Annotated in this window: 54 protein-coding genes (2 of these 54 cut by a window edge); 18 read left to right on the forward strand and 36 right to left on the reverse strand. The window is 58.7% G+C overall.

Translation table 11 applies throughout. The features are described from left to right. The 4 genes from proB to gpt all read right to left on the reverse strand — a co-directional run. Positions 1–467, reverse strand: partial view of a glutamate 5-kinase gene (gene proB / locus I6L41_RS12525; protein ID WP_005358365.1) — the start only. It extends 637 nt beyond the left edge of the window; only the first 467 of its 1,104 coding nucleotides appear in the window; the start codon lies at positions 465–467; its stop codon lies beyond the left edge, outside the window. Positions 468–646: 179 nt separating this feature from the next. Continuing rightward, a complete protein-coding gene (crl, locus tag I6L41_RS12530) occupies positions 647–1,039 on the reverse strand; it encodes a sigma factor-binding protein Crl (protein WP_005339003.1) in 393 nt (130 codons plus the stop codon). A gap of 62 nt (positions 1,040–1,101) precedes the next feature. Beyond that, positions 1,102–2,370 (reverse strand): esterase FrsA, encoded by a 1,269-nt coding sequence (gene frsA / locus I6L41_RS12535; RefSeq protein WP_005349360.1) that lies wholly within the window; start codon positions 2,368–2,370, stop codon positions 1,102–1,104. Between the two features lie 172 nt (positions 2,371–2,542). After that, positions 2,543–3,010, reverse strand: a complete 468-nt coding sequence (gene gpt / locus I6L41_RS12540) for a xanthine phosphoribosyltransferase (protein ID WP_005339007.1) — start codon at positions 3,008–3,010, stop codon at positions 2,543–2,545. 947 nt (positions 3,011–3,957) lie between these two features. On the opposite strand from gpt, the gene I6L41_RS12545 reads away from it, so the two are divergent. Further along, positions 3,958–5,409 carry an aminoacyl-histidine dipeptidase gene (locus I6L41_RS12545; RefSeq protein ID WP_216959202.1) on the forward strand — a complete coding sequence of 484 codons (1,452 nt, stop codon included), beginning with the start codon at positions 3,958–3,960 and terminating at the stop codon, positions 5,407–5,409. Positions 5,410–5,490: 81 nt separating this feature from the next. Here the strand turns inward: I6L41_RS12545 and djlA are convergent, their stop codons facing one another. The 3 genes from djlA to I6L41_RS12560 are packed head-to-tail and all read right to left on the reverse strand — an operon-like array spanning position 5,491 to position 8,019. Further along, positions 5,491–6,324, reverse strand: coding sequence for a co-chaperone DjlA (djlA, locus tag I6L41_RS12550; protein ID WP_204419552.1), 834 nt, complete (start codon positions 6,322–6,324; stop codon positions 5,491–5,493). Between the two features lie 19 nt (positions 6,325–6,343). Further along, positions 6,344–7,012 carry an N-acetylmuramate alpha-1-phosphate uridylyltransferase MurU gene (gene murU, locus I6L41_RS12555; RefSeq protein WP_216959205.1) on the reverse strand — a complete coding sequence of 223 codons (669 nt, stop codon included), beginning with the start codon at positions 7,010–7,012 and terminating at the stop codon, positions 6,344–6,346. After that, entirely contained in the window at positions 7,009–8,019 is a 1,011-nt protein-coding gene (locus I6L41_RS12560; RefSeq protein ID WP_216959208.1) for an aminoglycoside phosphotransferase family protein, read from the reverse strand. The genes murU and I6L41_RS12560 overlap by 4 nt, the downstream gene beginning before the upstream one ends. Positions 8,020–8,193: 174 nt before the next feature. On the opposite strand from I6L41_RS12560, the gene lptD reads away from it, so the two are divergent. Genes lptD through I6L41_RS12590 form a run of 6 tightly spaced genes read left to right on the forward strand, consistent with a single transcriptional unit; the run spans position 8,194 to position 14,955 of the window. Beyond that, positions 8,194–10,638 (forward strand): LPS assembly protein LptD, encoded by a 2,445-nt coding sequence (gene lptD, locus I6L41_RS12565; RefSeq protein WP_216959211.1) that lies wholly within the window; start codon positions 8,194–8,196, stop codon positions 10,636–10,638. A 26-nt stretch (positions 10,639–10,664) separates the two neighbouring features. Continuing rightward, positions 10,665–11,963 (forward strand): peptidylprolyl isomerase SurA, encoded by a 1,299-nt coding sequence (gene surA, locus I6L41_RS12570; RefSeq protein ID WP_069526625.1) that lies wholly within the window; start codon positions 10,665–10,667, stop codon positions 11,961–11,963. Then, complete coding sequence (gene pdxA, locus I6L41_RS12575) at positions 11,963–12,958, forward strand: 4-hydroxythreonine-4-phosphate dehydrogenase PdxA (protein WP_216959214.1); 996 nt, start codon at positions 11,963–11,965, stop codon at positions 12,956–12,958. The genes surA and pdxA overlap by 1 nt, the downstream gene beginning before the upstream one ends. Next, a complete protein-coding gene (gene rsmA, locus I6L41_RS12580) occupies positions 12,948–13,760 on the forward strand; it encodes a 16S rRNA (adenine(1518)-N(6)/adenine(1519)-N(6))-dimethyltransferase RsmA (RefSeq protein WP_005339016.1) in 813 nt (270 codons plus the stop codon). Before pdxA ends, rsmA begins: the two co-directional genes overlap by 11 nt. A 4-nt stretch (positions 13,761–13,764) precedes the next feature. After that, the gene (gene apaG / locus I6L41_RS12585) at positions 13,765–14,127 is read left to right on the forward strand and encodes a Co2+/Mg2+ efflux protein ApaG (protein WP_031227971.1); all 363 of its coding nucleotides are present in this window, start codon (positions 13,765–13,767) and stop codon (positions 14,125–14,127) included. A gap of 6 nt (positions 14,128–14,133) precedes the next feature. Next, the gene (locus tag I6L41_RS12590; protein WP_216959218.1) at positions 14,134–14,955 is read left to right on the forward strand and encodes a symmetrical bis(5'-nucleosyl)-tetraphosphatase; all 822 of its coding nucleotides are present in this window, start codon (positions 14,134–14,136) and stop codon (positions 14,953–14,955) included. Between the two features lie 118 nt (positions 14,956–15,073). On the opposite strand, the gene I6L41_RS12595 is transcribed toward I6L41_RS12590, so the two are convergent. The 3 genes from I6L41_RS12595 to I6L41_RS12605 form a co-directional block, all read right to left on the reverse strand. After that, positions 15,074–15,574, reverse strand: a complete 501-nt coding sequence (locus tag I6L41_RS12595; protein WP_216959222.1) for a 2TM domain-containing protein — start codon at positions 15,572–15,574, stop codon at positions 15,074–15,076. A 123-nt stretch (positions 15,575–15,697) separates the two neighbouring features. Next, positions 15,698–16,144: a VOC family protein gene (locus I6L41_RS12600; RefSeq protein WP_179903209.1), complete on the reverse strand. Its 447-nt coding sequence runs from the start codon at positions 16,142–16,144 to the stop codon at positions 15,698–15,700. Between the two features lie 3 nt (positions 16,145–16,147). After that, positions 16,148–17,137, reverse strand: coding sequence for a luciferase-like monooxygenase (locus I6L41_RS12605; protein WP_216959225.1), 990 nt, complete (start codon positions 17,135–17,137; stop codon positions 16,148–16,150). 304 nt (positions 17,138–17,441) lie between these two features. Here I6L41_RS12605 and I6L41_RS12610 point away from each other — a divergent pair, with 304 nt between their 5' ends. Then, complete coding sequence (locus tag I6L41_RS12610) at positions 17,442–17,771, forward strand: hypothetical protein (RefSeq protein WP_216959228.1); 330 nt, start codon at positions 17,442–17,444, stop codon at positions 17,769–17,771. Between the two features lie 101 nt (positions 17,772–17,872). Continuing rightward, on the forward strand, positions 17,873–18,214 hold the full coding sequence (locus I6L41_RS12615) for a hypothetical protein (RefSeq protein WP_201938495.1): 342 nt from the start codon (positions 17,873–17,875) through the stop codon (positions 18,212–18,214). 183 nt (positions 18,215–18,397) lie between these two features. Here I6L41_RS12615 and I6L41_RS12620 read toward each other — a convergent pair whose 3' ends face one another. The 4 genes from I6L41_RS12620 to rplU all read right to left on the reverse strand — a co-directional run bounded on the left by I6L41_RS12620 (position 18,398) and on the right by rplU (position 22,123). Then, positions 18,398–19,768, reverse strand: a complete 1,371-nt coding sequence (locus I6L41_RS12620; protein ID WP_216959231.1) for a YjiH family protein — start codon at positions 19,766–19,768, stop codon at positions 18,398–18,400. A 365-nt stretch (positions 19,769–20,133) separates the two neighbouring features. After that, positions 20,134–21,336, reverse strand: coding sequence for an Obg family GTPase CgtA (gene cgtA, locus I6L41_RS12625; protein WP_005339026.1), 1,203 nt, complete (start codon positions 21,334–21,336; stop codon positions 20,134–20,136). Positions 21,337–21,536: 200 nt separating this feature from the next. After that, positions 21,537–21,794, reverse strand: coding sequence for a 50S ribosomal protein L27 (gene rpmA, locus I6L41_RS12630; protein ID WP_005339028.1), 258 nt, complete (start codon positions 21,792–21,794; stop codon positions 21,537–21,539). Positions 21,795–21,811: 17 nt separating this feature from the next. After that, on the reverse strand, positions 21,812–22,123 hold the full coding sequence (gene rplU, locus I6L41_RS12635; RefSeq protein ID WP_005304210.1) for a 50S ribosomal protein L21: 312 nt from the start codon (positions 22,121–22,123) through the stop codon (positions 21,812–21,814). Between the two features lie 242 nt (positions 22,124–22,365). Here rplU and ispB point away from each other — a divergent pair, with 242 nt between their 5' ends. Continuing rightward, a complete protein-coding gene (ispB, locus tag I6L41_RS12640) occupies positions 22,366–23,337 on the forward strand; it encodes an octaprenyl diphosphate synthase (RefSeq protein WP_216959233.1) in 972 nt (323 codons plus the stop codon). An 81-nt stretch (positions 23,338–23,418) separates the two neighbouring features. On the opposite strand, the gene I6L41_RS12645 is transcribed toward ispB, so the two are convergent. The 11 genes from I6L41_RS12645 to I6L41_RS12695 form a co-directional block, all read right to left on the reverse strand. Then, positions 23,419–23,607 carry a DUF2065 family protein gene (locus I6L41_RS12645; RefSeq protein ID WP_005339036.1) on the reverse strand — a complete coding sequence of 63 codons (189 nt, stop codon included), beginning with the start codon at positions 23,605–23,607 and terminating at the stop codon, positions 23,419–23,421. Between the two features lie 95 nt (positions 23,608–23,702). Beyond that, positions 23,703–24,587 (reverse strand): protease modulator HflC, encoded by an 885-nt coding sequence (gene hflC / locus I6L41_RS12650; RefSeq protein ID WP_005339038.1) that lies wholly within the window; start codon positions 24,585–24,587, stop codon positions 23,703–23,705. Positions 24,588–24,590: 3 nt separating this feature from the next. Beyond that, a complete protein-coding gene (gene hflK / locus I6L41_RS12655; protein WP_216959235.1) occupies positions 24,591–25,742 on the reverse strand; it encodes an FtsH protease activity modulator HflK in 1,152 nt (383 codons plus the stop codon). Between the two features lie 91 nt (positions 25,743–25,833). After that, positions 25,834–27,120 carry a ribosome rescue GTPase HflX gene (hflX, locus tag I6L41_RS12660; protein ID WP_005339043.1) on the reverse strand — a complete coding sequence of 429 codons (1,287 nt, stop codon included), beginning with the start codon at positions 27,118–27,120 and terminating at the stop codon, positions 25,834–25,836. 63 nt (positions 27,121–27,183) lie between these two features. Then, the gene (gene hfq, locus I6L41_RS12665; RefSeq protein WP_005339045.1) at positions 27,184–27,447 is read right to left on the reverse strand and encodes an RNA chaperone Hfq; all 264 of its coding nucleotides are present in this window, start codon (positions 27,445–27,447) and stop codon (positions 27,184–27,186) included. 72 nt (positions 27,448–27,519) lie between these two features. Beyond that, a complete protein-coding gene (miaA, locus tag I6L41_RS12670; RefSeq protein ID WP_216959238.1) occupies positions 27,520–28,449 on the reverse strand; it encodes a tRNA (adenosine(37)-N6)-dimethylallyltransferase MiaA in 930 nt (309 codons plus the stop codon). After that, on the reverse strand, positions 28,439–30,310 hold the full coding sequence (mutL, locus tag I6L41_RS12675) for a DNA mismatch repair endonuclease MutL (RefSeq protein WP_216963953.1): 1,872 nt from the start codon (positions 30,308–30,310) through the stop codon (positions 28,439–28,441). Before mutL ends, miaA begins: the two co-directional genes overlap by 11 nt. Positions 30,311–30,313: 3 nt before the next feature. Continuing rightward, a complete protein-coding gene (locus tag I6L41_RS12680) occupies positions 30,314–30,493 on the reverse strand; it encodes a hypothetical protein (protein WP_047436150.1) in 180 nt (59 codons plus the stop codon). A gap of 16 nt (positions 30,494–30,509) precedes the next feature. Then, positions 30,510–32,198, reverse strand: coding sequence for an N-acetylmuramoyl-L-alanine amidase (locus I6L41_RS12685; RefSeq protein ID WP_254203309.1), 1,689 nt, complete (start codon positions 32,196–32,198; stop codon positions 30,510–30,512). 23 nt (positions 32,199–32,221) lie between these two features. Continuing rightward, positions 32,222–32,695, reverse strand: coding sequence for a tRNA (adenosine(37)-N6)-threonylcarbamoyltransferase complex ATPase subunit type 1 TsaE (gene tsaE, locus I6L41_RS12690; protein ID WP_216959242.1), 474 nt, complete (start codon positions 32,693–32,695; stop codon positions 32,222–32,224). A gap of 10 nt (positions 32,696–32,705) precedes the next feature. Next, the gene (locus I6L41_RS12695) at positions 32,706–34,217 is read right to left on the reverse strand and encodes an NAD(P)H-hydrate dehydratase (RefSeq protein WP_216959245.1); all 1,512 of its coding nucleotides are present in this window, start codon (positions 34,215–34,217) and stop codon (positions 32,706–32,708) included. Positions 34,218–34,277: 60 nt separating this feature from the next. Here I6L41_RS12695 and queG point away from each other — a divergent pair, with 60 nt between their 5' ends. Both queG and ppgK read left to right on the forward strand, forming a co-directional pair. Then, positions 34,278–35,432, forward strand: coding sequence for a tRNA epoxyqueuosine(34) reductase QueG (gene queG, locus I6L41_RS12700; protein WP_216959248.1), 1,155 nt, complete (start codon positions 34,278–34,280; stop codon positions 35,430–35,432). A gap of 111 nt (positions 35,433–35,543) precedes the next feature. Continuing rightward, positions 35,544–36,284 carry a polyphosphate--glucose phosphotransferase gene (gene ppgK / locus I6L41_RS12705; protein ID WP_216959253.1) on the forward strand — a complete coding sequence of 247 codons (741 nt, stop codon included), beginning with the start codon at positions 35,544–35,546 and terminating at the stop codon, positions 36,282–36,284. A gap of 105 nt (positions 36,285–36,389) precedes the next feature. Here the strand turns inward: ppgK and I6L41_RS12710 are convergent, their stop codons facing one another. Then, positions 36,390–36,845, reverse strand: coding sequence for a hypothetical protein (locus I6L41_RS12710; protein ID WP_201938481.1), 456 nt, complete (start codon positions 36,843–36,845; stop codon positions 36,390–36,392). 505 nt (positions 36,846–37,350) lie between these two features. Between I6L41_RS12710 and metN the strand changes: the two genes are divergently transcribed. The 4 genes from metN (at position 37,351) to rfaH (ending at position 40,451) form a co-directional block, all read left to right on the forward strand. Further along, complete coding sequence (metN, locus tag I6L41_RS12715; protein ID WP_216959256.1) at positions 37,351–38,394, forward strand: methionine ABC transporter ATP-binding protein MetN; 1,044 nt, start codon at positions 37,351–37,353, stop codon at positions 38,392–38,394. Then, positions 38,375–39,028 (forward strand): methionine ABC transporter permease, encoded by a 654-nt coding sequence (locus I6L41_RS12720; RefSeq protein ID WP_005339070.1) that lies wholly within the window; start codon positions 38,375–38,377, stop codon positions 39,026–39,028. The genes metN and I6L41_RS12720 overlap by 20 nt, the downstream gene beginning before the upstream one ends. Before the next feature lie 25 nt (positions 39,029–39,053). Next, a complete protein-coding gene (metQ, locus tag I6L41_RS12725) occupies positions 39,054–39,854 on the forward strand; it encodes a methionine ABC transporter substrate-binding lipoprotein MetQ (RefSeq protein ID WP_216959259.1) in 801 nt (266 codons plus the stop codon). 96 nt (positions 39,855–39,950) lie between these two features. Then, positions 39,951–40,451, forward strand: a complete 501-nt coding sequence (gene rfaH / locus I6L41_RS12730) for a transcription/translation regulatory transformer protein RfaH (RefSeq protein ID WP_005339074.1) — start codon at positions 39,951–39,953, stop codon at positions 40,449–40,451. Between the two features lie 59 nt (positions 40,452–40,510). On the opposite strand, the gene I6L41_RS12735 is transcribed toward rfaH, so the two are convergent. From I6L41_RS12735 to arcB, 6 genes are all read right to left on the reverse strand, one after another. After that, complete coding sequence (locus I6L41_RS12735) at positions 40,511–42,487, reverse strand: methyl-accepting chemotaxis protein (protein WP_216959263.1); 1,977 nt, start codon at positions 42,485–42,487, stop codon at positions 40,511–40,513. Positions 42,488–42,526: 39 nt separating this feature from the next. Next, positions 42,527–43,738 (reverse strand): EAL domain-containing protein, encoded by a 1,212-nt coding sequence (locus tag I6L41_RS12740; RefSeq protein ID WP_216959266.1) that lies wholly within the window; start codon positions 43,736–43,738, stop codon positions 42,527–42,529. After that, positions 43,719–47,960, reverse strand: coding sequence for a transporter substrate-binding domain-containing protein (locus I6L41_RS12745; protein ID WP_216959269.1), 4,242 nt, complete (start codon positions 47,958–47,960; stop codon positions 43,719–43,721). Before I6L41_RS12745 ends, I6L41_RS12740 begins: the two co-directional genes overlap by 20 nt. 223 nt (positions 47,961–48,183) lie before the next feature. Continuing rightward, positions 48,184–48,387 carry a hypothetical protein gene (locus I6L41_RS12750; protein WP_005349248.1) on the reverse strand — a complete coding sequence of 68 codons (204 nt, stop codon included), beginning with the start codon at positions 48,385–48,387 and terminating at the stop codon, positions 48,184–48,186. Between the two features lie 315 nt (positions 48,388–48,702). Beyond that, positions 48,703–50,067, reverse strand: a complete 1,365-nt coding sequence (gene dgt, locus I6L41_RS12755) for a dGTPase (RefSeq protein WP_201999967.1) — start codon at positions 50,065–50,067, stop codon at positions 48,703–48,705. 51 nt (positions 50,068–50,118) lie between these two features. Beyond that, a complete protein-coding gene (gene arcB, locus I6L41_RS12760; RefSeq protein WP_005339096.1) occupies positions 50,119–52,431 on the reverse strand; it encodes an aerobic respiration two-component sensor histidine kinase ArcB in 2,313 nt (770 codons plus the stop codon). A 206-nt stretch (positions 52,432–52,637) separates the two neighbouring features. On the opposite strand from arcB, the gene I6L41_RS12765 reads away from it, so the two are divergent. Then, positions 52,638–53,633, forward strand: a complete 996-nt coding sequence (locus I6L41_RS12765; RefSeq protein ID WP_103250454.1) for a DUF2860 family protein — start codon at positions 52,638–52,640, stop codon at positions 53,631–53,633. A 67-nt stretch (positions 53,634–53,700) separates the two neighbouring features. Here I6L41_RS12765 and I6L41_RS12770 read toward each other — a convergent pair whose 3' ends face one another. From I6L41_RS12770 to I6L41_RS12785, 4 genes are all read right to left on the reverse strand, one after another. Then, complete coding sequence (locus tag I6L41_RS12770) at positions 53,701–54,399, reverse strand: DUF3334 family protein (protein ID WP_005339098.1); 699 nt, start codon at positions 54,397–54,399, stop codon at positions 53,701–53,703. A gap of 89 nt (positions 54,400–54,488) precedes the next feature. Further along, a complete protein-coding gene (locus I6L41_RS12775; RefSeq protein WP_216959273.1) occupies positions 54,489–54,935 on the reverse strand; it encodes an HIT domain-containing protein in 447 nt (148 codons plus the stop codon). A gap of 73 nt (positions 54,936–55,008) precedes the next feature. After that, on the reverse strand, positions 55,009–55,650 hold the full coding sequence (locus I6L41_RS12780; protein ID WP_216959274.1) for a DUF2057 domain-containing protein: 642 nt from the start codon (positions 55,648–55,650) through the stop codon (positions 55,009–55,011). Between the two features lie 71 nt (positions 55,651–55,721). Further along, positions 55,722–56,621: a LysR family transcriptional regulator gene (locus tag I6L41_RS12785; protein ID WP_216963956.1), complete on the reverse strand. Its 900-nt coding sequence runs from the start codon at positions 56,619–56,621 to the stop codon at positions 55,722–55,724. Between the two features lie 97 nt (positions 56,622–56,718). Here I6L41_RS12785 and I6L41_RS12790 point away from each other — a divergent pair, with 97 nt between their 5' ends. After that, positions 56,719–57,268, forward strand: partial view of a short chain dehydrogenase gene (locus tag I6L41_RS12790; protein ID WP_216959277.1) — the 5' portion only. Its footprint extends 53 nt past the window's final position; the window shows 550 of its 603 coding nt (coding positions 1–550); its start codon is at positions 56,719–56,721; its stop codon lies off the right edge, out of view.

The following is a 57,268-nucleotide window of genomic DNA, read 5'->3' on the forward strand; positions in this document are numbered from 1 at the left end:
GCGGCCCGTGCGGAGAGGTTGTCGTTGTCACCTACCTTGATCTCGGCGGTCGCCACCGCATCGTTTTCGTTGATGACCGGAATAATCCGGTGATCGAGCAGGGTGCGCATGGTGTCGCGGGCATTGAGATAGCGTTCGCGATCTTCCAGATCGGCGCGGGTCAGCAGCATCTGGCCGATATGCAGACCGTAGAGGTTGAACAGATCCTGCCATACCCGAATCAGCTGGGTCTGACCAACCGCCGCCAGCATCTGCTTGTTGGGCAGGGTTGGCGCCAGTGGCGGGTGGCCCAGATGTTCACGCCCGGCGGCGATAGCTCCTGATGTGACGACCACGACCCGGTGGCCGTGACGGTGCAAGGCCGCACACTGTCTGACCAGCTCGACCATATGGGCACGATTGAGCTGGGAAGACCCCCCTGTGAGCACGCTGGTGCCCAACTTGACAACTATGGTTCTGTTTTCCATGGGAGCATAAAGGCTAAAAAGTAAGGAATATCTTTATACCCACGGCCATGGAGCCCTGCAAGGCAATTAACGCCGGAGGGAGGTGATGTGGCAAAGGCCCGGATGATTGCGGGCGGAAGGGAAGATAGCTGACTGATGGCCCGGCAAACAGCGGGATGCTGCTCGCCGGGCATCAGGGATCAAGCGGCGGTCACGGTCAACTCATTGGTGACCTGATCCGCTGGCGCTAACTGACACTCCAGAGCCGTCAGTTTGTCGCTGATGAGCTTGTAGAAACGGTTGAGGGTCCGCTCCACTTCTACCTGGTGCTTCTTGGGGATCGGCTTGTCCAGCCACTCACCATCAGCATTGTAGAAACCGAGCTGATAGTGGTAACGGAAGTGGTGATCGTCCTGCTCCAGCACCAGCCACCAGCCCCAGAACTCCCGTTTGTCCGGCGCCGGCTTGGCGCTGACGCAGACCGACAGGCAGTCGAAACGATAACGCCCCTCTTCGCAGAGATCTTCGCGCAAATAGGGGCCAATGGCAGCAAACTGCCTCAGCAGTCGCTTGTAGGTCACTCTTTCAGACATGTTAACCTCCCTGTTAAACAAGCCACGCCACCTCGGGATGGCGTCAGTTCTTTAGCGCAATATCAGGTACACAAATGCTGTTTCAGCCACTCGACGATTTCGTCCAGTGCCTTGTCATACACCTCCAGCAAAGGCTGTTTGTCGAATACGATGGCCTTGCCGTTACGACTGGCCGCCGCCAATGCCCGTACATCCTGCTCGGGACAAATAAAATCTCGCTTGTGTCCAATACTCAATATCGGCACAGAGGTGCGAGTCCCCAGTAATCCTTGTGTTTTAAGTGAAAATACCTGGCACTTGGTACGCATGCCGTCCCACTGCGCCGCATCCGCCCCCAACCGGTTGGCCAGACTGTCCCGCATCATGCGCGGACACTTGGCAAACAGCTCCTGATTGGTAAACACCTGATTGACCCCGGCGCCGACACAGACCACGGTGCGCAGCTTGAACGGTTCGATAAAGGCCAGTCTGGCTGCGATATTGCCCGCCAGACGCATTCCCACCATGGCGATACGCTGATGATCGACCCAGGCCACTTCGGAAAGGTAATGGAGCACCGCCTGATGAAGGCGGCTGGTATCCTGCACCAACGGCCAATGCTCGGCATAGCCGACCCCGGGCATATCGAGGGAGAGCATGCCGATACCGTTGGGCTCGAGCCGTTTGAGATAGAAGTTGAGGAAATCGAGCTGCAGGGAGTCGATCCCGCCGCTGATGATCACCAGCGGCACCGGTTTTTCGGTCGTCGGCAGGTGGAGATAACCCTGAATATGCTTGCCGCGAAAAGGCACCTGGATCTCTTTGAGCGGCACCTTGAACAGGCGACCCGCCTCGCGATAGGCCATGTTGCCAAGCAGCTGGGCCTGATCCGCCAGCTCGTCATCCTTGAGATGGGGATAGCTGGCGATGGAGTAGTAGCGCACCGCCTTGAGCAGTTGCTTCAAGGCGCCAGAAGGATCACCCTTCTCGCGCAGTTCACGGCCCTGCTTGAAATAGTTGCCAGCCACCTGGCTCCACTCGTAGATCCAGTTGCCGGGCACATAGCCCTTGATGGTATCGAGATAGCAATCGTGGGTGCGCTCGCCGGTCGCCATGGCGATGCGGGCCAGGGTCTGCTCCACTTCGATGGGATCAGCCCCCTGCCAAGTCCAGGAGGGGCGACGCAGCAGGCGATACCAGCTCTTTGACATGGAGCCATCGATAAACATCTCGTCTGACTCGGCTTGCGCCAGATCAGCCGCACTGGAGTTGGAGATCTCGGATGTTTCCAATACCTTCTTGACGCGGGTAAAGAGCTGTTCGGTCAGGTTTAGGTCTTCGTTCAAGTCCAAGATAGTATCCCATTCATATCAGGCAATAGCTCATCTTAACCACTTTTACTGCCCATCAGCCACCCTGCAACAGATTGATACACAAAAAAACAGGGCTCCAAATTGGAGCCCTGTGAAACCATTATTTCCGGTTGCGACCAATGGACGCAGTGAGCGTCACATCCCGATCCCGTTACTTTTCGTCGCAGATCGGTGTGGCGAACTCCAGTGCCATATCCCACGGCTGTTCGATCCAGGTATCCTGCGGGATCGCCACTTCGAAATCATCCAGCAGCGCTTCGCCCATCGGCTTGGCGAAAATCGCGATGAACTTGGCTTTCGGGTAGAGCTCACGGATCGCCTTGGCGGTGGTGCCGGTGTCCACCAGATCTTCCACCACCAGCCAGCCTTCGCCGTCACCGGCGGTGGTGGCAGCCTTCACGACCACCAGCTCGCGCTGGCTGTCATGGTCATAGCTGGAGATGCAGAGGGTTTCCACATTACGAATGCCAAGTTCACGGGCCATCAGGGCTGCGGGCACCAGGCCACCACGGCTGACCGCGATGATACCTTTCCACTGGCTGACAGGCAGCTGACGACGGGCCAGACGGCGAGCTTCACGTTGCAGGTTGTCCCACGACACATAGAACTTTTTCGGCATGTTATCGATCTCGAATAGTTATTTAAAAACAATTACTTAAAATAACAACATCCGCAATTATCCCTGCGGATGCCAGTAAATGGCGGCCCTTGCCCGACTGAATTCAGATTGCACTTCGGCTGCCTCAGGGCTAAGCCTCGGCAGCAAATCTGATAACAATGGAAGCAAGATGGGCTTATCCGGCGATCGGTTAGATGATGTGTCCAAACCGCGGACAGGCTGTTGGGCCGATATGATAGCACCGTTTGCAGAGAAAATGCCTGGCAAACGTATGCCAAAAACAGGAAAAATCGGCATCCCCCTCTCCATTCGGCCCATCTCGAGCGCCAAACGACTAACCTGCCGTCCCTGCTGCCGAGTCCTAATGAGCTGTGCGGCAAATCGCAGATAAAAAAATAGCAGGGGGAGGATTTACCTCACGCACCTGCTGCTTTCTCGCCTCTGCCTGTTTGGGCAGCTCGTCTTAGCGACGAGTGACGAAGGGGTTAGGGTAGCTGAAACCCTGGGTATACAAAGAGGGGGCAAACCAATAGGTTGAGTTGCTGCCTGGCATATTGAAACTCCTGATTGCTTAACAAGTTACGTACCTTTAATGCGGGCTCAAATCCTTGAACGAACACTCGGTTCCATGGAGGCGCACTTGCTTTGCTTCGGTTCCCTGGAGGCTTTCATCGTCATCCTGACGGGTGGCGAACCACGGGAGCTAATTTACCAGTCGGTGCGTTAAATTCAATATTTTTGTGAGATCGGTCACACATTTTCTTTTCTATCGGTCAGCGTCGTCCGAACCTGACGATCGTACTGCCTGGTTGCCATCAGCCAGCACAAGCTGCCTGCGATTTGCGCTGATTGCTCACATTTTTGTGTGATTGACTGTATTATCGTTATCCTCTTCCCCGGCCCGCTGATGGGGCCCTGTTAATTCCGTGCTGGTAAGGAGTCCCGACGTGGCACAGCTTAGCTCTCTCTCTCCCAAACTGATTTGGCATTTCTTCGAACAGATCTGCTCCATCCCCCACCCTTCCAAACATGAAGCCAAACTGAGCGCCTGGATCATCCAATGGGCTCAAGGGGAAGGTCTGGCGGTCAAGCAGGACAAGGTCGGCAACATCATCATCAAGAAACCGGCCACCCCGGGGATGGAAAATCGCAAAGCCGTGGTACTGCAGGCCCATATCGACATGGTGCCGCAGGCCAACGCCGACACCAAACACGACTTCGCGACCGATCCCATCGATGCCTATGTCGATGGCGAGTGGGTCACTGCCCGTGGCACCACTCTGGGTGCCGACAACGGCATCGGCATGGCCGGTTGCTTGGCTGTGCTGGCTGACAAGACCATCAAGCACGGTCCGCTGGAAGTGCTGCTGACCACCGACGAAGAGACCGGCATGACCGGCGCTTTCGGTCTGGAAGCCGGCTGGCTGGAGGGCGAAATTCTGCTCAACACCGACTCCGAAGAGGATGGCGAGGTCTATATGGGCTGCGCTGGCGGTGTGGATGCCAATATCCGCTTCCCGCTCGAGCTGGTTGATGCTGCTGAAGGTGAAGCGTTCGAACTGGCAGTAAAAGGACTGCGCGGCGGTCACTCCGGTTGCGATATCCATCGCGGTCGTGGCAACGCCAACAAGCTGCTGGTGCGTCTGCTCAAAGCAGCCGAGCCGCTGGGTGTTCGTCTGGCCGAGATCCACGGCGGCACTCTGCGCAACGCCATCCCGCGCGAAGCCCGTGCCACCCTGCTGGTGCCCGCTGTCAGCGTAAACGAGTTCAAGGCGCTGGTTGACCGCTACACCGGGATCTACCAGACCGAACTGGCCGCCACCGAGCCAAACCTGACCCTGCTGGTCAACAGCGCCGCCAAACCGGCCAAGCTGATGAGCGTCTCCCTGCAGCAGCGCCTGCTGGACGCCCTGATGGCCTGCCCGAACGGCGTGATGCGCATGAGCGATGCCATGCCCGGCGTGACCGAAACCTCTACCAACCTGGGGGTCATCAAGACTCAGGATGGCGAAGTGTACGTCCAGTGCCTGATCCGCTCCCTGATCGACTCCGGCCGCGAGAGCATCGAGCAGATGACCCGCTCCCTGTTCACCCTGGCAGGCGCCAGCTGCGAATTCACCGGTGCCTACCCGGGTTGGGCGCCGAACGTGGACTCCCCCGTCATGGCGCTGGTACGCAATAGCTACCAGACCCTGTTCGGCACCATGCCCAACGTGATGGTGATCCATGCCGGTCTCGAGTGCGGTCTGTTCAAGAGCGCCTACCCGGAGTGGGACATGGTCTCCTTCGGCCCGACCATCCGCGGTGCCCACTCCCCTGACGAGAAGGTACATATCCCGGCGGTCGAGCGTTTCTGGCAACTGCTGGTGCACGTGCTGGAAGCGATTCCGGCCAAATAACCCGGCCTGCGCCACACAGTAAAACAAAGCCCCGCACTACTGCGGGGCTTTTTATTGTCTGTTCCAACCTGACGTTGGCGCTTAACGAATGCCGCGGGCCTCGCGGATCCACTCCCAGGCTTGCTGGATCTCCTGGGTCTTCTCCTTGGCCATCTCCATCATCTCCGGCGGCAGCCCTTTGGCGGCCAGCTTGTCCGGGTGATGCTTGCTCATCTCCTTGCGGTAGGCGCGCTTGATATCCTGATCGCTGTCGCTCTCGCTCACCCCCAGCAACTGATAGGCATTCTTGAGCCGATCCGCAGAGGGCGGCTCTTGGCGATACTGCTGACCACCGGAATGGCCTCCCTGATACTGGCCATGAGCCTGATTGAAGAAGTTCATCTGCGCTTCGGCCATCGCCAGAATGCGGGCCAACTCAATGCGGCTGAAACCCAGCTCGTCGGCAATGGTGTGCAGAATGGCGCGCTCGCCCTCCTCCACCCGCCCGTCGGCAAAGGCCGCCTGCAACTGCACCTCGAGGAAGAAGCGCAGGATATCGCGCTGCCCCAGACTGGCACGGCGGAACTCGGCCAGGGTCTCGCGCAGCGGGAAGTCGGCCTCCTTACCGAGACGAAACGACTCCTGCGCCCGGGCACGCTGTTCGCCCGCCAGCCGCATCCGATCCATCAGGTTGGAGGCAACCCGGATCTCCTGCTCGGTCACCTGACCGCTTGACTTGGCGATGTGACCCATCACCGAGAAGGTGGCATGGAAGAAGACGGCTTGCTGCTCTTGACTCGGGCCGCGACGAAACGCCCCCTGCAGCCCCATACCACGGTCGAAACGGTGGCCGACCCAGAGGCCAATCAGGGCGCCGATGATATTGCCGAGCAGAAAACCGAAGAAGGCGCCCAGCACCTTACCCCAAATACGCATGGTTCAAGACCTCTTGAAGTTAATGAGTGCGGGCCTGGAGCTGGTCATCCAGCTCGCGCAGACGGTCGACCGTGCCGATATCGCGCCACTCGCCAGCGAGCAGGCTGCCGCCCACCCGCCCTTGCGCCATCCAGTCACGGAGCAGGGGCGCCAGTTTGCGGGCGCCGCCCGCGAGACCGGCGAAAGCCGCTGGATCATATAGTCCGACCCCGCTGAAGGTAAACGCTGGCGTATCCATGACTCGCCCCCCTTGCAGGGCAAAGTCCCCGCTCGGGTGCTGGGGCGGATTGGGTACCAGCCAGAGGTGGGCCAGATCATCGCCAAGGGGCTGGCTGACCAGAGTGTGATAATCGAGATCGAGCCAGGTATCGCCGTTGATCACCAGAAAAGGGGCTGCGCCCAGCAGTGGTAGCGCCTGCACGATTCCGCCCGCGGTCTCCAGCGCACTCTCCTCGGCTGACCAGTGGATGGTCACGCCAAGCGCACTGCCATCACCAAGGCTATCGACCAGCTTGTGGCCAAGCCAGGCGTGGTTGATGACCAACTCGGTCACGCCGGCGGCTTTGAGTTTTTCGATGTGATGAACGATGAGCGGCTTGCCCCCCACCGCCAGCAGCGGCTTGGGCAGCAGGTCAGTCAGCGGGCGCATCCGCTCGCCACGGCCAGCGGCCAGGATCATCGCCTTCATGATTTAACTCCAGCATTGGCGATCCCCGGCAACACCACCTGCTCCAGCCACTGACCAAAACGGGCCAATACCGGATAGGCGCTACCGTGAGTGCGACAGACATCCACCACATAGCCGAGGGTACGGGGAATATCCTTGAGATAGCCGGACTTGCCGTCGCGATGATAGAGCCGGGTAAAGATTCCGGCAGCTTTGAGGTGGCGCTGCATGCCGGTCAGGTCAGCATCACGACGGAAACTGGCATAATCGAGCTCGCCAAGCAGACCCGCCTGTTGCAGGGTGGCAAAGCCGTGGCGCATCCCTTCATCGATCACCTCGTCCGGCCAACGCACGTAACAATCTTTCAGCAGGGAAACCAGATCATAAGTGAGCGGCCCGATGACCATATCCTGAAAATCGATGATGGCGAGTTCGCTGCTATCAGGAGTGCCTCCGCCGCACACCATCAGGTTGCGACTGTGGAAGTCACGGTGCATGACTCCTTGCGGCTGGGCCAGATTGCAGGCGGTGAGGCAGGCGAAGGTCTCGTCCAGCAGTTGCTGCTCTTCATGGCTCAGGCGCAGTTGCAGATGATGGCCCAGCAGCCACTCGGGGAAAATGCTGTTCTCCCGCGCCATAAAGGCGGCATCGAAGGGCTCAAGCGCCAGTTCAACCGCCCCCAGGCGGGGCAGCAAATCAATCGCCTTGCCATACCAGGCCAGCACGTTGTGCTCGTTCAGGCAGCTGATCAGCTGGGTATCGCCTAGGTCACTGACCGCCAGCAGCCCCTGTTCGTAGTCCACCGCCTTCACCTCTGGCGCCAACAGCTGACGCGCCTGCAAGGCGGCCGCGTTACGAACAAATTCATGATTTTTTTCGGTTTTCGGATTGGCATCCACCCACACAAGACCACCACCACGAGAGTAACGGCGGAAGCTGGCATCACCGGAAATGAGGGTCAACTGAAGAGTGGCATCACCGGAAATACGGCGTGCCCACTGCAATAGCAGGGAATCGCGATCGTGCATAAGTAGAGGACCAAGGTGGAAAGCAGCACTTGGCTGTTAGCCCTGGCCGCAATAATGCTTTATCATTGCCGGCTAACATAAAGCAATGACATGCAATGTCAACTCGATGAAACCTGTCGTAAAATGCATGCCTTGGATCAACCGTATCTATCACGGATTGCACGAGTCTTTCACATGACAAAATGGACACTGGGGTACCGCTATCCCATCGCCCTGACTATCAGCCTGGCCCCCGCACTCCCCCCTATGATGGTGCAGGCAGCCCCGTTCGAAGCGCCGCCAGCCACCGGCATTCTCGATAGTCTCTGCTATGACTATGTTCCCAAGATAGAGAAGCCTGCATCGGATCAGGATGCCAACGCACAGCCGGTCGAGGTTGATGCTGACCGTCTCGAGGCCAAACAGGGCGGCACCGCCGTCTATGAAGGTGACGTCAAGGTTCGTCAGGGTGTTCGCAAGTTTGACTCTGACTATGCCCAGCTCGACCAGAAGAGCCGGGATGTCATCGCCATCGGCAACATCTATTACAACGACGGTCAGGTGACCGTCACCAGCGACAAGACCCTCAAATCCAACCTGGATACCAAGAACTCCGAACTGGAAGAGGGCAAGTATCAGGTGCATGGCTCACCGGTGCGCGGCTTTGCCAAGCGCGTGGTGATGACCAACAACAACCAGAACATCACCATGGAGGGGGCCCAGTACACCACCTGCCCCCCCGGTCAGGAGGTGTGGACCCTCAAGGCGGGCAGTATCGACATCGACCAGAAAGAGGTGTTCGGCGAAGCCTGGAACGCCAGCCTCTGGCTCTATGACTACCCGGTGTTCTACTTCCCCTATATCAACTTCCCCATCAAGGATGAGCGGAAGACCGGTCTGCTTTACCCGGGTTACAAGCAGAGCTCCAGCAACGGCATGGATATCACCCAGCCCTTCTACTGGAACATTGCCCCCAACTATGATGCCACCATCACCTCCCGTTTTATGGATAAACGCGGCCTGATGGAACAGGTGGAGTTCCGCTACATGCCGGACCCCGCCCACACCGGCACTCTCTATTTTGAAAATCTGGCGGATGACAAGCAGTACAGCCCGAGCAATCCGAGTCTGTCTGGCCTGTCCGATGGACATCGCTACCTGATGAACGTCCGCCACGGTTCCGCCCTGATGGATGGCAGCCTGCGTTTTGGTATCGACTACACCCAGGTGCGCGACAAGGATTACAACTACTTCAACGACTTCAGCCCGCAAGTGGGCACTCAGGTCGACAGCCAGTTGCAGCAATCCTTTACCGCCGGCTACTACCAGCCCAACTGGAACCTCACCTCCGAGGTGCGCCGCTACCAAATCCTGAGCCCATATGCGCTGCTGCCCCACGAGATGCTGCCGCGTATCGACTACAACTACTATCAGCAAGGCAAGTGGTTCGATCTGGCCTGGAACAGTGAACTGACCAAGTTTGGCTATGACAGTGGCAGTGCCGCCACTCTGCAAGCAGGTGAGCGCTATACCGCCACCCGCCTGCATCTGGCGCCAACCCTGACCGTGCCCCTGGTGGATGCGCCGGGTTACTACCTGACCAGTCAGTACAAACTGATGTTTACCTCCTACAACCAGGAGGTACCCGATAATCTGGTTAGCCAGGACCGCAGCCGCTTCACCGATGCAGACAGCAAACAGCTGACCCTGAAAGAGGGCACCATTACCCGTACTCTGCCCTCCTTCCGCCTCAAGGGGGGCGTCAACTTCGATCGGCCGCTCGACTGGTATGATGGCAAGGGCACCCAGACCCTGGAGCCCGAGTTCCAGTACCTCTATATCCCTTACAAAAATCAGGACGAGATCGGGATCTACGACTCCACAACCACCCGTCAGGATTACTACAGCCTGTTCAGTGATCGCCGCTTTGCCGGTCTCGACCGCATTAGCGATGCCAACCGGGTCACCGTTGGCCTGACCAGCCGGGTCTATGACAATGTGGGTGATGAACGGTTGCGTCTGGCGGTAGCCCAGGCCTTTGAGATGACGCCACCCAAGGTGCGCCTCTACCCTTCAAATCCGGAAAGCACCAACGCCCGCTCCCTGCTCTCGTTCGAGGGGGATGCCCGGATCACCGATGAGTGGTTTGCCCATGCGGGGACCCAGTACGATACCTCCGAGGGTGAATTTACGGCTGGCAACGGTGCAGTCGAGTACCGCACCGGCAAGCTGACCACTCAGGTCAACTACCGCTACATCAAGGATGGCAACCTGGACTATCGCTATCCGACCAACACGGCACTGGCAGAAGATCTGAGCCAGGCGGGCCTGGTGATGATGGCGCCGATCGCCGATCAGTGGCAGATGTATGGCGGTTACTACCGTGACATCAAGCAGGATGTGAACATTGACCGCAAGATCGGTGTCAAATACGACTCCTGCTGCTGGAGCATCAACATGAGCCTGGAGTGGCACAATCAGCCGGACAACGTCACCCTGAAACCCACTTCGGAAAAAGTCATTGGTCTGCAGTTTGAAATGAAGGGACTTGGCAGCGTGGGTACCGGTGGCCGCAGCGTCACACTGGATACCGAGCTGTTGCCCTATGTTCGCCCGTTTAATCTGAAAGGCCAGCAATGATGCTGGTCCAGCCTTGAGAGATGGATATGAAAAAGACCCTGATTGCCCTGCTGACCGCGGGAATGTTCGGTGCCATGAGCCAGGCCGCACTGGCTGCGCCCGAGCTGATGGACAAGGTGCTGGCCGTGGTCAACAAGGACGTGGTGCTGTCCAGTCAACAGGACGCACTGGTCAACAAGGTAAAACTCTCCGCCCAGGAGAGCGGCCAGTCCCTGCCTGACGATGCCACCCTGCGCAAACAGGCGCTGGATCGCCTGATCCAGGAGAGCCTGCAGCTGCAACTGGCGGAGCGCCAGGGGCTGAAGATCAGCGACACCCAGCTGGAACAAGCTATTCAGGGCATCGCTGCCGACAACAAGATGACCCTGGATCAGCTGCGGGCCCAGCTCGCCCGTGAAGGGATGACCTATGCCCAATATCGGGAAGAGGTTCGCCGCGAGATCCTGATGAACGAGGTGCGCCGCAACCAGGTGCGCCGCCGTATCAACATCTCCGAGCAGGAGGTGAAGCAGGTGGTGGAGATCCTGAAGAAACAGGGTCAACAGCAGAACGAATACCACGTTGGCCATATTCAGATTGCCCTGCCGGACAACCCCACTGCCGCCCAGCTGGATGCCGCCAAGAGCAAGATCGAGCGCATTCTGACCGCCCTCAAGCAAGGTGCCGATTTCCGCAAACTGGCCATTGCCGAGAGTAACGGTCCCAAGGCGCTGGAAGGGGGCGACTGGGGCTGGATGAGCCCGCAAGAGATGCCGACCCTGATGGCGGAAGCGGTGCAAGGTGCCAAGAAGGGCGACATCGTCGGCCCGCTGCGCTCCGGCGCCGGCCTGCACATCGTCAAGGTGTTCGACACCAAGGGTCAGCAGCAAGTGATGCAGACCGAGGTGAAAGCCCGCCACATCCTGATCAAGCCGTCCATTATCCTGAGCGAAGAGAAAGCCAAGGGGATGCTGGATGGCATTCTGCACGACATCAAGAGCGGCAAGGCCAGCTTCGCCAGCATGGCGGAGAAGTACTCCGAAGATCCGGGCTCTGCGGTGCAGGGTGGCGAACTGGGCTGGTCTGATCCCAACGTCTATGTCCCCGAGTTCCGTGACATGGTCAACCGTCTGCAACCGGGCCAGATTAGTGCCCCGTTCCGTACCAGCCATGGCTGGCACATCGTGCAGGTGGAAGATCGCCGCAGCCAGGATGCGACCGACAAGGCTCAGGAGCAGCGCGCCTACCAGCTGATCTACAACCGTCGCTTCGTGGAAGAGTCCCAGGCGTGGCTGGATGAGCTGCGTGACGAGGCCTACATCCAGATCGAAGGAGCCGGTAGCTGATGAGCTGCCGTCGCCTTGCCGTTACCCCGGGCGAACCGGCCGGGATTGGGCCTGATCTGGTGCTGCAGATTGCCCGGCAGGATTGGCCCCACCAGTTGGTGGTGATCGCCGATCCGGCGCTGCTGCGCGAGCGGGCAACCCTGCTTGGGCTCAGCATCGAGCTTGAACCCTACGATGCCGCCGCACCTGCCCGCCCCCAGCGGGCGGGCACCCTGACCGTCTGCCCGGTCATCCTCGGCACCTCTGTTGTGCCGGGCGAGTTGAACGAAGGCAATGGCGCCTATGTGCTGGCGACCCTGCAGCGTGCCTGCGATGGCAACATGAGCGGCGAATTTGCCGCCGTGGTGACCGGGCCGGTGCACAAGGGGATCATCAACCAGGCCGGGGTCTCGTTCAGCGGCCACACCGAGTTCTTTGCACAGCAATCCAACACCGCCGATGTGGTAATGATGCTGGCAACCGAGGGGCTGCGGGTCGCACTGGCGACTACCCATATTCCGCTGGCCTATGTGGCGATGGCCATCACCGAAGATCGCCTCGGCAAGGTGATCCGGATCCTCAACGAGGATCTCGCCACCAAGTTTGGTATCGCCAAACCCCGTATTTACGTCTGCGGCCTCAACCCCCACGCCGGGGAAGGTGGCCATCTCGGACGTGAAGAGATTGACGTGATCGAACCCGCCATGGCCACGCTGCGCCAGGAAGGGATCGATCTGGTCGGCCCATTGCCGGCCGACACCCTGTTCCAGGAGAAATACCTCAAGGATGCGGATGCGGTACTCGCCATGTACCACGACCAGGGGCTGCCTGTGCTCAAATACAAGGGCTTCGGCAGTTCGGTCAATATCACCCTGGGGCTTCCCTTCATCCGCACTTCGGTGGATCACGGCACCGCGCTGGATCTGGCAGGCAAGGGCCTTGCAGATCCTGGCAGCCTTGTCACCGCGATTAACCACGCCATCAAGATGGTAGAGAAAAAAAGATATGAGCAGTAAGGTGCACATGGGCCACACGGCCCGTAAGCGTTTCGGTCAGAACTTCTTGCACGACCGGTATGTGATCGATCAAATCGTCGCCGCCATCAACCCGCAGCCGGGTCAGAATCTGGTGGAGATCGGTCCGGGTCTGGCCGCGCTGACCGAGCCGGTTGCCGCCCAGATGGACAAAATGACCGTGGTCGAGCTTGACCGGGACCTGGCAGCTCGCCTGCGCGAGCACCCAACCCTCAAAGACAAGTTGACCGTCATCGAAGCGGATGCCATGCGTTTCGACTTCGGCACCCTGATGGGTGAAGGCAAGGGGCCGCTGCGCATCTTCGGCAACCTGCCCTACAACATCTCCACCCCGCTCATCTTCCACCTGTGCGAATTTGCCGACCGGGTTGAAGACATGCACTTCATGCTGCAAAAGGAAGTGGTGTTGCGTCTGGCAGCAGGCCCGGGCAGCAAGGCTTATGGCCGCCTGAGCGTGATGACCCAGTACTACTGCCAGGTGGTGCCTGTGCTGGAAGTGGGTCCGGGTGCCTTCAAACCGGCGCCAAAGGTGGACTCTGCCGTAGTTCGCCTGATCCCGCACAAGAATCCGACCATAGTCGCAAAAGACATTCGTTGTCTGAATCGCGTCTGTACCGAGGGCTTTGGCCAGCGTCGCAAGACCATCCGCAACAGCTTCTCCAACTTCATCACTGACGCCCAGCTGACCGAGCTTGGTATCGATGGCAACCTGCGCCCGGAGAATCTCTCCCTCGAGCAGTTTGTCATGATCGCCAACTGGCTGGCGGATCAGCAACAGGCCTGATCCTGTGGCACTCCCGCACATCGAGATCCGCCCATACCCCGTGTATGTGGCGGGCTCCAAAGACCCTTACCAGTTTCACTATCTGATCGAGATTGAGAATCTGGGGCCCGGCCCGGTGCAACTGCTGCATCGGCGCTGGCTCATCACCGATGCCAATGGCAAGATGCTGGAAGTGGCAGGCCCGGGCGTGGTCGGGGAGCAACCCGTCATTGCCGAAGGTGAGACCTACCGCTACCAGAGCGGCGTGCCGCTGGCGACCCCGCTCGGGGTGATGGAAGGGAGCTATACCCTGCAAGATGGCTCTGGTCAGCAGTTTGAGGCGCCTATCGCCCCCTTCACGCTGGCCATCCCCAATATTATCAACTGAGGTTTCATGGCGAACTGTTTTGTCGGTGACATCCAGGGCTGTTACGACGACTTGCGCCGTCTGCTGGATCTTGCCGCGTTCGATCCCGAAAATGACGTGCTCTGGCTCTGCGGCGATCTGGTCGCCCGCGGCCCGGACTCCCTCAATACCCTGCGTTTTGTCAAAGGGCTGGGCAACCGCGCCGTCACCGTGCTCGGTAACCACGACCTGCACCTGCTGGCGGTCGCCAATGGCGTTGCACCGCTCAAGAAGAAAGACAAGCTGCAAAGCCTGATGGATGCCCCTGATCGGGATGAACTGCTGGAGTGGCTGCGCCACCGCCCGCTGCTGGCCGAACATCCGGATCTGCCCATCATGATGGTGCATGCCGGGATCTCCCCCGCATGGGATGTCCGCACCGCGCGCAACTGCGCCCGCGAGGTAGAGAGCCTGCTGCGCGGTGACCAGTACAGCTGGCTGCTGCACAACATGTATGGCGATCAGCCGGATGGCTGGAAAGATGATCTGGTCGGGATCGACCGCTACCGCTACATCATCAACACCTTCACCCGAATGCGCTTCTGCTACTTCGATGGCCGGCTCGACTTCAAATGCAAGAAGGGCCCCAAGGAGTCGACCCCGGGCCTGCGTCCCTGGTTCGAGCAGCGCGAGCATCACGTGGATGACCCCATTCTGGTGTTCGGCCACTGGGCGGCCCTGATGGGCAACACCGGCAAGAGCGACATCAAGGCGCTCGATACCGGCTGTGTCTGGGGCAACAGCCTCACCCTGTGGCGCTACGAGGATGATGCCCTGATCGCCACCCCCTGCCCGGTTCACGCCAGCTAGGGGGACGCAGCAATCTGGCGGTCGCTGCCGCACGGATTGCCACAACCCGTTCCAATAACAAAGCCCGGCAATCTGCCGGGCTTGCTGTTTTAGGTTCCCTGTTTTCCGGCGAATGAAGTTACAACTTGCGCCCCAGCCGCTTCTCGATCTGGCGCCGCTCCCACTCGGGGCCAAACAGCTTGAAGGGCTGAAACACCCGAACAGCATGGGAGGCAAGCCCCAGCCCCCAACCCAGGGTTGGCCACCAGGCCCAGATGTACTCCGGATTGCTCAGGTAGTTGATGACAAACAGCCCGCAGATCACCACCACGTAGCTGGCGGCATGGTGATAGAAGCCCTTGAGCTCCTCCACATAGCGCATTGCCGCCCGCTCCTCTGCCGATACCTGCACTGCATCCTGCCCCATAGTGTCAGTTCCTCTCATCTCGCGCTCCTGCTGCTCTGATCCATCCAGTTGAGCCACATCGAGTTCAAAGACGGCGGCCAGGGCCTTGAGAGATTCCAGTCCGGGTTGCTGCCCCTGCTCGATCCGCTGGATAGTGCGGACACTCAAACCAGTCAACGTTGCTAACTGATCCTGGGACCAACCCCGTTGCAATCTCAACTTCCTGACGATCATCTCGAACTCCTTGTGGTAATTGACAGGGCCAGCATAGGGCTTGCGCCGCGAAAGGTGACACGACAGATAGCCGACATACATCTGACAGTCCTTTAAAATCAGATGGTTAAGATTTTGTTCTTGTCAGTCAGCCGCTCGTTCCCCCAGATATTGCACAAACCGTAACAGATAACCATCGGGATCTTGCAGCAAAAATTCGCGCTGCCCGGCCAGCATCTCGCCCACTGGATACCAGACCTCAGTGGGCTGCCGGAAAAGTGCAATCTCGGCGGCCTGCAAGCGGTCGAGTAGCGGCTGGATCTCGGTCAGCTCCATCTGCAGATTGATCCCCCGACCGAACGGTGGCTCCAGCGCCCCGACCTGCCAACCCGCCGGATGTACCTGCTCCAGCATCAGTTGTACCTGTTGCTGTTCAAGATAAGCAAAAGGAGGGTCATCGCGCCGATAGCGGACCGAGAAGCCCAACAAACCGGTATAGAAAACCAGAGATCGAGCCAGATCGGTAACCGACAGCTCCGGTACCATGGGATTCCAATACACCTCATCCACCGCGACAGTAGGGTTCGTCATGGCTTACAGGCTCTGCATCAGCTCGGCGGCAATCTCGAAAGAACGCAGTCGGGCCTGATGATCGACGATGGGCCCATTGAACATCAGCTCATCGGCACTGGTTTCTGCCAGCAGCGCCTTGAGGCCATGGCGGATCTGCTCCGGATCGCCCACCAGAGAGCGAGCCAGGGTCTGCTCCATCGCCATCAGCTCACGGGGCGCCCACTCGTCACCAAGCTGGACGACCGGCGCGGGCAGCTTGCCCGCATCACCGCGATGGAGGCGCAAAAACTGCTGCTGCACGGTAGTGAACTGAAAGCGGGCTTCGCGCTCGCTGTCGGCGGCGATCATATTGATACAGACCACAGCATAAGGCTTGGGCCAGCGAGCAGAGGGGCGATACTGGCTACGGTAGATCTCCAGCGCTTGCAGCAACATGGCGGGCGCGAAATGGGAAGCAAAACCGAATGGCAAGCCCATCGCCGCTGCAAGTTGCGCGCTGTAAAGGCTGGAGCCAAGCAGCCAGATGGGTAGATGCAGCCCCTGGCCGGGTACCGCCTGCACCGCGCCAATCTCGTCGCCAAAATAGCTCATCAGCTCACGCACATCGGCGGGGAAATCATCCACCTCACCGCTGCGCATACGCCGCAGCGCCCGCATGGTGCGCTGATCGGTCCCGGGGGCGCGACCAAGACCGAGATCGATGCGGTCGGGATAGAGCGAAGCCAAAGTGCCAAATTGCTCGGCAATCACCAGTGGCGAGTGGTTCGGCAGCATGATGCCACCCGCCCCGATCCGCAAAGTGGTGGTGACTTCGGCCAGATGACCGATCAGCACCGAGGTGGCGGCACTGGCAATGCCCGGCATGTTGTGATGCTCGGCCAGCCAGTAGCGCTGGTAACCCCAGCCTTCGGCATGGCGGGCAAGATCCCGTGAACGGCGAAACGACTCGGCAGGCACGGAACCTTCGGCAACAGGCACCAGATCGAGCACGGAATAGGGGATGGCAGACATGGGTCACTCCATTGATTTACAGGCCAGTAACAAGTGGGGCAATGTAGCACGGGATACCTGAATGAATCACTATCTCCTGCCACACTCTGCCTGCCAAGCGGCAGCAATCGAACGGAACAAATCTCAGGCAAGTATTGTTTGAACGCTCATCCTGCTGGCCGCGCAAGCCCAGGGGGGATCATATTTTCTTACATTTGCGGGCTGGCCTGAGCGCCCCCGGCTGGTTATAACGGTGCCCTTATAGCGAAGGGGGAGCAATAGACTCCCCCTCACTCTTTGTCACACCACACTGTTCAGGTTATCTATGTCAAAACATCTCGTTCTGCTGGGCGCACTGACGCTCTCCGGTTGCGCCCTGTTGTCTCCCCCCGCCCCCACCGTCACCCCGGTGCACCTTGCCGATACCAGCCAGCGCGGCTTTTACATCGAGTGCAGCAGCATGAAAGCCTGCTTCCAGCAGGCCAACCAGACCTGCCCGCAAGGTTACAAGGAGACCGATCGTCGTCAGCAGACGCTCTACAGCACCCAGTATCTGGGGGGAAGCTATGACGACGAGAAGAAGGTCTACACGGCAGCCAAGCCCTATAGCATCGCCAACACGGTCCACTCGTTAACCATCCAGTGTCCTATCTGAGCATAACGTCACGCTAACCCATACGGCGGCCGGTACGGGATACCAAGGCCCCAGCCGGCACGCTACCACCCTTTTCTTGTTCCACTGAGCACAAACCTCTTATGTCACAGAGAATTGTCCTGCTGGGCAGTATATTGCTGTCCGGTTGCGCCCCCACCACTGTCACTGAGCTCACCTCCGCAGATTCCTCGCAGCAACGATTCCAGATCGAGTGCGGTGCGCCTGATGATTGCCAGCAACAGGCAAGCTTGAGCTGTCCGCAGGGCTATCAGGAAACCGATCGCAGCCAGCATACCTTCACCAACGTTCAGATGAGCATGGGGGGCTCAGACCCGATGAGGGGATTTAGCCCGAGCTTCCCCCAGATCAGCACCTTCACAATCCATACCCTGCTGGTGCAGTGTCCCCGCAAGCCGGCACAGCCCCACCCGCAGGGACACTGATGAGCAAGGGCCCGCAGGCCCTTCTCTCTTGTTACCCACACTCAGGCCACGGCGAATGACCCACACCTTGCAAGGCAGGACGTTTTGCGAATAACCCGCGTCATCCATCAAGCCCGGAGAAAAGAGGAAAAGCCATAAAAAAACGGTCAACCGAGGTTGACCGTTTTTCACTGCGCTGCGTCCTTAGAACAGCAGATGTGCCACCCCGGCGATAACCGGCAAGGTGACCAGAGTGCGCAGCAGGAAGATAACGAACAACTCCCACAGCTTGACCGGGATCTTGCTGCCCAGCAGCAGGGCGCCCACTTCGGACATATAGATCAGCTGGGTTACCGACATGGCGGCAATCACGAAGCGGGTCATGTCACTCTCGATGGTCGAGGCCAGCACCGCCGGAATAAACATGTCGGCAAAACCGACCATGATGGTCTTGGACGCCGCTTCCGCCTCCGGCAGTTGCAGCAGCTCCAGCAAGGGGACAAACGGGGCGCCAAGCCAGTTGAAGATAGGGGTGTACTCGGCCAGCATCAGGGCACAGGTACCGATCGCCATCACCACCGGCAGCACGCCAAACACCATATCCAGTGCATTCTTCACCCCTTCCCGTGCGACTGCGCCGAGATCAGTCATGCTGTCAGCCTTGGTCAGCGCCCGCTCGAAACCATAGCTCATCACGCTGTGCTGGTGCGGCACGGCTTCCTGCTTGCGGCACAGAGGAGTGCCATCGGCATAGATGTCCTTCTTCCAGCAGAGCGGTGGCAGACGCGGCACCACGATGGCCGCGACCACACCCGCCAGACAGACGGTCAGGTAGAAGGGGACAAACATGTGCTCCAGCTTCACCTGGGAGATCACCACCAGACAGAAGGTGATGGAGACCGCAGAGAAAGTGGTGCCAATCACCGCGGCTTCACGCTGGGTATAGAACTTACCCTCATACTGCTTGCTGGTCAGCAGGATGCCAACGCTGCCATCGCCAAGCCAGGAGGCAAAGCAGTCCACTGCGGAGCGACCCGGCAACCGGAACACCGGACGCATGATGCGGGTCATCATGGTGCCGACAAATTCCAGCAGCCCGAAATCGAGCAGCAACGGCAGCAGCAGGCCGGCAAAAATGAAGACCGAGAACAGCACCGGCAGCAGATCGTTGAGCACCAGTCCACCGGTTGCGCCGGAGTAAAGCACCTCAGGCCCTACCTGGAAGAAGGTCAACAGCACGAAGATACCGCCCAATACCCGCACGCAGGCCCAGAAAGGGGAGACATTGAACAAGCTGTTGAGGAAAGGACGACGCACCAGAATCGCTGGCTTGAACAACCAGGCAATCACCGTCATCAGCATGGTGGTGGTGATCACCGCACTGACCATGGCGACCAGATAATCGGCAAAAACGCGCTGTACCAGCTTGGCAAGCACGGCCACCGGGATGGTGACGTTACCGTCATAGACGACCGGCGTCATGAACAGCAGGATCCCGATAAGTGACGGAACCAGAAACATCAACAAATTACGGCGAGTATTGACCGCAGGTGCTTCGAGACTCTTTTCCAACATGATATGACTGCCCTAATGTTACTTTCCCTAGCCCGGCCAACCTGCGTATTCATGCATTAACCGGCAAAACGGGCGCAAGAATACTCTAAAAAAATGCACAAACAAGCCTTTAAGGCAGAAATCTGCGCATAAATATTTCCACAGGCAAACCTTCCATTAAAACAATAAGATACAGCGACGCATATCGATTCAATCGACATCGCCAGATGATTGTTTCGTTATTGTTAATTTTGGTGGGCAGTATAATCGGTTATCAGTAGCAGGCAATAAGTGACATCACAAATATACCTAATGAGTTGCTGCTCGATAGACATAAAAAAACCGGAGCCTGTTCAGGCTCCGGTTTTCCATGAGAGTGACGGGGATCAGTCACGGACGTAGATGACTTCAACGCCATCATCTTCGTCGTCATCCCAATCGTCATCATCAAGCCCTTCATCGAAGGCAAGAGAGGCAGCCAGTGCTTCCGCTTCAGCCTTGGCCAGCTGGTTCTTGTGGTAGTCATCCCACTTGAACTCCACCTTCTCGATGGCGTCTTTGGCATCTTCCGCCAGCTGACGGGGCATGGTATCAAGTAGATCCAGAATGTCGTAGCAGACCTTCTTGGTGCCTTCCTTGCTGATGGCAGTGATGGCATAGACCGGACCTTCGTGGTTCAGGGCCGCCTTGACGCGATCCATCACCTCCTGGGCTTCTTCTTCCAGGATCAGGTCCATCTTGTTAAACACCAACCAGCGCGGCTTGCCAGCCAGTTCCGGGCTGTACTTCTCCAGCTCCTTGACGATGGTCACGGCATTTTCAGCAGGATCGGAGCCATCAACCGGACAGATATCCACCAGGTGGATTAGCACGCGGCAACGCTCGAGGTGTTTCAGGAAGCGGATACCCAGACCTGCACCCTCGGCAGCACCTTCGATCAGACCCGGGATATCGGCGATCACGAAGGAGCGGGAGTTCTCACCACGCACCACACCCAGGTTCGGTACCAGGGTAGTGAAGGGGTAATCAGCCACTTTCGGGCGAGCCGCAGAAACGGCGCGAATAAAGGTAGACTTGCCTGCGTTGGGCAGACCCAGCATGCCGACATCGGCCAGCAGCAGCAGCTCCAGCTTCAGGGTACGCACTTCACCCGGAGTACCATTACTCTTCTGGCGGGGAGCACGGTTGACGGAGCTCTTGAAGCGGGTGTTGCCCAGACCGTGGAAACCACCTTTGGCAACCAGCAGCTTCTGCTCGTGGTGGGTCAGATCCCCCAGCAGTTCACCGGTATCTTCATCGGTCGCTCGGGTACCGACCGGCACACGCAGGATCTTGTCCTTGCCGCGGCGACCGGTACAGTTGGCGCTCTGGCCATTCTCACCGCGCTCGGCAGCATGGAAGCGCTCGAAACGGTAGTCGATCAGGGTATTGAGGTTTTCGTCGGCGATCAGATATACGTCGCCACCGTCACCGCCGTCACCGCCGTCCGGACCACCGTTGGGAATATATTTTTCACGGCGAAAGCTTACACAACCGTTACCACCGTCACCGGCATCGACTCGAATCTGGACTTCATCAACAAACTTCATAGGTAACCGTCACCTTAATTCGAAAAACCGATACGCAATTATAGTGGTACAGACCCCTGCGGGCGATACGCATCTTGCCAATCATGCCCGTCAGAGCCAAAGTCAGCTGCGTTCCGTTTTTTCGTCAACGACATCAGAAAGACGTCAGAAAAACAAAAGCCCCGCCTGTTGGCGGGGCTTCGGATCCTTGCGGTCCGTAATTACTCAGCAACGATGCTAACGTACTTACGATTCAGCGGACCTTTAACTTCGAACAGGATTTTACCAGTCGCGGTAGCGAACAGGGTGTGATCCTTGCCCAGACCAACGTTGGTGCCAGCGTGGAACTTGGTACCACGTTGACGAACGATGATGCTGCCAGCCAGAACTGTTTCGCCGCCGAAACGCTTCACGCCCAGGCGTTTAGCTTCAGAATCGCGACCGTTGCGGGATGAACCGCCAGCTTTTTTGTGTGCCATTTATCGGACTCCTCTAATTAAGCGCTGATGCCAGTGATTTTGACTTCAGTGAACCACTGACGGTGGCCCGCTTGCTTACGATGGTGCTTACGACGACGGAACTTGACGATAGTCACTTTCTCGCCACGGCCGTGAGCCACAACTTCAGCTACAACCTTGCCACCTTCAACGAAAGGAGCACCTACTTTAAAAGTGTCGCCTGCAGCAACCATCAGAACTTCGTTGAAGTCGATGGTAGCGCCAGTCTCAACGTTCAGCTTTTCCAGACGAACGATTTGACCTTCGGCCACACGGTGTTGTTTTCCGCCGCTTTGGAATACCGCGTACATTTGATTAACTCCGTAAAGGCATGTCTTTTGCTCAAGGCTAGACATGCGCAAAAACCTATAACAATGGGCGGGCATTCTACGCAAATCGATCTGCTCAGGCAAGGCCAATTTAGCAAAAAGTTTATTTTGTGCGCATATCTGCCGCCGTGGATAAACGCCTAACTGTAACCCATTGTGAAATCGTGTAGAATCCCTGCCATTACTAAAATCGCAGTTATTGCTGCTGTCACGTTACGAGACTTATGGACCAACAGACTATCCGTGCGCTCTGTGCCGCCGACATGACGGCGGTCAATGAACTGATCCTGGCCCGACTCCAGTCCGACGTTAGTCTGATTAATCAGCTGGGTTTCTACATTGTCAGCGCCGGCGGGAAACGGATGCGCCCCATGCTGACCGTGATGGCTGCGCGTGCGCTGGGCTATGAGGGTGAGGATCACCTGAAACTGGCCGCCATCATCGAATTCATTCACACCTCAACCCTGCTGCATGACGACGTGGTCGACGAATCCGACCTGCGCCGTGGCCGGGAGACCGCCAACGCCATGTTTGGCAATGCCGCCAGCGTGCTGGTCGGTGACTACCTCTATAGCCGCTCCTTCCAGATGATGGCCGAACTCTCCAACCTGCGGGTGATGAAGATCCTCTCGGATGCCACCAACACCATCGCCGAAGGGGAAGTGTTGCAGCTGATGAACTGCAACGACCCGGATACCACCGAAGAGAGCTACATGACGGTCATCTACTGCAAGACCGCCAAGCTGTTCGAGGCCGCCACTCGCCTTGCAGCCGTGCTGACTCATCAGCCCGAGCCCGTCGAGCAGGCCATGACCGATTACGGCAAGTATCTGGGCACCGCGTTCCAGATCATTGATGACGTGATGGACTACTGCTCCCAGAGCGAAGAGATGGGCAAGAACGTCGGCGACGATCTGGCCGAAGGCAAACCGACCCTGCCGCTGCTGCGCGCCATGGAAGTGGGCACGCCGGAAGAGCGCCAGCTGGTGCGCGATGCCATCGAGCACCGCAACGGTATGGAACATCTTGAGCAGATCCTCGGCATTCTCGACCGCACTGGCGCGCTGGAGTACTCCCGCATGCGTGCCAGAGAGGAGGCCGACAAGGCCATTGCCGCCCTCGCCATCCTGCCTGACTCCCCGCACAAGCACGCGCTGGAAACACTGGCCCACATGGCCGTGCAGCGCAGTGCCTGAGTAAACGACATGCATGAAAAAAGAGGCCTTCGGCCTCTTTTTTATTGTCTGCTATCTGCTGGACAGTGCATTGCGCCAGACTCAGCGACTCAGCATCCAGAGGATCACGCTACCCGCAACCACTAGCGAGCCGCCGATACGGCGCAACTGCTCCGGTGGCTGATCGCTCAGCAGCCGCAACATCTGCTGCCATGCCCTGGGCATCAACAGCGGGCCGAGCCCCTCGAACAACAACAGCAATCCCAACCCCATCAGCATTGATGTCAGCATCCGACCTCCTTCAATGCAACCAGCCCCCAGGGTCGACGGCTGGAAAAACAAAAGGGTCTGACAATGCAGACCCTTTGAATGTGACCTCGTGGCGATTACTGCTTGGTGCCGTGAGGAGACTTGAGGTAACGGAAGAACTCGCTGTCCGGCTTCAACACCATCAGGTCGTTGCCACCGGCAAAGCTCTTGCGATAGGCCTCCATGCTACGCACGAAGCTGAAAAACTCGGGGTCTTTCTTGTAGCTGTCGGCATAGATCTTGGCGGCTTCCGCATCCCCTTCACCGCGCAGCTGGCGAGCGTTACTCTCGGCGTCGGCGATCATGACTGTCACCTTGCGGTCGATATCGGCACGCAGGATTTCAGCCTTCTCGCGACCCTGAGAGCGGTGCTCACGGGCGACTGCGGTACGCTCGGCGCGCATCCGCTGGTAGATGGAGTTGGAGACTTCCACCGGCAGGTTGATCTGCTTGATCCGCACATCCACCACCTTGATACCGAGCTCGGAGGAGCGCGCCATCTTCTTCAGGGCATCTTCCATCACGGTACTGCGCTCACCGGAGACGATGTCCTTGATGGTGCGGTTACCGATCTCGGAACGCAGACCGTTATTGATCTTGCGTTTGAGCAGATCTTCAGCCTGCAGCTTGTTGCCACCACCGGTTGCCAAGTAGTACTTGGAGAAGTCCTCGATCTTCCACTTCACGTAGGAGTCGATGATCAGGTCTTTCTTCTCGGAGGTGACAAAACGGTCGGCCTGGCTGTCAATGGTCTGGATGCGGGCATCCATCTTGCGAACCTGGTCGATGAGCGGCACCTTGAAGTGCAGGCCCGGCTCATAGAGGCGGGGTTCACCGGAGTCAACCCGCTTCACCTTGCCAAACTGCACCACAATCCCCTTCTGACCTTCATCAACGATAAAGACAGAGGAGAAGCAGACCATGGCCGCGACAGCGATTGCACCAATAGCTAGCTTTTTCATCTATCAGTTTCTCCCTGAGCTGAAGCGGTCACCGCTACGCAGCGGCATTGTCGGGGTAGAGTTGGCACCCTCGTTGGAAACGGGGACCTGCTCTGTGGCCGGGGCGGCAGTGGCACGATCAGACTGGGTTACCTTCGGCTTGCCAGACAGCTTGTCGAGCGGCAGGTAGATCATGCTGTTGTTGCCAGCCGGCATGTCGACCACCACCTTGTTGGCCTGCTGATAGAGCTCTTCCATGGTTTCCAGATAGATACGCTCACGGGTCAGCTCGGGGGCAGCCAGATACTGGGGCAGCAGCTCGTTGAAGCGAGCAACTTCACCTTGGGCTTTCAACACGATCTGGGATTTGTAAGCTTCCGCTTCCTGCTCCAGACGCTTCACCTGGCCACGGGCCTTGGGCTCCACTTCACGGGCATAGGCTTCTGCTTCACGAATGAAACGCTGTTCATCTTCCTGAGCGGAGATGGCGTCATCAAACGCATCTTTCACCTCTTCCGGCGGACGCGCCGGCAGGAAGTTGACGTCGACGATCTGCAGACCCATCTGGTAAGGCTCGATGATGCCATCGATCACCTGCCAGGTCTCCTGGCGCACCTTCTCACGACCGGTAGTCAGGACGTCATCCATCCGGGTATGACCCACCACGTAGCGCAGGGCGCTATCGGTGGCCTGACCCAGACTCTCGTCGGCATTGGTCACGCTGAACAGATACTGCTCGGGATTGACGACACGGTACTGCACGTCCATCTCGACCCGTACCACGTTCTCATCCTGAGTCAGCATGAAACCGGAGGCAGGCAGGGAGCGCACGGACTCGACGTCCACCGGGATCACCTGATCGATAAAGGTCGGCTTCCAGCGCAGGCCCGGCTCGACAATATGGGAAAACTTGCCAAACCGCAGCACGGCACCACGCTCCGCTTCGCGAATGGTGTAGAAGCCGCTGACGACCCACACCACCACAGCCACAACCAACGCGATGGAGATACCAAAGCGACCTACATCGCCACCAGATTTGCCGCCACCAAACAAGCCACCGAAACGGCGACTCACTTTGCGCAGCATTTCATCCAGATCAGGGGGTCCCTGATTCTTGCCGTTATTCCCCCAAGGGTCACGGTCTTTGCCGTTGTTACCAGGCTCATTCCAAGCCATCAGCGTCTCCATTAATACATGCGGATGGATATCATCTCTATCGGGCCGTCATACGTCGCGAAGCCCCTAAGGGTTCATCTTCATCAACGAATCAATGCCTGATAAAGCGTTGTAAACTCTCACCTTCCTGTTTCACGAGGCGGTTCCAGTCGGCCACTTGCAAGCGGACTTCCAGCACGAAATCACCCTCCTCGCTAAAACCTTCCTGCTCAATCCCTTTCAGCTGATAGAGCGCACTGCGCAATCTCGCGGCAGAAGGAGGTAACTGCAGGGTGTGATGCACCATGGAGCCAGCCAGCAATTCGGTCAGCGCCGTAAACAGATGCTCACAACCTTCACCAGTCTGGGCCGACAGCCAGACGCGCAACGGGCGCCCCTCGTCATCTCGCTCCAGACCTGCCGGACGATCCGCCAGCTTGTCGATCTTGTTGCAGATCATCAGCTGGGGCCTGTCATCGGCTTCAATCTCGGCCAACACCTGCTGCACGGAGTCGATATTCTCCTGCATCTGCTCATCGGCACAGTCCACCACATGCAGCAGCAGATCCGCTTCACGGGTCTCCTGCAGGGTCGCCTTGAAGGCCGCGACCAGATCATGGGGCAAGTGTCGAATAAATCCAACTGTATCCGCCAAAATCACATCACCCACATCCCGGATCACCAGTTTACGCAGGGTGGGATCCAGAGTTGCGAACAATTGGTCGGCAGCATACACGCTGGCAGCTGTAAGTTGGTTGAACAAAGTGGACTTTCCGGCGTTGGTATAACCAACCAGTGACACCGTCGGCACTTCGTTGCGGTTGCGGGCGCGGCGTCCCTGCTCCCGCTGCTTGGCCACCTTGTCGAGCCGACGCAAAATCGCCTTGATGCGTTCCCGCAGCAGACGTCGGTCAGTTTCAAGCTGAGTTTCACCCGGACCACGCAGACCGATCCCGCCCTTTTGACGCTCAAGGTGGGTCCAGCCTCGCACCAGACGAGTGGAAAGATGGCGCAACTGGGCCAGTTCGACCTGCAGTTTACCTTCGTGGGTTCGGGCCCGCTGGGCAAAGATATCGAGGATCAGGCCGGTTCGATCCACCACCCGGCACTGGAACAGACGCTCCAGGTTGCGCTCCTGGGCGGGGGTCAGGGCATGGTTGAAGATGACGACGTCGGCATCCAGCATCTGGACTTGGGACGCGATCTCTTCAGCCTTGCCACTGCCGACAAAAAATTTGGCACTGGGCGCACTGCGACTGGTGGTAATTACCCCCAGCGCATTGACTCCGGCCGAGCTCACCAACATCTTGAGCTCTTCCAGATCCTCCCGCTCACCCTCATCACTGAAGTTGACATGCACCAGAACGGCCTGTTCGCCAGCTTCATAACGGTCAAACAAGCGCTTGCTCCTTAACAGGAATCATGATGAATCTGAGTTGGCGAGTCGACTCGCCCAGGGATATCACGCCTCGGCATCACCCTGTTCATCAGCCGCGCCACCCGGAGTGGGCTGGTGATGATTGACGGCACGGGCCGGTACGACAGTCGAGATGGCGTGTTTGTAAACCATCTGGCTCACGGTGTTTTTCAGCAGGATAACAAACTGGTCAAAAGACTCGATCTGACCTTGCAGTTTGATGCCGTTCACCAAATAGATAGAAACAGGAATCCGCTCACGGCGCAGCGCATTCAAAAACGGGTCTTGGAGAGATTGCCCCTTAGCCATTTTTCTTTTCCTTATAGTTTGTTGTTTTTAAACACCGAATATCAATATAACAACCTGATTATACAGGGAGTGTCAAGCCGCACCAGCGCGAGCAAGCACGCGGTCGAGATTGCCAGACTCACCAGATTCCAACCAGATCACATCGGGCCAGCCGCGCAACCAGGTCATCTGTCGTTTTGCCAATTGGCGTGTGGCAACAATGCCACGATAACGCATCTCATCATACCCCACTTCACCGCACAGGTAGTCCCACATTTGGCGATAACCCACACAGCGAATGGAGGGGAGATCCGGGGTCAGATCGCCGCGCGCCATCAGCGCACGAACCTCCTGTTCAAAGCCACCTTGCAGCATCTTGTCAAAGCGCTGTTCGATCCGCTGATGCAGCACGGCACGATCGCTCGGGGCGATGGCAAACTGCTGCACCCGATAGGGCAAGCCCTCCCCCTGCACCTGCGTCAGCTCGGTAAGGGTCTTGCCGCTGATACGGTAGACCTCCAGCGCCCGAGAGAGTCGCTGTGGGTCATTGGGGTGGATCCGCGCCCCGGCCACCGGGTCGATGCGCACCAGCTCATCGTGCAGCGCCTGCCAACCGAGGCGGGCAGCCTCTTCCTCAATCCCGGCACGAATGGCGGGATCGGCGGAGGGCAGCGGGGACAATCCCTCCAGCAGCGCCTTGAAATAGAGCATGGTGCCGCCTACGAGCAGCGGAATGCGGCCACGGTCGGCGATCTCTTTCATCTCCCGCAGGGCATCCTTGCAAAAATCGGCTGCCGAATAGCTCACAGCAGGATCAAGAATATCGATCAGCCGGTGCGGGGCCCGCGCCAGCTCATCGGCAGTCGGCTTGGCTGTGCCTACATTCATGCCGCGATAGATCAGCGCAGAATCGACGCTGATGATGTCGCAAGGCAGTGCCTGGCACAGTTCAATGGCGAGATCCGTCTTGCCGGAGGCCGTCGGCCCCATCAGAAAAATTGCGGTCGGCAAGTCACTCGCCATGTTCAAACTCCTCCAGCACGGTCGCCAGCGAAAGCGGGCGCACCATGCGAATGTCTGCCAGTTGGTCACTGAAATCGGTCACAAGTTCCGTCAGCAGACGACTGGCAGTTGAAAAATCGTACATCTTCTCGCGGTTTATCCCCTGCTCCACCAGCCATTGGCATAATACTTCAGCCTGCTGACCAGCATCACTGTCAGATCCGCCCTCGATAATTTGCAGCAATTCGGGTAACAGACGCACCAGATCGGTCTGGCGCAGCAGAGCCGGCACCCGAGTCAGGATCATGGTGTCGCGCCCCCCGCTTTTCAACTCCAGTCCCATCCGTTTCAGCAGACGTTCCTGCTCGGTCGCCAGCGCGATCAGATTCTTCGGCAATTTGAAGGAGACCGGCAGCAACAGTGGCTGGGCCGCCAGTCCCTGGCCCCAGGTCTCCAGCAGCCAGTGGCGCAGCAGCACCCGCTCGGCGCGCACCAGCGAGAGCAGCGCCAGCTGATTATCCCGCTCGATCAACAGGTAGGCCTGCTCCACCAATGTCAGGGCGCGACATCCCCCCTGTTTGGGTGACGGCACTGGATCAGTGGGCTGCACAGGCGCAGCCTCAGTCGCAGTTGCGATAGGCAGCGTAGTTAGCAGAGCGCCCATGCCGCGCATCGCCTCCCGACTGGGGGGCTCGGGCGGTTGATAATTGCTGGCTCGGCCAGCCCCACCGCTCCCCTCCCGTACCTGTGCAGGTGCCCGGTAGCTGTGCTCGGCACCGTACCACTCCGGGCGTGGCGCCTGACCGGGATATTCAATTTGCGGAGTGACCGGCAACTCGACCAGGGTTTCGGCCAGCGGCGCGTCCTGATGAACGGCGCTGACTCCTTCGCGGCGCAGCGCAGTAAACAGCGCCTGAAAGATAAAGTCGTGGATCAGTCGCGCCTGATGGAAGCGCACCTCATGCTTGGCCGGGTGGACGTTGACATCCACCTGACGGGGATCAAGCTCGATATAGAGCACATAAGCGGCGAAACGATCGGGAGGCAATAGCTCGTCATAGGCCTGACGAATGGCGTGATTGATGAGCTTGTCGCGCATCATCCGGCCGTTGACATAGGTGTATTGCAGGTCGTTCTGCGGTCTTGCCCCCTCCGGAGTCGCCAGCCAGCCCCACAGCCGCACGTCGCTATGCTCGCTCTCCACCGCCAGCGCATGGTGCATGAAGGGGGTGCCGCAAACGGCGGCGAGACGTCGCTCCTGCTCCGGCACGGTATTGGCGGCCTTGTACTGGCGCACCACCTTGCCATTGTGGCGCAGGATCAGGGTGGCATCGAAGCGAGAGAGCGCGATACGGCGCACCAGCTCGTCGATATGGGCAAACTCGGTCTTTTCGCTGCGCATGAACTTGCGCCGCGCCGGGGTATTGAAGAAGAGATCCACCACCTCCACCGTAGTGCCTACTGGATGGGCCGCCGGCTTGATAGTGACGCTCATTTCGCGCCCTTCCGCCTGGGCTTGCCAGGCTTCGGACTGATCTGCAGTACGGGAGGTGAAGGTGAGACGGGAGACCGAGCTGATGGAGGCGAGCGCCTCACCACGAAAGCCGAGGCTGTTGATCCCTTCCAGATCATCCAACGTGGCCACCTTGGAGGTCGCATGACGCGACAGCGCCAGCACCAGCTCGTCTTTGGCGACGCCACAGCCGTTGTCACGGATGCGGATCAGCTTGGCTCCCCCCTTGTCGATGTCGATCTCGACCCGGTCGGCCCCCGCATCCAGGCTATTCTCCACCAGCTCTTTCACCACAGAAGAGGGCCGCTCCACCACCTCTCCGGCTGCAATCTGGTTGGCCAGAATGGGTGGCAAAATACGGATCGGCATCATTTACTCCTGAATTTCTATCTTGCGGATGGTCAGTCTCTTAAGGCTCCAGGAGGGCCGCTCCACCACCTCTCCACCAACCGGAATCTGGTTGGCAAGGATAGGGGGCAATATACGGATCGGCATTGCTGACTCCTGAATTTCAATCTTGCTGATGGTATTCGCTAACAGCGGGAGCGGCATCGCCCGCTCCCGCGCGTCAGTTTTGCGGAATGTAGAGCACCTGCCCTACCTGAATATTCCGCGACTTGAGCTTGTTGATCTCTACCAGCCGAGCCTGACTCACCCCATGTTTCTCGGCAAGGCGGGAGAGACTCTCGCCCCGCTTGACCACATGGCGGATCATCTGCGACTTGTCGTCACTGCGAACGGGGGCGGCAGCGCGGCTCTGCCCTTGCTGGGGAATATAGATTGTTTGACCAATCTGAATATCCCGGCTGCGCAGCTGGTTGATCTCCACCAGAGTGGACTGACTCACTCCATGCTTCTCGGCAAGGCGGGAGAGGCTCTCACCCCGTTTGACCACATGGCGGAGCATCCGCGATTTGTCATAGTCGCCCACGCTGCTGACCGGCGCTCCGGTCTCTTGCGCTGCTGCCGAGTAAGGCTTGATCACCCCGGCGCCAGAGCCGCTCCCAGCACCGCCGTCACGGACGGTGGCGGGCATCTTGTTGGTCACTACCGGCTGCGACTGTGCCTGCCTGGGCTGGCTCACCGGCTGCCGAGCTACCGGTGCAGGGCGAGTAGCGGCAGGTTGGCTCACCTGCCCCTTGCCGGTCAGCATGGCCCCCTTGGTCGGGTGAGCGCGGTAGTAGTTACGGATCCCCTCGAAGATGGCGCGGGCCAGCTGGTCCTGATAGCTGGCGGTGGCCAGCAGCTTCTCTTCCGCATGATTGGAGATAAAACCGGTCTCCACCAGCACCGAGGGAATATCCGGCGCCTTCAGCACCGCCAGACTGGCATGCTCCGGCGCCTTCTTGTGCAGTCGGGCAACCTTGCCCATGGAGCGCAGGATCTGGCGGCTGACGTCATATCCTTCGGCACGGGACTTGTCCATGGAGAGGTCGAGGAAGGTCTGTGCCAGATAGGGGTTGGGATCGGATTCCGCCAACACCTTGCCGACACCACCCAGCAGCTCGCCCTGCTTCTCTTGCTTCTCCAGCCAGCTACCCATCTCGCGGTTGGCACGGTTGGTCGACAAGACCCAGACCGAGGCACCGCGCGGGGTCGAGTTATGAAAACTGTCTGCATGGATAGAGACCAGCAGATCCGCCTTGGCCTTGCGGGCGATCTCGGAGCGCTTGTTGAGATCGACGAAGTAATCGCCACGACGGGTCATCACGGCGCGCATCCCCGGTTCACGGTCGATCAGTGCCGCCAGCTTCTGGGAGACCGCCAGCGTGACCCGCTTCTCGTAGGTACGGCGCGGGCCGATGGAGCCCGGGTCTTCCCCGCCGTGGCCCGGGTCGATGGCAATCACCACCCCCTTGCCCTTGCCACCGACAGGCGTGGACTGCACCGCAGCCGCCGAGCGCTTCTCTTCATAAGGCAGGTCGATGACCAGACGGTGGCCATAGGGCCCGGCTGGTGCCAACGGAAAGACCACCGGCTTGATGGCGGAGCTGAGATCCATCACCAGTCGCAGACCGCCCTTCTCCAGCGGTGTACTCTGGCGGATCTTGCGCACCAGTTCGCTGTTGTTCTCGATCCGGGCCAGATTGGCGGCGTTGCTCGCCCCTTTCAGATCGATCACCAGCCGATCCGGGCCGGTGAGGGTGAAGTAGTTGTAATTTGGGGCGCTGCTCATATCGAGCACCACCCGGGTGTTATCCGGTGATGGCCAGATTCGTACACTCTTGAGCTGATTCGCCCAAGAGGGTAACGCCATCAAAGAGAGAGCAATAACAAGGATCAAGCGCACGTAGATGACAACCGTTCCAGAATGGCTTCGCCAATAGCAGTGCGGGCCTCTATCAGAACCTCGCGCTGCTCGCCTACATAAGTGAGGGTAATTTCCAGGTCGGGAGCCGGTAACCAGCCCTCGCCCTTCTCGGACCACTCCACCAGACAGACTGTGTTGGCGGCAAAATAGTCCCGAATGCCCATGAATTCCAGCTCTTCCGGATCTGCCAGGCGATAGAGATCGAAATGGTAGACCTGCCAGCTATCGAGCTCGTAGGGCTCGACCAGGGTGTAAGTCGGGCTTTTTACCTTGCCCTGATGGCCAAGGCCCTGCACCCAGCCGCGGGTCAGGGTGGTTTTACCGGCGCCAAGCGTGCCATGCAAAAACACTGTGGTCGCCTGCTGACAGGCCTGTGCCAGACGGCCACCCAGTGCCACGGTTGCTGCCTCGTCCGGCAGTGTCATCATCAACTGTTTTGCCATGTTCTTCTTTTTAACTTGTAATGGTGTCGGGATTAACCAGTTTGCGGATCAGCGGCAGCAGATCTGACGCCAGCATGCCCCGCTCTCCGTCAGCGGCGGCCTGATCTGCAGCCTCGCCGTGGATCACGGCGCCCAGCCAGCTTGCCATGGTGGCAGACCAGCCCTGGGCCAAAAGGGCGGCGATTATACCAGATAACAGATCGCCCATCCCGCCACTTGCCATGCCGGGATTGCCTTCACAACAGAGAGCGACCCGCTCGCCGTCATAAATAAGTGTTCCCGCCCCTTTTAACAACACCACACCGCCATAACGCCGCTGCAGCGCCTGCACGGCGGCAAACCGGTCGGTTTCAATCTCGGCAATGGTGCATCCCAGCAGGCGCGCCGCTTCGCCGGGATGGGGCGTGAGCACCCAATTATCCTGATGGCGGGGAGATTGCGCCAGCCAATTCAATCCATCGGCGTCCAAAACCAGTGGCAGCCGTTCGGTGAGATAACGGGCGATTTGCGCGCTTCCCCACTCATCCTGACCGAGGCCGGGGCCGATGACCCGCACCAACGCCCACCCCTCGTCATCAGCGCTGGTGAGACTCATCAGTTCGGGTTGATAGAGGCTGACCGGCGGATGCTCCGGATGCTGACACACTCGCACCAGCCCGGCCCCCGCCCGCAGGCAGGCGCGGGCCGCCAGCACGATGGCCCCCTGCATCCCGCGATTGCCCCCCACCAGCAGTACCTTGCCATAAGAGCCCTTGTGGGAAGCGCGCGGGCGCGGGGTCAGTTGCGTGCTCAGCTGCGGATAATCGATACGCCAGGCGGCGGGCAGCATAGTGTCATCAGGCGTGACGCCAAGGGGATCACAGTCGAGCTGGCCGACGCAATCCACCCCGTCGCCGGTGAGCATCCCCTGCTTGATACCGATAAAGGTGAGGGTGCGAGTGGCCTGCACCACGGCCCCCATGGCTCGGCCGGTATCGCCGTTGAGGCCGGAGGGGAGATCCACCGCCAGCACGGGCACAGCCAAGCCATTGATTGTTGCGACGATCTTTGTCAGTAGTGGCGAGAGGGGCGTGTTGACGCCAGTGCCAAGCAGGGCATCGACCACCAGATCCGGGGCGGAGTGCTGGTCCCCATCAAACTGCTCGGCCAGCCAGACCCGGCCACCGGCCGCCAGCCACTCATCAGCGGCCCGTCTGGCATCCCCCTTCAGCTGGTCGGGTGCCCTGGCGGCAATCACCACCACCTCGATGCCAATCTGGCGGGCAAGGCGGGCCAGCACATAGCCATCACCGCCGTTATTGCCGGGGCCGACGAAAATCCACCAGCAGCGACTGTCGGGCCAATGCAGGGTAGCATAGGTGCGCAGCGCAGCACCGGCTCGCTCCATCAGGGCATAGAGAGGTTGCCCCTCACGCGCGGCCCAGTTGCGCTCCAGTGCGCGGATCTGTTCAGTCTGCCACAGCCCCTGTGGTAAACTGCCCCCCTCTTTTGTGCCCAACGCGCCCCTGATGATCTCTACCATGACGGCTCCCGCCTCTTATCAATCGACCCACGCCAGCAAACACCGACCAGGCCAAGCCGCATGAGCGCACCTGACTTCCACCAGCTGGCCCACGATATCAAGCTCTGGGCACGAGAGCTAGGTTTTGACCAGGCGGGCATCACAGACACCGACCTGCGTATCGAAGAGCCGAGATTGCAGGCCTGGCTGGATGCGGGCTATCACGGCAGCATGGATTACATGGCGCGCCACGGCATGATGCGCGCGCGCCCCCACGAGCTGCTGCCGGGCACGGTGCGGGTGTTGTCGGTGCGGATGAACTACCTGCCGTTCGAGGCGGGCTTCGCCGCTACCCTGCGCGATCCGACCCTCGGCTATATCAGCCGCTATGCTCTCGGTCGTGACTACCACAAGGTGCTGCGCAACCGGCTCAAACTGCTGGGTGATCGCATTGAAGCGCGCTGCGCCGAGCTGTTTCAAGGTACTGAAGAGGCCTTGGGTGAGTGGCGCCCCTTCGTCGACTCCGCTCCCATCCTCGAGCGACCACTGGCAGCCAAGGCGGGCCTAGGCTGGGTTGGCAAACACTCACTGCTGCTCAACGAATCGGCCGGCTCCTTCTTCTTTCTCGGTGAGCTGTTGCTCAACCTGCCGCTGCCGCTCGACCAGCCAGTGGAGAAGGAACAGTGCGGCAAGTGTGTCGCCTGCATCAACATCTGCCCGACCGGCGCCATTGTCGCCCCCTATGTGGTAGATGGCCGCCGCTGCATCTCCTATCTCACCATCGAGAATGACGGCCCTATTCCGGAAGAGTTCAGGCCCCTGATGGGCAACCGCATCTACGGCTGCGACGACTGCCAGCTTATCTGCCCCTGGAATCGCTACGCAGATGCCAGCCCGGAACCCGACTTCAGCCCGCGCCCCAGTCTGCACCGCCCCCCCCTGCTGGCACTGTGGTTCTGGAGCGAGAGCGATTTCCTCAAACAGACCGAGGGAAGCCCGATCCGCCGCATCGGTTACCAGCGCTGGCGCCGCAATCTGGCAGTCGCCCTTGGCAATGGTCCAGCGACCCCCGAGGTGATCGCGGCCCTGCAACTGGGGCTGACCACCGCCGCTCCCATGGTGGCCGAACATATCGAATGGGCGCTGGCCACCCTTGCCCGGCGTCAGGATGAAGAGAACAAGAAGACCCGTTTGCTGATCCGCTGCATCGAAAAAGGTCTGTCGGATCACGCATAAGTGATCTGCCCCTTGCCGGATTGCAGCACTTTTTTCATGCTCTGCCGACCTGCAGTGCCCATAACAGCGTGGTCACTGCAAACTGCTCGGCACACAACAAGGACAACACAGATGCATATGTTGGGAGTGGATATTGGAGGCTCAGGGATCAAGGGCTGTCTGGTCGATACCAAAACCGGCGAATTGATTGGCGAGCGCCATCGCATTGCCACACCGCAACCGGCCACCCCGGCCGCCATCGCCCATACCCTCAAGGCGCTGGTCGAACACTTCGACTGGAAAGGACCGGTGGGCTGCGGCTTTCCCGCCACTATCCACAACGGGGTTGCCAAGAGTGCCGCCAACATCGACAAGAGCTGGATCGAAACCGATGCCGAGCATCTGTTTGCCGATGTCACCGGCAAGCCCTGCTATGTGCTGAATGATGCCGATGCCGCCGGTCTGGCCGAGATGCGCTTTGGCGCTGGCAAGGATCGCAAGGGGGTCATCATCCTCATCACGGTCGGCACCGGTATCGGCACCGCCATCTTCGTCAATGGCCATCTGCTGCCCAACACCGAGCTGGGCCATCTGATGCTGGAAGGAATGGTCGCCGAGCACTACTGCTCCGATGCGGCACGCAAACGGGAAGATCTCTCCTGGAACCGCTGGGGCAAGCGTTTCAACAAGTATCTGGCGCGCCTCGAGTTTCTCTTCTCCCCTGATATGTTCATTCTGGGGGGCGGCAGCGCAGCCAAGCTGGAGAAGTTTGTCGATCGCATCGAGACCCGGGCGCCGCTTATTCCGGCGACCAGCCTCAATCAGGCGGGCATTATCGGGGCCGCCCTCTACGCGGCCGAGCAGCAAGGCTGACCGACGCTCACGGCAAATCAGCAGATATCCAATGGAAAGGGCCCGGCACTGCTGCCGGGCCCTTTTGTTTGGCCATCATCTTGCGTGTTTGGCGCTTATCACCCGTTACATGTCGTCGAGTCGATGCACCCCGTGCACCAGTCGGGTCAAGCGGGTCTGCTCCAGCCCGGCCAGATTCTCGAGCAAAGCGGTGGTGGCCGGTGTCGGGCACTCCCGGGCCAGATGACTCAGTTCGCCCACCAGCTGCTCTTCCCAGCGGCATACCTGAGTGACGATATCCTGAGTCTGGACTGATGCCGGCAGCTCGAAGCGGGTAATGGCAGGCAGCATATCCTCGCTGAAACTCTGGTTCAGCCAGGTCTCCCTGACCGCATCTCCCAGCTGAGCGGTATATTCGTGCAGATGGGCACTGGCCGCATCCTCACGCCCTTGCAGATAGACCAGCAACATCCGGCTGCGTTCGCTGTCCACCTGACTGGTCAAACGCCCGTAACAGAGTCCGAGCTGGTGATGAACCTGCTCAAGATAGTGCAGCAACTCTTTGATCTGTTGGAATCTCATCGCACTGCCCTCCATGCTTGTCGACGTCATTAGTATAAAAAACCGGCGCCACCGACCCAATCCCTATCCGAGCCCCCCTTGCGCTGCATCAAGGTTGACGCCGACAAAGTGACGGTCAGGTGATCCGGTCGCGAATAGGGAACGATTTGTGCAGCAATTTGTGTAACGATGGAGGAGCATTAAGCTCGACAGCAGATGTGAACAAAAACGGGCTGACACACTAATAAAACCAGCATTTACCCGATATAAACCATCTTTAATTCGGTTATCTGCCGCAGGGACGAAACAGGATCTGGCAGAGCAACAATACCATCCTGATCGTTATCCGCCTGACAGAAATCCTTATCACTTTTTTAGACGTCTAGACGTAAAAACATGCATTGACATGGCCATCCAGACATCTTAGCATCATCCTCCATGATGACAGAGTAACCCAGTGGAACCTCTGCCCAATTTCCCCGCCTGTAGCGCCCTGTGCTTTAAGGCTGTTAGCACGGAAGAATCCATGATTAAGTTGATCGGTCTCAACAAAGTCTACGGTACAGGCAGTGACGCCGTGCACGCCCTGCGTGATGTGAGTCTGCATGTACCCCAAGGCAAAATTTTCGGGGTGATCGGTGCCTCCGGTGCCGGCAAGAGTACCCTCATTCGTTGTGTCAACCTGCTGGAGCGCCCGACAGAGGGTCAAGTCATCGTTGATGGCCAGGATCTGGTCGCCCTGAGCGAACGGGATCTGACCCAGGCTCGCCGCCAGATCGGGATGATTTTCCAGCACTTCAACCTGCTTGCCTCCCGCACTGTGTTTGCCAACATCGCCTTTCCGCTGGAGCTGGCAGGCTGGAGCAAAGAGAAGATCCAGCAACGGGTTGCCGAACTGCTGGCGCTGGTCGGGCTGGAAGCCCGTGCCCAGGCCTATCCGTCCGAGCTTTCCGGCGGTCAGAAACAACGCGTCGCCATTGCCCGCGCACTGGCACCCGCCCCCAAAGTACTGCTCTGTGACGAGGCCACCTCGGCCCTCGACCCGCAGACCACCCGCTCGATCCTGACCCTGCTCAAGGAGATCAACGTCAAGCTGGGGCTCACCATCCTGCTCATCACCCACGAGATGGATGTGGTGAAGGGGATCTGTGACGAAGTGGCCATCATCAGCGACGGCCGTCTGATCGAACAGGGCGAAGTGGCCTGGTTCTTCAGCAATGCCAAGACCCAGCTGGCTCGTGACTTCATCCACTCCACCATCCATCTGGAGGTACCGCAGGAGTATCAGGATCGGATGAGCAGCGAGCGGGTGCCGAGCAGCTACCCGCTGGTGAAACTCGGCTTTACCGGCAGCACGGTCGATACGCCGCTGATCTCCGAGGCGAGCCGCCGTTTCAACATCGACATCAGCATACTGAGCGCAGACATCGAATACGCAGGTGGCGTCAAATTCGGTTTCCTGCTGGCCGAGCTGTTCGGGGATGAAGCCCAGTGCGAGGCCACCCAGCAGTTCCTTATCGACAACCACATTCAGCTGGAGGTAATGGGTTATGTCCGAAGCCATGATTAATCTGCTCATCACGGCCCTGGGCGACACCCTGATCATGGTGTTTGCCTCCGCCCTGTTCGGCTGCCTGCTGGGCCTGCCACTCGGCGTAGCGCTGCATGTGACCAAGGCGGGCCAGATCCTGGCCAACCCCTTGCTCAACCGTACTCTGGGCATGGTGGTCAACGTGGGTCGCTCGGTGCCCTTTATCATCCTGCTGGTCGCCATCATTCCGCTGACTCGGCTGATTGTCGGCACCAGTATCGGCACCATCGCTGCCATAGTGCCGCTGACTGTCGGTTGCATCCCTTTCATCGCTCGTCTGGTGGAAGGGGCCCTGATGGAAGTGCCGGACGGCCTGCTGGAAGCGGCCAAGGCGATGGGCGCCAAACCGCTGCAAATCATCACCAAGGTGCTGCTGCCCGAGGCTCTGCCCGGCATCCTCAACAGCGTCACCATTACCCTCGTCACTCTGGTGAACTACTCGGCCATGGCCGGGGCCATCGGTGGCGGTGGTCTGGGGGATGTGGGTATTCGTTATGGTTATCAGCGCTTTGACCCGACCGTCATGCTGGTGACCGTGGTTATCCTGGTAGTACTGGTTCAACTTATCCAGAGCGCGGGTGAGCGCCTGGTCAACAAATGTGATCATCGTTAATCGTCGATTTCTGACAGGAGGTTTTATGAAATTTGGCATCAAATCCTTTGCAGCTGCCCTGCTGGCTGGTCTGGTTCTGGCCGGTTGCGGTCAAAAAGAAGAGAGCAAGGTTCTGAAAGTGGGCGCTATTGCCGGCCCGGAGACCGAACTGGTTGAAGTGGCTGCCAAGGTAGCCAAAGAGAAATACGGTCTGACAGTCGAAGTGGTCAACTTCTCCGACTACGTCACCCCGAACGTGGCGCTGAACGATGGCAGCATCGACGTCAACGCTTTCCAGCACAAACCCTATCTGGATGCGCAAGTACGTGATCGCGGCTTCAAGCTGGTGCCGGTTGGCAACACCTTCGTCTATCCGATTGCCGGTTACTCGAAGAAAATCAAGGCGCTGAGCGAGCTGCAAGATGGCGCCCAGATCGCGGTACCGAACGATCCGACCAACCTGGGTCGCTCGCTGATCCTGCTGGCCAAACAGGGTCTGATCACCCTGAAGGATGGCGCCGGTCTGGAAGCCACCGTACTGGATATCGCCAGCAACCCGCGCAACTTCAAGATTGTCGAGCTGGAAGCAGCCCAACTGCCGCGCTCGCTGGAAGACGTAGACTTGGCCATCATCAACAACACCTTCGCCGGTCAGATTGGTCTGACCCCGACCGAGAACGGCCTGTTTGTTGAGGACAAAGAGTCCCCCTACGTCAACCTGATCGTCGCCCGCGACAACAACAAGGATGACGAGAAGGTCAAACAGTTCGTACAAGCTTTCCAGACCGATGATGTCTACAAGAAAGGTCTCGAGCTGTTCAAAGGCGGCCTGGTAAAAGGTTGGTAATTGCTCACTCGGCAAAAAAGGCCACGCAATGCGTGGCCTTTTTTATTGGCGCCGCTATCATATCCGCGAGCACGGCAACACGAACATACTCATAACATGAAAAAATGGTATCTGGCCTACTGCAAGCCAAAAGAAGAGGCCCGCGCCCGCGCCCACCTCGATGCCCAGGGTATCGAATCCTATTACCCCATGGTGGAGATCGAGAAGCTGCGCCGGGGCAAGCGAGTTCCGGTACGGGAACCCATGTTCCCCAACTATCTGTTTATCTTCGTTGATTTGGAAGAGGTGACACCGGTCACCCTGAAATCGACCCGCGGCATCAGCCGGATCATCCACTTTGGCAGTGAATGGACCCCCATCAGCAGCAAGCTGGTCTATCAGCTGATGAGCCGCGATGACAGCGACGAGGCGAGAGCCAGCTACGCCAGCCTGCCCTGCTCGGGCGACAAGGTGCTGATTGAAGAGGGGCCGCTTGCCGGCTTCGAAGCCATCTATATGGAGCCGGATGGAGAGAAACGGGCAATTTTGCTGGTCAGCCTGCTCAACCGGGAGACTACGAGCAGCTTCGACAACCACACCTTCAGACGTCTGGACTAAACCCACGGGCCAGACGGCCCGGTGAATGGCAATAGCAATGGCGGGATGCTCCCGCCATCTCAGGCATCAAGATCAAAGCGGGCGATGACCGCCTTCAGCTTGCCGGTATCGCCAGCCAGTCTGGCTACGATCTCCTCCCCCTGCTGACTACGCTGACAGGATTGCCGACTGAGCGCGGCAATGTCGTCGACCGTCCCGGATACCTCGGCGGCCACCCGCGACTGCTGCTCGGTTGCCACCGAAATGGCCTCCAACTGGCCCGACAGCGACTGAACCAGCTGGTTCATGGCACTCAGGGTATCTGTCACCAATCCAACAGCATCCCGCCCCTGCTCCACCAACCGGGTGCCGCTGCTGACGGTGCTCACCGTCTGGCGAGTCTGCTGGGAGATGGCCGCAATAGTCTGGCTGATCTCGGCGGTTGATTGATGGGTGCGGGTCGCCAGCTGGCGTACCTCGTCGGCCACCACCGCAAAACCGCGCCCCTGCTCACCTGCCCGTGCCGCCTCGATCGCCGCATTGAGGGCCAGCAGGTTGGTCTGCTCCGCAATGGTGGCGATCACCTCGGTGATCTGCCCCACCTGTTCACTCTGATGCTCCAACAGCCCCATGGCCTCGTTGGCCTGCCCAATCATGGTGGCAATCTGCTGCATGGTATCGCTCATTCGTGCCAGCGCAGCCTCTCCCTGACGGGTCTGCTGCTTCACCTGATGGGCACCATCCGCCACACCGGCAATGTTGCCAGCCACATCACGAGCACTCACCGACATCTGATCGATAGCCGCCGCCACCGCATCGACCCGCTGATCCTGCTCCGTCAGATCCGCAACTATGGCTCTGGTAGTGCTGCCCACATCGAGACAGGCCACCTCGACCTGCCCCACTGCGCCCTGCAACTCCCCGACCAGATGATGTAACTGGGCAGACATCCGGTTGATGGAACCGGTCAACTCTCCCAACTCATCCTGCCCTGTGATTGGCAAGGGCTCGGCCGCCAACCGCCCATCCGCAACCTGCCCCGCCCGGGTCACCAGACAGGCAATGTCACGGGTCAGACGGCGACTAAAGAGCCATGCGACCACCATGCCAAGCACGATGGCGCTGCCGGTGGCCAACAGCAGTGTCTGGTTGATAGCCCTCCCGGCTCCGGTCATCTGCGCCGAAATCTGCTCCACCTCGGCACGGGTTTTCCCCACCTGCTGGACCAACTGCTCGCTGAGGCTGGACTGCATCGGCTCGATGTCGGTGGCCATCAGGTAGTTTGCCTGATCCCAATCCGGTGCCTGGCGCTTCTCGATCACCTGCCCCACCAGCTCGGAGAAGGGGGTCGCCATCTCTTCAAACAGCTGCCAGAGGCTCTGCTGCGTGTCGGTAAAGAGCGCGGCTTGCTGCTTCACCTCAGCCACACGCTGCTGGTGAAACTGGTAGTAATCCTGATACTTGCTGCGGTATTCGGGATCGCCTGAGATGAGAAAATCCCGCAATGCGGAGAGGGAATTGGCGAGGCTGTTGTAGGCATCTCCCACCTGCTTGAGCAGCATGCGGCGATCGCCGGAGAGTTGATCCTGCGGAGTGCCAACTTCTTCATTGGCAAAGGATTGCAGCTGATCGAGCGCAGCCTCCGCCAGCGGCCCCGCCTCCTGCAGCATCAGAGTATGAGCGGGCAGATTCTCTTCACTCTGGGCGATGGTCCACACCTTCTCCTGATGGCTTTTGAAAGTCTCGAGAGACTTGGCGAGCGCCGGACCGAACTCCTGATGGGCAATGGCCTGCCAAGCCGACTCCCACTCCTGCTTGAGGCGGGAGGCCTGAGCCGGATCCTTGCCGAGGCTCAGATAGCCACGCAGGGCAGAAACGGTGGCCACCAGCGCCTTCTGGCTCGCCTCATCCCGCTGCAAGGCGGGCAGCGCCTGCTCCAGCAGGGTGTGTTGGGCCTGATTGATCTGGGTCAGCCGGTAATAGACCAGCGTGGAGGAGAGCAGGATCAGCAGGTTGATAAAACCGAAGCTGAGCAGCAACTTGCTTGAGATTTTCATGAACATCCTTGTTCAAACGGAGGGATCCAGCCAACAGAATCAGATAGATATCAGTGTAGGCAATCTATCTTGCCAAGTCCGGTGCCAATTAGCCAATTCACTGCGCGGCATCGGGCGGGCAGAGAAAAATCCCTGACAGAGGTCGCAACCGAGTTGGGCCAGCACTCGCCAGGTCGCCTCATCTTCTACCCCTTCCGCCACCGACTTCAGCCCCAGCTTGCGGGCCAACTCGATACTGGACTCGATGATAGCCAAACGTGACGGATCGGCATGGCAGCGATCGACGAAAGAGCGATCCAGCTTGAGTTCGGTGAACGGCAACAGTGCCAGCTGCTGCATCGAGGAGTAGCCGGTACCAAAATCATCGATGGAGAGGCCAAAGCCATGCATCCTTAGCCGGGTCAGCACCTCCAGAGACTTGCCCAGATCCTGTACGAATGCGCTCTCGGTCACCTCCAGAGTGATAAGCTCCGGATTGATACTCCAGCGCTTGCACTGATCAATCAATAAGTTGCAAAGATCCCCTTCAATGAGTGAGGTGGTGGAGAGGTTCATCGACAGATTGAGTGACAACCCGGTTTCCTCCCATAAATGGCCATCACTCAGAGATTTGCTGATGATCACCTCGGTCAACGGATCGATAAGCCCGTTGTGCTCCGCCAGTGAAATAAAACGCCCGGGCGGGATCAGGCCAAACTCGGGGTGTTGCCAGCGGGCCAACGCCTCCATCCCGACCCACTCGCCGGATGCAAAACTCACCTTGGGCTGATACCAGGGCAGCAGTTGATCTTGTTCGATCGCCCGACGCAACTCATCGAGTCCTATTCTGTGCCCCTCTTCCTCCCTGAGGGGTTCCTGCCGGGGTGACCAAGCCTGGATAAGCCGCTGGAGCTGCTGCGGCGTTGAGGGTTTCTCTATGCGACCGAGCACCTGCAGGCCATAAGCGGTACTCATACGCAATACGGCTTCGACCACATCCCCCTCAAGCGCGCTGGAGAGGATAATGCCGCCCTGAAAACCACCCAGCGACAGGCGGCGCAACAGCGCCATGCCATCCATTCCGGGCATTCGCAGATCGCAAAACAGGATATCGACGTTGTGTTTCTGGCTAAGCGCCAACGCCTCGATACCATCAACCGCTTCCAGCAGATTCTGGTAACCCAGGCTGCGGACCTGGTGCAGCAGCGCCTTGCGCTGAAATCCATGGTCTTCCACGACCATGATGACCAACTCATGTTGTGCTTTTTTCATCGAGCCATAATCCAATGTCGTGGGCAATCGCCGTCATCAACCTCTGCACTATGCTGACCAGATCGTCGAGCTCGTCGAGCCGCTTCAATCGCGCTGCCGATTCCAGCATGGCAGCCTGGCTGGCAAGCTCCTCCAACCCGACCATTCGGGCAGCCCCCTTGATCCGGTGGGCTGTCTCTACCAAAGCGCTGGCATCATGACAAATAAGCGCTGCCATCATGGCCTCGCCATCCTGCCGGTTGGAATCGAGATACTCCACCGCCATGGCTCGCGCGGTCAGCTCGTCACCAAACAGCGCCAACCAGCGCTCAGCCTGCATGCCTGTAGCCCCATCAACGGGCGCAACCGCGCTTCTGGTTGGCGTCTTCTCTGCCAGCCAATGGGCCAGCATCTGGCGCAAGATATCCAGCGGGTAGGGCTTCAGTAACATGTCACTCATGCCTGCCTCTACCATACGAGCACTCGCCTCTTCCGACGTATCTGCCGTTACCCCTATGATGGGGGCCGTCACTCCCGCAGCCCGCAGCGCCTTGGTCAGGGCATAACCATCCATCACCGGCATATGGCAATCAGTCAGCAGCATAGAGAATTGTTGTCCCTGCCAGGCCCGCAGAGCCTTCTCGCCATCTTCCACAACCTGAGCCTCGATACCAAGAATGGCTAACTGCCGTGCCAACAAGGCACGATTGACCGGATGATCATCGGCCACCAGTACTTTGCCACCCAGCTTCTCTGCAAGCGCAGGGAGGATTGGTGTGGCCCGCTCCTGTAGCAATTCGTGGCAGCTCTCCAGCAGAAGATCCGGATAGAGAGGGGATAGACCCAGGCGCCACCATTTCTGTTCACCAATCCGACCCCGTAACGCCTCATCGGGTGACGCTATGATCCCCTTCAGCGCAGAGTGTTGCAGCCAGCTTTGCCATTCCCCCCCAAGCGCTTGCTCAAGCCACCGTTGATCGGCCAACAGCCCCCCTTCCAGTGAGCGACTGAGCTCATTGGCCCCCAAGTACCTGAGCTTGGCCCCCTGCCGTACCATGGCCGCTTCGAGGTTGGTGTCATCGCTGAAAAACCACCATTCTGTGTCAGCCAGAGCAGGGGGATCCCACTGCGGATTGGTAAGCGGTACGGTAAAGCGGAAACAGGAGCCCTCTCCTGCCTTGCTGGTCAGTGTCAGTGCCCCCCCCATTTTGCATACCAGCTGCTCACAGATTGCCAACCCCAGTCCGGTGCCACCAAAACGACGGTTGATATCTGACTCCACCTGCTCAAAAGGCGTGAACAGCAGCGCCTGCTTCTCTTCGGCAATCCCGATACCGGTGTCACTGACACTGATGGTCAGTTGCTCGCTCAGGTAGCTGACCCGAATCGTAATCCCCCCTTGTTCGGTAAACTTCACCGCATTGTTGAGCAGGTTGGAGATGACCTGACCGATACGCACCCCATCGATGTCGGCCCAATCCGGCACATGATGCTCCCACTCCAGCACCACGTTGAGCCCCTTGTTATGAGCCAGTGCCGCGTGGCCACGAATGGCATCGCAGATCACCGTTTGCAACCGGCTGCTCTGGTAATTCAACTGCAACTGACCCGCTTCTATCTTGGAGAAATCGAGGATGTCATTGACCAGATAGAGCAGGTTGTTGGTCGAGGTGACCACATTGCGCACCATAAAACGCTGGTCGTCGTTGAGCTCGCTCATTTGCAGCAATTCGAGCATGCCATGCATGCCTGAAATGGGAGTGCGCAGCTCATGGCTCATGGTTGCCAAAAAGCGGCTGCGAGCCTGCATCGCCTGCTCGGCATAGGCGCGAGCTTCGCGCAGCTCGTATTCCTGTTGCTTGAGGGCCGTAATGTCCTGAATCACCCCGTTGAGGATCAGTGCCTGCTGCTCCTGTCTGACAAAGTTGCCACGCACTTGCAGATAGCGATCTCCATCAGGTCGCTCCACCTTGACCTCCAGATCGAGGGGCGCCAGAGTCTCGGCATGATTGGCCACCTTGCTGACAAAATCCTGGAGCGCTTCTTCGGTAAAGCCGAACACCTCACCACCCGATTCGGCATTGAACAGATCCTGTCGGGAAGCCCCGAGGATCTCGCGGGCCCCCTGAGAGGCATACAAAAACCGCCCCTTGCCGGGTCCTTGCCACAAATACTGATAGACCACCCCAGGCATGCTGTCGGTAATCTGGGTAAGGCGATTTTCAGCCTGACGGGCGCGCTCCTCCGCCTCCTTGATCCGGCTGACATCGGTCAGTACTGTCAACACCCCCAGCATATTGCCATCGGGATCGCGATAAGGGCGTTTGGCATAGATAACATGGCAGGGCGTACCATCAGCTCGCAGGTTACTGCCTGCACCCTCCAGATCCTGTCCGGTCTGCCACACCAAACGCTCTTCTTCCAACACACTGTTTCTGAGTGTCTCTGGCATGTTTTGCAGCTCCTCACTGCTACTGCCAGCACCGAGGAAAGCATCGCGGTAGGCCTGATTGCACAAGGTGATCCGCTGCGCGCTATCACGTAGCGCTACCATGGTTGGCAGTGAGTTGAGCAAGGTCTGCACAAAAAGTAACTGTTCGTTCAGCTTGTCCTCTGCGATTTTCCGCTGCGCAATCTGGCGACGCAAACTGCGAGCCCAGAACATCACCAGCAAACCGCTGACGAGCAAGGCGCCCCCCCCTATGGCCAACCATTTGTAAATCAGGGTGTAATCAGACTCGATATTGACTGATACATTGAGCCAGCGTCGTTCCAGCAGTTGCCACTCCTCATCCGTGATGGTCAGCAGCAACTTGTCCATGATGCGGAGCAACTCGGGCTGAGCATTATCGACGGCCATACTGATAGGTACGGAAAATTCGGGGGAGCTCAGCACCACCTGATACTTCTCATTGAAACCCTTCATTGCCTGCTGTCCCAGATTGGTCATGGTCAACAGCACATATTCAGCTCGCCCAGTGTCGAGCAAGGTCAGTAAATCGGCATCTTTGCCTACTTCGATAATATTGGCGCCCAGCGAGTGAATGAGAGAGGCTTCGTAAGAGCCCGTCACACCACCAATCAGACGCCCTTTCAGCTCGACCAACGACTTCAGCGGGCGAGCACCGTGTCTGGCTACGACATAGCTGTCGAACTTCAGATAGGAGGAGGTAAAAGAGGCAAAGGACTGACGATCCTTGAGCGGAGTCATCAAGGGAATAAGGTCCACTTTATGCTCTTTCAGCAGTTTAAGTGACTCTTGCCAGGTATTTGTCGACACCAGCTCAAAGCGGATCCCGGAGCGCAGACTCAATAACTTCATCAGGTCTGCCGTATAGCCATGCAATTCACCTTCGTCATCGATTTCACTGATGCCGGCAAATCCGGGGGCAACGGCGAACTTGATGACCTTGTTTCTCTGCTTCAGCCAACTAGCCTCATCTGGTTCCATCAAAAGGCCAGCGTTGGCGCGTTCATCTTTCTGATGCAACCGTAATCGTGAGTCTGCAACGGGTATCTGTTGATATGCATGCCAAAGCTTTTCGCTCAGTTCTGGCTGGCGGGAGCTGGTCGCCATCGTCAGCGTGCTGCCAGAAAGCCACCCAGGAGCGACAACCCCCATTGATGTAGGCATTCTCTCCATCTTGAGGGAAACAATGGGTTCCAAATCAAGATATGCATCGACAGCGCCCAGCTTGACCATATAGGTCGCCTCAGTACGGCTCTCCAGCTCAGTTACATCAGAGATCCCCAAACGAGCCAATTCATTACAACTGCCAAAACCACGAATACAGACCCAGCGTAACTTGCGCGCCTGCTCCAGGGTCAATCGCTGATCTGGGGTATGCATTAAAATGGAGCGAGCATAAGAACCGATACTGCCAATAGGGTTTATCCCCTTCAATTCAAGAGCATTACGTTCGACCCCGATTAATGCATCGATCTGGCCGCCTTGGAGAGCAATCTGGGCATCCACGTAAGAGTTGTAGGGGATATAACGCAATGACACGCCCATTTCGGCTGCAATGCGCGAGGCCAGCTCCTTGAGCGGACCGGCATAACGCTGGTTGGGGAGTTGATAGATGAAAGGGAGATAGCCGCCACGGGGAACCCCGACCAGCAGCTCCTTTTGTGCGGAGATTTCGTTGCTTGTGCTCTCATCTTGCGGTTGGGGAGCCGCAACAGCCAACATGCATGAAAACAACAGCAAAATGGGAAGAAAAAGCTGACGAAGGAGTGGCATAAGGTCTTGTCCTGATGAGTATAACAGATAGGGCTGCCACCTCTAATCTTGCAGATCCTGACGACGCAAGGCGAGAAAACAATCGCAGCTGTTACAAAGAGGGCGGAGAGGATAATACTGAGTCACCAACATGTGAACTTGGAATCAACCATAAGATGGAAAAATGGCAGGCATGCAGCCTGCCATTTCACTAGCGAGGGGGATCTTATTCTCCCCTTCGCGATCAGGTTATTCGATTCCCGAGGCGGAAGCCGGTTTGATACTCCCGCTCGCGAACGAGGGCGATTTGACCCTGATATCCTTCCAGCCCGATATCCCTGAGCAGGGCGGGCGACAGATTGACCTGCACGAGACGACGCTCGACCCGGGCAATCCTTCTCTGGACCAGGGATTCAACACTGCGCAGTAAAACCAGTTCGATAGACATGACATTCTCCAGTTGAACATGCGGTTCTCCCGGAGAAAGTGGATATCACCCTGCGGGACGAACCGCGGGTGATAAAAAGACAGGGGTTACCTGTTTACGCCACGCGGTAAAAGAGCACGAGATTTCACGCCGCACGCAGTGCCGCGAGAGAATGCAATATTGAGCATCAGATGTTGCATTTTCGTCTCCTTACCGGATAAAAGTTGAACAGGTTGCAGAAGTCTAAAAAATATCCGAATTTAAAACAAGCCTCTTGCGACTCCTTTTTAAACGTTTTTACGGCATTTTATGCTGCCCGACAGGGAGCTTGGGGCATCAGATCCCCGAGAGTAGCCGGTACTCTTCCAGTACATAGGTATCCGTCATGCCGCTGACATAATCGAGCAGCAACCGCACCCGGTAATACCACTCCTGCTCGTTCTGGCAGGCAAAACGCGGATCCGGGGTGGCGATCGCCAATCGATAGGCCTTGAGATGGCGGGCCGAGAGGCGGTGATAGAGGCGGCGCGCAAAGAACAGCGCCTGGCTCCCCTCCCCGGCCAGCAGGCGGGCAAACTGTGGCGCTGGCAGTGCCAATAGACAGGCATAACTGGTCAGCACCCCGCGCAGCGCCGCATACCCTTCCAGTTCGAGAGCCTCGACTTCGGGGCGCATAAAGACCTGCTCGCGGGCCACCCGTTTGAGGATATCGAGCACCCGCGCCGCCGGCGCCTGACCGTGCAGCAGCGCTTGCGGATAGGATCCCTGCAAAATGGCCTGATGTTCGCTGACATAGCTCTGCGCCGCCAACACCACCAGATCCCGGGTCAGTTGCTGGCGAAAATGGGGGAAAAAGCCCCGACCACTGGCAAGCGCGTCATCCAGCAAGGTGCCCATGTAGTCACTCTGGTCAGCAGCTCGCAGCGCCGCCAGCAGTTCACCCTGAGTCAGGATCCTCCGATCTACCGCATCTTCCAGATCGGCGATGCAGTAGGAGATGTCATCGGCCGCCTCCATGATGTAGACCAGCGGATGACGGCAACCGAGGGCCAATCCCAGACTCTGGCCGAGGGCACGGTAGAGCGGCTGCTCGCTAAAGAAGATGCCCCGTTTGCTGCTCCAGCCATGATGCTGACCATAGCTCACCCCGGGTTGCGGCTGCTGCGGGTATTTGCAGAGCGCTGCCAGTTGTCCAAGTGTCAGGTTGAGCTCGTGCAGGCTGTGCACCAGCCGCAGACTCTGGGCGTTGCCATCAAACAGTTGCAGGTCCTGACGCAATTCCGCCCACTGGGCCGAGGGGGGCTGCGCCAGCGCCTGCTGATAGAGGGGATCGAGCATCTCGCCGAGCCACTGGCTCATCACCTGCTCGCCAAAGTGGCCAAACGGCGGGTTGCCCACGTCATGAAGCAGGCAGGACATCTCCACCAGATTGATAAAAGCCCCTTCACAGACCATCCCAGCAGGCAAGGCGGCCAGAATGCGGCGGCTGATCTGGCGACCGGTCTCCTGCACCTCCAGCGAGTGGGTGAGGCGACTACGCACCGAGGCCTTCACATCGAGCGGAAAGACCTGGGTCTTCTGCTGCAACCTGCGCACCGGTGCTGCCTGCACGATACGGGCGCGATCCTGCTCGGTCGCCTCCAGCAGCTCCTCATCCCCCCAAGAGTGGATGCGCGCGGGGGTAATCAAACGGCTATACATCACGCGGCTCCTTGCCAGCAACTTCCATCAGACTCAAGACAACCTCCAGCCTCAAGACAGCAACCAGCGCCGCAGACGGGCGATGTCGCCCGGATATTCCCGGCGCAGCGTCTCAATCCAGTCTTCCACGTTTTCCCACCAGGCGGGATGATCCGGGCTCTGGATCAGCTGGGCCGTCTGCTGCAGACGGCGCAGGCCGATGGAGCCTGCCGCCCCTTTTATCTTGTGTGCCTCTTCCACCACCCCAGCTTGATCCTTGGCAATCATGTTGGAGTCGAGCACTGCCATGTAGTCCGGCATCATCTTCTCGAACAGATCAACGCTGGAGAGCAGCACCGGCTTGCCCACGGTATCGGCGTAATCGGTGAGGAAAGGGATATCCAGCAGGGCATCCTGATTGCCCGCATCAGCCTGCTCGTCCGCTTCATCCTCGGCCAGATCGGCAAACAGGTGGCCAATCACCTCCCGCACCGCTTTGGAGCCAAGCGGCTTGTTAATCACATCCTGCATGCCGTGATCCCGGTAGTACTGGCGATCACCGGTGGAGTTGGCGGTGAGTGCCACCATGGGTGGCAGGCTGTCGCCATAACGCTCCAGCAGGGTTTTCGCCACATCGAAGCCGGTCATGTCCGGCAGCTGGATATCGAGCAAAATGAGGTCGAAATCATCCGGGTTGGCCATCGCCAACGCCTGGGTGCCGTCCCGTGCCACCTGCACCTGATGACCCAACTTGCCCAGCAGGGCGCAGGCCACCGTCACGTTGAGCTCCACATCCTCCACCAGCAGGATATCGAGGGAGGGCATCTCCTCCTCCTGCTCTGGCAACACAGGCTCGGCGCAAGCCACTTCCAGCTCGGCGGTGAAGCAGGAACCTTCGCCCGGATCGCTATCCACATAGAGCTGCCCGCCCATCGCCTGAACCAGCTGACGGGAGACCGCGAGGCCAATGCCGGTGCCGGTGGCGTGCTTCTTGCCCTGCACCTGATAGTACATGGCGAAGATCTTCTCCTGCTGGGCGCGCGGGATACCGATACCGGTATCCTCCACCTCGAAGTGCAGGGCCAGCTTGCCCGGCTCGTCGGCGGGATGGGAGAGGCAACGCACGGTGACGCCCCCCTCATCGGTAAACTTGACCGCGTTGCCCACCAGATTCCACAGTACCTGACGCAGGCGGGTACCGTCAGCCATCACAAATTGCGGCATGTCGCCATCGCGATCGAAATGGAGATAGAGCCCCTTCTGCTCCGCCTGAATGCGCGACAGGGTCTCCAGCTCGTCGAGGAAGGCGGGCAGGTCGATACGGGTCGGCGCAATTTCGAGGCGACGGCGATCGAGTTTGTCCAAGTCTATGATGTCGTTGAAGATATTGCCAAGGGTCACCGCACTCAGGTGAATGGTCTTAAGCTGCTGGTGTTGCTTGGGATCGAGGGGAGTATCCATCAGCATCCGGCTTAAGCCCACGATGCCATTGAGCGGGGTGCGCAACTCGTGGCTGATGGTGGAGATAAAGGTAGTCTTGTCGCGACTCGCCTTCTCAAGCTTGTCCTGATACTGCTTGCGCTCGGTGATGTCGCGGCCAAAACCAAGCAGGCCGAGTCGCTTGCCGAAGCGGTCGAAGAAGGGCACCTTGCGCAGCTCGAAGTAAGCTTTGCGGCCATCGGGATACTCCAGCCACTGCTCGTAGGTGAGCGGCTCGTTGCTGGCAAAAACCTGCTTGTCGGTCTCCACCACCTTGTTGGCGATCTCCTGCTTGTAGACATCGAACGGGGTCAGACCGATCAGCTCGGCCTCCACCTTGCCGGTCAGCTCCTCCATGGCGCGGTTGCAACCGGAGAACTGCTCATCCTCGTTGCGGTAGTAGACCAGATCGGGGGAGCAGTCGATAAAGGAGCGCAGCAAGGCAGTACGCTCCCCCAGATGAAGCTGGGCTTTCTCTCGCTGGAACACCTCATTCTCGAGATCCTCGATGGCCTGCAGACGCAGGCTCTCGGCCCGGTTGGTCTCGGCGATCTGGGCGTTGAGGCGGCTAATGTTCTCCTGCAACTGGGTATTGAGCTCCAGATCCCGCTCGCGCATATCTTGCAGCTTGCGCACCATCCGGCTCAGTCGCTGACGGGAATCCTCCAGCTGATCCACCACGATGGAGAGAAAATAGACCGCCCAGGGAGTCACCAGCAGGCCAAAGAAGACCGAGCGAACGAAGTCGATCACATCGATATTGCCGCGCAGGAACAGGGTCACCCCCATCTGGATGGCGACCGCCAGCACGATAATGCCCGCCGCCAGGAACATGCTGAAGCGCACCAGTCCCAGCTTGGTCATCAGATCGACATAATATTGCGCCCAGGATTTAATCTGTTTCATCTTATTGTTTTCCCCCGATATTCGCGGTACAGAATACCAGCACAACCGAGTGAACTCTTCTTAATCTCGCACAATTAATTAACGATTCGCCGAATGAAATGAGTGGGTTAGGATAATTGGCAATATTGAGTCAGTTGCCATTAAGGTTTTTTCTTTATACTCACCGGCCGAAAAAATTCACCACCATTTAATTTAGGAGTTATCCGATGCGCAATACCACCTTGCTGGGCCTGGGCCTGCTGGTCGCAAATAGTGCTTATGCTGATTTGGGTGAAATTCCCAAGGAGTCTGGCTGGTCCGGTTTCCTGCTTGGCGGGGTCAGTGTCATCAATTACGAATCGAATTTTTATAGTGGTGATGATGAAAACCGCCGCCTGAGCGGACTGGGCAGTGCCGAGAGCAGCTCCGCCGTTGCCCCGCTGCTCAACGCCGATATCCGCTACACCTTTGCCGATACCCGCACCCAGGTCTTCCTCGGTAACCTGATCCAGGATGCCATCCGTTTCGACTTCACCCAGCAGCTCGGTATCCGTCAGGAGATGAGCGACAAGGGCATCGTAGCTGGCTCCGTGGTCTTTAATGCCATGCCGACCGAGCAGTGGAGCGATCCCTTCGCCGTAGGCGTTGATCGCCAGTCGACCGATATAAAGTCAAAAGGGGTGCGCTTCGCCTGGGACAGCATCTGGGGTAGCAACTTCAATGGCAGCCTGACCACCCGCAACATCGAGGTGGATGAGGAGCGCAGCGGCAGCCAGTATGGCGCCGATACTGCAGCCAAACTGGATCGCAACGGCAAGATCCACGCCCTCGACCTCTCCTACAAATGGCAGCTGGCACCCGGTCAGATGCTGGAGCCAGCCTTTATCTACCGCCAAGCCGATCTGGATGGCAGCGCCCAAAGCTACAAGAGCAACGGCCTGCAGTTGACCTACGGCATGCGCGCTTCCCAGTGGTCTTTCGTCAGCAACGCCTATCTGGGTCAGACCAAATATGATGAGGCCAACCCAATCCCTGACTTTGGTAACAAAAAAGCCGACTCCGACGAGTTTGCCCTGACCGGCACCTTCTTCTGGCACCGCCTGTTCGGTATTGCGCCGCTCTCCGCAACCTTTACCGCTGGCTATGCCAAGTCCGATTCCGACATCAACTTCTACGATTCTGAATCCGTGATGTTCAACACCGGTCTGCTCTACAACTTCTAATAACGGTTGTGCGCACCGATACAACAAGGCCACCCGAAGGTGGCCTTGTTGCTATCCGGCATTTGCCTCAAATACCCAGAGAGTCGAGCAGATCGTCGTGATCGTTGGCGACCGGGGCCGCAGCCTGAGCTGGCTTGGCGGCATCCTGCTTGGCCTGGGCGATCAGTGCATCGGGATCCAGCTCCTCGTGCTCCATCCCCTCATTGTGGATGCGGATGAACTCGGTTTTGTCCATCGCCAGCTCCAGATAGAAGATGTTGTTGCGGGCGGTGAAGAAGGTGACGCGGCGGGACTCCGGGCTGTCGAGATTGGTATCGACGCTCAGCATCACCTGCTTGTTTAGCGCCAGCATCTTCGGTTGGTTCTGGGTGATGTGGGTCTGCAGATCCCGGCCCACCTTGACGGTAAAGCTGCCGACGATCTGGTTCATCAGCTCACCCATCACGTTGCTCACCTCGTCAGAGGTGTGGGAGATGGCGAGATCCTCTTTGGAGAGTCCCATGCTGAGCATGTAACTCTCGTACAGCTCCATGGCGGCAGCGGCGGAGAAGTTGATCACCACCAGACCGGAAAAACCGCCATCGAACAGCACGAAGCAGCCGATATCCGGCTTGAGGCAGGTCTTGCTGATCCGCTGCACCATGCCGGAAAACCGCACCTGACTCATGGTCGCGGCACTCAAAACGTCCGTCACCGAGTTGCACAGGCTGAGCAGCACATCCTCTGTGGTCAATACGGCATCGTCATCGGATCTTGTCACTATCATGGGACCTTCCTGAACATCGAAAATGGGCTTATCTATACCATAACTCTAACAGATGGCGCGGCCCGGAGACTGAAATAGCGACACGCCTCTCAGTTGACTCCGTTATCAGCAGCCACAGGGATGAAACCACTCAGCTTGGCGAGCCGGGCACGCCATATATCGGCCTGCAGGGCCAAAACTTGTGGCTCATAAGGCACGACCGGATGAGCGCCCCATATGGGGCCGGGCCAGGCGCGATCCGTCGCAAAGCGGGCGACATGGTGAAGATGGAGTTGCGGCACCAGATTGCCGAGCGCGCCGATGTTGATCTTATCCGGGCTGAGGGCCTGTTCCATCAGGTTGGCGACAGCGCAGGACTCCTGAATCAGCTGTTGCTGCTGCTCCGGCGCCAGATGGTGAATTTCCCGCAGGTTGGCTACTCGCGGTACCAGGATCAGCCAGGGATACTGGCTGTCTTTGGACAGCAAGACACGGCAGAGGGGCAGATCCCCGAGCCACCGGGTATCTGCCTGCAGGCGTGAATGCAATTCAAACATGAAAACCTCGTTGAGTACGATGAACAGAGCGCCTGAAAAAGGAGTGTCCACGTTACTGCAACGGGCGACAAACTTAAAGCTGCGGCACGGCCCAACCGATAAAGCGCTTGCGCAGGGCCGGGTCTGCCTTGAGGAACAGCTGCTGCAACTGCCCTTCCAGCTCGCTGGCAACCACAACGGGTTTCGCCCCGCTGGCGATCGTGGCAGTTGGCTGTGCGGATATTGCTCCCGCCGTCAGCGCTGCCTTGCCGCCTCTGCGGTTGTATTCAGCCAGTTTGCCGTTCCAATCCACCCCGAGCAGCATGCCGCTGGTCACCAGCGCATCCTGCTGGATGGCAAGCGCGCGGCCATTCTCCTGCAACGTCACCACAGGAGCCTTGGCATACGCCTGCATCCCCCGCTCGTCTCCCGGTACGCTGGCCGTCAGCTGCAAATGCTGATTGCTGCCCTGATAGCGCACCACCTGCGGCTCGGAGCGTACCTGCCGATCATTCTCGCTGCTGCTGCGGCTGGGGATCACCCCCTCGAAACGCACCAGCAGTTGCTGTTCGCCATCCGCCAGGGTGGCATGCTGCTCATCCTGCAAGGTGCCGTTGCTCACCGCGAGGATGCGGAAATTCTCCGGCACCTTCACTTCCACCATGGCCTGCACACTGCCAGCCCCCAACACTGCACAGAGCAGCACAAACCCGGTCAACCCTCTATTGTTCTTCATTCCCGCTGATCTTCCTGATGCCGATGGTGGGCGCAGGGTAGCAGCCGAAGATGACAGAAAAATAACGCCGCTCAGAACAGGTAGTGGGACCGCTCGGCAAACCACTGGGCCAGCACCTGCTTGAACAGCCGGATCTTGCGCGGCACCCGTCGCTGCTGGGCATGCAACACATGAAGCTGATGCAACCCGCTCTGCCACTCGTCGAGCACGGTCACCAGCTCTCCTGCCGTCAGCTGCGATTCCACCAGCATCAGCGGGCACTTGGCATAGCCCATACCGGCGCGCGCCAATTGCAGCACGGTGCTGTAGTGGTTGGCTCGCACCTTGCCCTGCACCAGAATGTGGGCATCTTCCCCCTCACGGATAAAGTGCCACTGCTCCCAAGCCGGATTGTGCCCCTGCAACAGGCAGCTGCGCCCGCTCAGCTCATAGGGAGTGGCGGGACGCCCCTCGCGCGCCACCAGTGCGGGGCTCGCCACCACCACATCCTTGAGCCGCCCCAGCGGCAGGGCCACCAGATTGTCCGGCACCTCGCTCATGGCGCGCAGGGCGATATCGTTCTCCCCCTGACTCATGTCGACCATCTGGTTGGTGAAATTGAGTTCCACCTCCACTCCCGGGCAGAGCGCGGCAAAGCTGGCCAGCAGCTCGCTCACCATGCGATCGCCGGTGCTGACCGGGCAGGTAAAGCGCAGCCGTCCGCCATCCTCTTCGGTCAGCGCCTGAATATCCTGCTCCGCTTGCCGCGCCAGCGCGAAGATCTCCCCCGCCTGCTGGTAGAGGGTCTTGCCCGCCTCGGTCAGACTGAGGCGGCGGGTGGTGCGCTGCAACAGTTGTGCATTGAGGGAGGACTCCAACGCGCTGACGTGGCGGCTCAGCATCCCCTTGCTGACCCCCAGCGTATCGGCAGCAGCCGAGAAACTGCCGCGCAGCACCACCTCGTAAAAGCTGGCCAGATGGGCGATATCCATCATTAGCTCCAATATGGAAACAATGGGTTTATTTTACGCGCTTTTTCGCATTTTCTGTTGCGCTAGAATCGATACATCCCAACCAGGAGTGATGCAGATGAAAATTGTGATTGTGGGTGCCTCCGGCACCATCGGCTCCGCGGTCAGTGAACTGCTTGCCAAAGATCATCAGGTGATCCGGGTCGGCCACAGCCGTGGCGATGCCACGGTCGACATGCGCGATCCCGCCTCCATCAAGGCGCTGTTTGCCAAGCTGGGGCAGTTCGATGCGCTGGTCGTCGCCAGCGGCAGTGTGGCCTTCAACGGCCTGACCGAGATGACCGACGAGCAGTGGCAGGTGGGGCTTCAGAGCAAGCTGATGGGCCAGATCAACCTGACCCGTGCCGCTATCCCCCACCTGAGCGACAAAGGTTCCATCACCCTGATCAGCGGCATCCTGAGCGAGGAGCCGATCAACTGGGGCGTGAGCGCCAGCACCGTCAACGCCGCCATCGATCACTTTGTGAAAGCGGCCGCCTGCGAGCTGCCCCGCGGCCTTCGCATCAACGTGGTGAGCCCTACCGTGCTGGTGGAGTCGATGGACAAATACGCCGACTTCTTCCCGGGGTTCGTGCCGGTGCCCGCCGCCAAGGTGGCGCAGGCTTACA

The sequence above is a fragment of the Aeromonas sp. FDAARGOS 1411 genome, from assembly GCF_019047125.1.
Taxonomy (GTDB): domain Bacteria; phylum Pseudomonadota; class Gammaproteobacteria; order Enterobacterales; family Aeromonadaceae; genus Aeromonas; species Aeromonas veronii.

Bases quoted from the DNA above. Each gene is read 5' to 3' on its own strand.
- crl (WP_005339003.1), bottom strand. From the start codon at position 1,039: ATGTCTGAAAGAGTGACCTACAAGCGACTGCTGAGGCAGTTTGCTGCC.
- gpt (WP_005339007.1), bottom strand. From the start codon at position 3,010: ATGCCGAAAAAGTTCTATGTGTCGTGGGACAACCTGCAACGTGAAGCT.
- djlA (WP_204419552.1), bottom strand. From the start codon at position 6,324: ATGCGTATTTGGGGTAAGGTGCTGGGCGCCTTCTTCGGTTTTCTGCTC.
- murU (WP_216959205.1), bottom strand. From the start codon at position 7,012: ATGAAGGCGATGATCCTGGCCGCTGGCCGTGGCGAGCGGATGCGCCCG.
- I6L41_RS12560 (WP_216959208.1), bottom strand. From the start codon at position 8,019: ATGCACGATCGCGATTCCCTGCTATTGCAGTGGGCACGCCGTATTTCC.
- lptD (WP_216959211.1), top strand. From the start codon at position 8,194: ATGACAAAATGGACACTGGGGTACCGCTATCCCATCGCCCTGACTATC.
- surA (WP_069526625.1), top strand. From the start codon at position 10,665: ATGAAAAAGACCCTGATTGCCCTGCTGACCGCGGGAATGTTCGGTGCC.
- pdxA (WP_216959214.1), top strand. From the start codon at position 11,963: ATGAGCTGCCGTCGCCTTGCCGTTACCCCGGGCGAACCGGCCGGGATT.
- rsmA (WP_005339016.1), top strand. From the start codon at position 12,948: ATGAGCAGTAAGGTGCACATGGGCCACACGGCCCGTAAGCGTTTCGGT.
- I6L41_RS12590 (WP_216959218.1), top strand. From the start codon at position 14,134: ATGGCGAACTGTTTTGTCGGTGACATCCAGGGCTGTTACGACGACTTG.
- I6L41_RS12595 (WP_216959222.1), bottom strand. From the start codon at position 15,574: ATGATCGTCAGGAAGTTGAGATTGCAACGGGGTTGGTCCCAGGATCAG.
- I6L41_RS12600 (WP_179903209.1), bottom strand. From the start codon at position 16,144: ATGACGAACCCTACTGTCGCGGTGGATGAGGTGTATTGGAATCCCATG.
- I6L41_RS12605 (WP_216959225.1), bottom strand. From the start codon at position 17,137: ATGTCTGCCATCCCCTATTCCGTGCTCGATCTGGTGCCTGTTGCCGAA.
- I6L41_RS12610 (WP_216959228.1), top strand. From the start codon at position 17,442: ATGTCAAAACATCTCGTTCTGCTGGGCGCACTGACGCTCTCCGGTTGC.
- I6L41_RS12615 (WP_201938495.1), top strand. From the start codon at position 17,873: ATGTCACAGAGAATTGTCCTGCTGGGCAGTATATTGCTGTCCGGTTGC.
- I6L41_RS12620 (WP_216959231.1), bottom strand. From the start codon at position 19,768: ATGTTGGAAAAGAGTCTCGAAGCACCTGCGGTCAATACTCGCCGTAAT.
- cgtA (WP_005339026.1), bottom strand. From the start codon at position 21,336: ATGAAGTTTGTTGATGAAGTCCAGATTCGAGTCGATGCCGGTGACGGT.
- rpmA (WP_005339028.1), bottom strand. From the start codon at position 21,794: ATGGCACACAAAAAAGCTGGCGGTTCATCCCGCAACGGTCGCGATTCT.
- rplU (WP_005304210.1), bottom strand. From the start codon at position 22,123: ATGTACGCGGTATTCCAAAGCGGCGGAAAACAACACCGTGTGGCCGAA.
- ispB (WP_216959233.1), top strand. From the start codon at position 22,366: ATGGACCAACAGACTATCCGTGCGCTCTGTGCCGCCGACATGACGGCG.
- I6L41_RS12645 (WP_005339036.1), bottom strand. From the start codon at position 23,607: ATGCTGACATCAATGCTGATGGGGTTGGGATTGCTGTTGTTGTTCGAG.
- hflC (WP_005339038.1), bottom strand. From the start codon at position 24,587: ATGAAAAAGCTAGCTATTGGTGCAATCGCTGTCGCGGCCATGGTCTGC.
- hflK (WP_216959235.1), bottom strand. From the start codon at position 25,742: ATGGCTTGGAATGAGCCTGGTAACAACGGCAAAGACCGTGACCCTTGG.
- hfq (WP_005339045.1), bottom strand. From the start codon at position 27,447: ATGGCTAAGGGGCAATCTCTCCAAGACCCGTTTTTGAATGCGCTGCGC.
- miaA (WP_216959238.1), bottom strand. From the start codon at position 28,449: ATGGCGAGTGACTTGCCGACCGCAATTTTTCTGATGGGGCCGACGGCC.
- mutL (WP_216963953.1), bottom strand. From the start codon at position 30,310: ATGCCGATCCGTATTTTGCCACCCATTCTGGCCAACCAGATTGCAGCC.
- I6L41_RS12680 (WP_047436150.1), bottom strand. From the start codon at position 30,493: ATGCCGCTCCCGCTGTTAGCGAATACCATCAGCAAGATTGAAATTCAG.
- I6L41_RS12685 (WP_254203309.1), bottom strand. From the start codon at position 32,198: ATGGCGTTACCCTCTTGGGCGAATCAGCTCAAGAGTGTACGAATCTGG.
- tsaE (WP_216959242.1), bottom strand. From the start codon at position 32,695: ATGGCAAAACAGTTGATGATGACACTGCCGGACGAGGCAGCAACCGTG.
- I6L41_RS12695 (WP_216959245.1), bottom strand. From the start codon at position 34,217: ATGGTAGAGATCATCAGGGGCGCGTTGGGCACAAAAGAGGGGGGCAGT.
- queG (WP_216959248.1), top strand. From the start codon at position 34,278: ATGAGCGCACCTGACTTCCACCAGCTGGCCCACGATATCAAGCTCTGG.
- ppgK (WP_216959253.1), top strand. From the start codon at position 35,544: ATGCATATGTTGGGAGTGGATATTGGAGGCTCAGGGATCAAGGGCTGT.
- I6L41_RS12710 (WP_201938481.1), bottom strand. From the start codon at position 36,845: ATGAGATTCCAACAGATCAAAGAGTTGCTGCACTATCTTGAGCAGGTT.
- metN (WP_216959256.1), top strand. From the start codon at position 37,351: ATGATTAAGTTGATCGGTCTCAACAAAGTCTACGGTACAGGCAGTGAC.
- I6L41_RS12720 (WP_005339070.1), top strand. From the start codon at position 38,375: ATGTCCGAAGCCATGATTAATCTGCTCATCACGGCCCTGGGCGACACC.
- metQ (WP_216959259.1), top strand. From the start codon at position 39,054: ATGAAATTTGGCATCAAATCCTTTGCAGCTGCCCTGCTGGCTGGTCTG.
- rfaH (WP_005339074.1), top strand. From the start codon at position 39,951: ATGAAAAAATGGTATCTGGCCTACTGCAAGCCAAAAGAAGAGGCCCGC.
- I6L41_RS12735 (WP_216959263.1), bottom strand. From the start codon at position 42,487: ATGAAAATCTCAAGCAAGTTGCTGCTCAGCTTCGGTTTTATCAACCTG.
- I6L41_RS12740 (WP_216959266.1), bottom strand. From the start codon at position 43,738: ATGAAAAAAGCACAACATGAGTTGGTCATCATGGTCGTGGAAGACCAT.
- I6L41_RS12745 (WP_216959269.1), bottom strand. From the start codon at position 47,960: ATGCCACTCCTTCGTCAGCTTTTTCTTCCCATTTTGCTGTTGTTTTCA.
- I6L41_RS12750 (WP_005349248.1), bottom strand. From the start codon at position 48,387: ATGTCTATCGAACTGGTTTTACTGCGCAGTGTTGAATCCCTGGTCCAG.
- dgt (WP_201999967.1), bottom strand. From the start codon at position 50,067: ATGTATAGCCGTTTGATTACCCCCGCGCGCATCCACTCTTGGGGGGAT.
- arcB (WP_005339096.1), bottom strand. From the start codon at position 52,431: ATGAAACAGATTAAATCCTGGGCGCAATATTATGTCGATCTGATGACC.
- I6L41_RS12765 (WP_103250454.1), top strand. From the start codon at position 52,638: ATGCGCAATACCACCTTGCTGGGCCTGGGCCTGCTGGTCGCAAATAGT.
- I6L41_RS12770 (WP_005339098.1), bottom strand. From the start codon at position 54,399: ATGATAGTGACAAGATCCGATGACGATGCCGTATTGACCACAGAGGAT.
- I6L41_RS12775 (WP_216959273.1), bottom strand. From the start codon at position 54,935: ATGTTTGAATTGCATTCACGCCTGCAGGCAGATACCCGGTGGCTCGGG.
- I6L41_RS12780 (WP_216959274.1), bottom strand. From the start codon at position 55,650: ATGAAGAACAATAGAGGGTTGACCGGGTTTGTGCTGCTCTGTGCAGTG.
- I6L41_RS12785 (WP_216963956.1), bottom strand. From the start codon at position 56,621: ATGGATATCGCCCATCTGGCCAGCTTTTACGAGGTGGTGCTGCGCGGC.